The organism is Nocardia transvalensis NBRC 15921, assembly GCF_000308875.1.
Taxonomy (GTDB): domain Bacteria; phylum Actinomycetota; class Actinomycetes; order Mycobacteriales; family Mycobacteriaceae; genus Nocardia; species Nocardia transvalensis.
Genome location: NZ_BAGL01000120.1, coordinates 1 through 55,345 on the forward strand (window position 1 = coordinate 1; position 55,345 = coordinate 55,345).

Genomic DNA, 55,345 nt, shown 5'->3' on the forward strand with positions numbered 1-55,345 from the left:
ACGGCAGCGCCGACCTGGCCCGTCGCCTGGCGGAGGCCGATCTGATCGACCGCTACAACCTGCTCGTGTTCCCGGTGCTGCTCGGTGCGGGTAAGGGCCTGTTCAGCAGGGCGGACCGGGACAAGCAGACGCTGCGCCTGCGCGATTCCGCGACCTACGCCAACGGCGTCGCCAAACTCGTGTACGACGTCGTGCACTGAGCGGGATCCAGCGCGATCGCGCCGCCCGCGCCGGTGCGGAGCTGCCGTGCCGTCCGCCCGACGTATCGGCGCAGCGCCCGCGCGAGATGGGGTTCGTCGTAGTACCCGAGATCGGCGACGACCTCGCACTCGGTGGTCCCGGAGGCCAGCAGTGCCGCCGCGGCGCGGGCGCGTTCGATCTGCCGCACGGCTCCGCGGGTGAGGCCCGTCGCCGCGCGGAAACGGCGTTCGAGCGTGCGATCGGTGACCTCGGGGCGGCCGCCGCGCAGCACCTCCGTCACCAAGGGGTCGCGGACCACGACGCCCGCCCGGACGAGCCGGGCGACGAGGGCCTCGGCGTCGTCCGGATGCGGTGTCTCCCACCGGGTTCCGTCCAGACGGAAACCGCGGCGGGTCGCGTCGGGGAGTTCGATCCCGCCGTCGACCAGGGACGGCGTCGCCACCGCGCGCAGGGAGGCGCCGACGGCGAACTGGATGCCCACGAACGTCGACCCGTCGGGGACGGGGGCTGTGGCCGTTCCGCTCTCGGGACCGGTGACACCCGCGTGCGCCGCGCCCCGCTGCTCCCAGAACACCAGTCCCCACGTCTCGGACGCGACGGATGTCATCTCCGCGACCTGCTCGCTGCGGCACGTCCACACGGAGGCGATCCACGGCGAATCCGACGCACGAGTCTCGAACAGCAGGCCCACCGCCGGAATTCTAATTCGTACTCACAGCCCCGCGGCGGTGACCCGGTAGTCCGCTTCCAGGAGCATCCAGCCGCTCAGCTGGACCGACAGATCCGGGCTCAGGTTGGTCGACGCCGCGGGGGACGCGGGGATGAGCCGCGGGAACATCGCCGGGTTGTGCCGCACCGTGACCGGCCGGGACCAATCCATCCCGAACAGGGGCAGCCCGTCCACCTCGGCGCGATGCTCCCAGGCCGCCCGCGCCGAGGTGTGCACGAGGGTCGCGGCGGCGGTGTCGCCGAGAGTCACTGCGACCTCGGCGAGATAGCGGGCGAGGATGCCCATGAACAGTCCGGAGTCGTCCCCGGCGGCCCCGGCGATCACGCCCGCGTTCGTGAGCCGGGATCCGGTGGCGGCGACGAGTGCCGCCGCGCGGCTGTGGTGGCCGGATTCGCCTGTGCGCACGGCCAATTCGGCTTCCAGCCCGAGGGTGATGCCCTGGCTGTAGGTGGTCAGGCTCCGGTCCACGTCGCCGCCCGGCTCGTGGACACCGTCGAGGATCAGGCCGCTGCCGGTGTCGCGTAGTCGGGTGTGCAGGAAGTCGGCGAGTTGCCGGGCGCGGGTCGGATCGCCGAAACGCGCCAGGGCGAGACCGGTCGGGCCGATCGCGGGAGTGTTGTAGAAATCGTCGCCGGATCGCCAGGGCACCGCGCCGACGGCCGGATTCCAGCCGTCGAGCAGGGCCACCCGCAGATCCGCCACGGCGTCGGGGAATCCGACGCCGAGCAACCGGTCGGCGCGTTCGAGGGCCAGCGCCAGCCACGCCATATCGTCGTAGTACCGGTTGGTCCAGCCGGTGACGTTGCGGGTCCGGATGCCGCGGGCGAGGGCGGCGACCCGTTCGACACGCTCGGGGGTGCGGTCGCGGTACGCGGCGTCGATCGCGCAGTCGAGGAGCTGGGCCTGCCACCAATAGCACCAGCGCACGAGCGACCGGTCGAACAGGGACGCCGGCCAGGCGAGCACGCCCAGCCGCAATCCGGGATGTCCCCACAGCGACCGCACATGTCGCCGCACGATCGCCTGTTCCGCCAGGTCCGCCCGCTGTCCGGGCTCCTCGGGACCCTCGGACGCCCGCCGGCTGATCGTCAGCGCCTGTGTCGGCTGCGCCGTCGCGGCGAGTGCGACGGAGGCCCCGGCCCCCAGCAGCAGACTGCGCCGGCTGATCCCCTTCTTCCGGCGATCCATCCGCTCGGACTCCCTCTACCGAACAACGATCACCGGTGCCGGAAACCGTGCGGCAACATCCTATCCCGCACCGGCCGCCGCCGCCCGGCGTCACCTCGCACAGCGGTTCTACACAGGATCTCCACATTTGACGCAAACCATCTTCACCGCGGGTGCTTAAGGTCACCAGGTATGGAAGCGATCCAGGCCCGGGGCGGGCGTCGAATTCTCGTGGTCGAGGACGAGCCGGCGATCGCGGATTCGATCGCCGCGCGGTTGCGAGCGGAGGGTTTCGGGGTCGCGGTCGCGTACGACGGTCCCGCCGGGGTCGCCGCGGCGGAGGCCGAGCCGCCCGATCTGGTGGTGCTCGACGTCATGCTGCCCGGCTTCGACGGGCTGGAGGTGTGCCGGCGGATTCAGGCGCAGCGCCCGGTTCCGGTGCTGATGCTCACCGCTCGCGCGGACGAGACCGATATGCTGATCGGGCTCGGCGTGGGCGCCGACGACTATCTGACCAAACCGTTCTCGATGCGGGTCCTCACCGCGCGGGTGAACGCGCTGCTGCGCCGGGTCGACCGTGATGCCGGGCCCGGGGCGCCGCTGGCCGTCGGCGATCTGCGTATCGATCTCGAGCAGCGGCGGGTGTGGCGGTCCGGCGACGAGGCGCAGCTGACGCCGCTGGAATTCGAGCTGCTGGCGTATCTGGCCCGACGTCCGCGCGCGGTGTATTCGCGCGACCAGCTGCTCGGCGATGTGTGGGGGTGGGCCGACGCGTCCGGCACGCGGGTCGTCGACAGTCATGTGAAGGCCTTACGGCGCAAGCTCGGTGCGGACCTGATCCGTACCGTGCACGGTGTCGGCTACGCGTTGGAGGTGCGATGACAGCGGTTCTCGCCGAGCGGGTGCGGCCGCGGCTGCCGCGGCCGCTGGACCCGGTGCGCTCGATCAAGCTGAAGCTGGCGATCCTGATGGTGTCCTCGGGTGGGCTCGCCTTCGCCTTCTTCAGCGTGCAGATCGGGTGGATTCCGCCGCGGACGACCGTGGTGGCGTTGCTGATCGCGCTGGTCACCTCGCAGGTGCTGGCGCACGGCATCACCCGGCCGCTGCGCGAGATGACGGTCGCGGCGCAGCGGATGGCCGACGGCGACTACTCGCGCCGGGTCCGCGCGACCTCCCGCGACGAGGTGGGCCGGCTGGCCGACGCGTTCAACACCATGGCCGCCGACCTGGCCGCCGCCGAACAGCAGCGGCGTGACTTCATCGCCAACGTCTCGCACGAATTGCGCACGCCCATCACGGCTTTGACGGCGGTGCTGGAGAATCTCGTGGACGGGGTGGCCGAATCCGATCCGGCGACGCTGCGCACCGCGCTGGCCCAGACCCAGCGACTGGGACGGCTCGTCTCGGAACTGCTGGAATTGTCGAGCGTCGAGGCTGGGGCGGTTGCCCTGGACCGGGAGACGGTCCCGGTGCGGCGGCTGTTCGCCGATGTCGTCGCCGAAACGGAGGTCGCCGCGGATGCCTCGGGGCGCGGGGTGCGGGTGACGACGTCCGCGCCGCCCGACCTCGTCGTGTACGCCGATCGGGCGCGCCTGCACGAGGTCCTGCTGAATCTGCTCGACAACGCGGCACGGCACGGGCCCGCCGGGGGCACGGTATGCCTGGCCGCGGAACCCACCGCCGGCGGCGTCGTGCTGGAGGTGCGTGACGAGGGCCCCGGCATCCCTCCGGGCGAGCGCGCCCGGGTGTTCGAGCGGTTCACGCGCGGCGAGAGTTCCGACGGCGGTACCGGTCTCGGCCTGGCCATCGCCCGGTGGATCGTCGGCCTGCACGGCGGCACCATCGCCGTCGCGGACCCCGGCTCCCGCATCCGAGTAACCCTGCCCTCTCCCTGAATCTTCCTGTCCCACACCCGGACCGCAGCGGCGGTGCCGGGCCGACCCCGCACGTCCATCGGAGGTAGTCGTCATGTCCACCACAACCGTCCCGGGTAGCCCGAAAACCCTCCCGGAACACCCAGTGCCACAGCGAATACCGCTGTATCCGCCGCGCTGGAAACGCGTCGCGGTGCCGCGCGGCGTCCTGCCCGCCACCCTCGCCGCCGGTATCGCCGGGGCGATCGCGCTCCCACTGGGCCAGCCCGGAATCGGCTGGCTGCTGGCCGTACTGGTGAGCGGTGCCGCGATCTACCTCGTCGACCGCGGTGCCCGGCGGACGTCTCCCGCTGCGGAGGGTTCGGGCGGGGATGTGAACGTCGATGAGGGCGGCACGGGATCGTCGGAAAAGCCTTCTCGCGCTGAGGATTCCGAGGAAGGCTCGGAAACGAAGCATCAGGAGGCCAACTTCTCGTCCGAGGTCCGGATATGGCGGGACATCGCGGCCGCCGATCCCGGGACGGGGGCTGGTGCGGCCGATGATGGCGGCGCGGAAGCCGGTGTAGCCGCGGGCGACGGTGGTGGCGTGGGTGCGGATGGGGGAGTCGGGGCAGGTGCGGCTCCGGAAGCGGGTGCAGGTGTGGAAGCGACCGGCGAGGTGGCTGCGCGGGCGTCGGTCGTTGGCGCTCCCGCCTCGACGGTCGATCCGGAAGGTGCCGAAAATGTTGGACGGCAACCATATCGGGGACGGCTGTGGTGGGTGGCGCTGACGGTCGTACTGTTGTCGGTGGGGACCTGGCGGGCGTCGGGCTGGTTGTTCGCCTGGTGTGTGGCCGCGGCGCTGGTGACCGGATCGCTGGCGATGGTGGGCCGGCGGTCGGTGTTCGGCGCCTGGTTCGACGCGATCGCCGTGCCGTGGACGGCGCTGACGGTGCCGCCGTGGTTGCTGCGCGCCGCCTCCAGCCGTGACGCGTCGAGCGGTGCCCGCGTGCGGATCGGCATCTCGCTGGCGGTGACCGCGGGCCTGCTGCTCGTCTTCGTGCCACTGCTCGCGGGGGCGGATGCGATATTCGCGAACCTACTGGATGCGGTGGTGCCGGACCTGGACGCGGAGTCGGTGACGCAGGGCGTGGTCGCCTTCGTCGCCGTCGCGGGCGTCACAGCCGGATCGCTGTACCTGCTGGCCGGGCCGCCGCTACCGGCCCGGGACGAGGAGCCCTCCGCACGCGGAATCCGCTGGCGGCCACTGGAATGGGCCCTGCCGGTCGGCGCGGTGACCGCCGTATTCGCGGTCTTCGTCGCCGTGCAACTGGCCGCGCTGTTCGGCGGCGACGACTACGTGCAGCGCACCGCGGGCCTCACCTACGCCGAGCACGCCCGCCAGGGATTCTGGCAGCTGTCGGCGGTGACGATCCTGACGCTGGCGGTGATCGCCGCCGTATTGCGCTGGGGCGCACAGGAACACGGCACCGACCGGGCCTGGATGCGTGCCCTTCTGGGCGCGGTGACGGTGCTGTCCCTGGTGATCATCGCCTCCGCGCTGTACCGGATGTGGACCTACCAGCAGGCCTACGGCTTCACGGTGCTGCGCCTGCTGGTCGAGGTGGGCGAGGTGTGGATCGGGCTGGTGTACGTCCTGGTGCTCGCCGGGCTGATCCGGCTGCGCAGGCGGTGGCTGCCGCGGGCGGTGATCGGCACGGCGGCCGTCACCCTCCTCGCGCTGGCGGTCGTGAATCCGGAGCGCCTGATCGCCGACCGGAACATCGATCGCTGGGAGTCGGGCAAGAATATCGATACCGCCTATCTGAGCGGTCTGTCCGCCGACGTCGCCCCCGCCGCGGACCGTCTCCCCGAGCCCTGGCGCTCCCGGATCCTCGACCCGGTCCGCAAACATTCGCACGAAAGTGGTTGGCAGACTTGGAACCTGTCACGTCATCGACTGCGCTGACTCACAGGATCAGGTCCCGCCGCCGCATCAGCTGTGCCCGGACGGCTCGACCGCCCGCTCCTGTTCTTCGGAAGTGCGAAGCCACACTTAGCATTCAGGATAAGTATTACTAGATGGAACTTATCGGTGCTCTGCGGAAGAATGACCTCGATGGCAAGCGGAGCACACGATCTCGATCGGACGCCGTCGGCCCTTCCCGCGCTGGTTCTCGGATGCGTGCTGGTCGGGGCGTCCTCGACGTTCATCAAACTGTCCGGGACGACCGCGCACACCGCCGCGTTCTATCGCTGCGCACTGGCGTTGCTCGTCCTGGCGCCGGTCGTGCTGGTGGAGTACCGGCGGTACGGGCGGCCGCCGGCGCCGCTGCCCCGGCTGGCCACGGCCTCGGGGGTGCTGCTCGGCGCGGACTATCTGATGTGGACGCAGAGCATTCTCGACGCGGGCGCCGCCGTGGCCACCGTCCTGATCGGCGTGCAGGTCGTGGTGTTTCCGCTGCTGGCGTGGCTCGTCTCGCGCGAGCAGGTGCACCGGCGGTTCCTCGTCGCGCTGCCGGTGATGCTCGCCGGGCTCGTCCTGACCGGAGGCGTGCTCGACGCGGATCCCCATGCGCCGCACCCGATTCGCGGTGCGATCCTCGGAATCGCGGCGGGCGTCTGCTACGCGGGCTATCTCCTGCTGGTCCGCCGCGCGAGCGGTGCCGAACGGCGGATGGTCGTCACGCCGGTGGCATTCGGCACGGCGTCGGCCGCCGCGGTGATCGGGGTCGTCGGCGTCGCCTCCCGCGATCTCGCGATCGGTCTCGACGCGCCCGCGTGGGCATGGCTGATCGCGGTCGCCGTCTGCGGCCAGGCCCTGTCCTTCGCCCTGATCAACTACGGCTCGGTGCGGCTGTCCGCCGCCCGCGCCGCCGCGATCATGCTGCTCCAGCCGGTAGCCGCGATCGTCCTGGGAGTAGCTGTGCTGCACGAACATCCAACCCTGTCCCAGTACCTCGGCATGGCGATCACCATCACCGCCATCGCCCTCGCCACGGTGGGCACGAAGGCCCGCCCGCGCCCCGGTCGCCCCTCCGCCGGGCCGATCAGCCGCACAGCTCGACCGGCGACGGGGATCCTCGTCCGTCGACCGTGACGCTTCCTACCGCGCATACCGACCCGCGGCTGCCTCGTTCGACCATGCCGGTCTTCACGAAGCCGATGTTCGGCTTGCGTGCGACTCGGGCATCCGGTCCGGTGGGGTCGTGCCCCTTGGGATACACACGGGCTTCGATCGCCTCGGGCAGCCCGGGAACTCCCCGCCACGTGGTCCTGGCCCAGGCCGTGTCGCACTGCGCCGACCAAATGATCTCCAGCAGGAAGTCCGGATTGTCTTCCGTCGCCCGCAGCACCTGCGCGTCGGTGGCGCACCCGCGGTCGTCGGCATCGGCGCCGATCAGGGTGGTATCGAATCCCTCCGTAGCGGGAGACCGGTTGATCACCTGGGGAATTCCGCCCGCGAGCAGGCTGCCCACCACCACGAATGCCGCGAGTACGACGATGACTGGGAACTTCCACCCCCGGCTACGCAAGGTCTCCGGTTTCGTCGGTTCAGGCGATCCCGGCGGCGCCGGCACGTCCGGCGGTGCGTCGGGGCGACTCAGCACGACGGGTTTCGCTTCGCCGAGATACTTCGTGTGCCATTCGAACCGCGGTGACCGACGATTCGGGAAGATGTCGACGTCCGCCGGATCGCAGTCCGACTGCTTGGGGCTGTGCACCTCCGGAGTGGGCAACGCGGCCGACCCGAGGAGATTTCTGGCGTCTCGGCACACCCGCCGCAGGCTCAGTCGCTTCGCGTTCCCCGGAACGCCACGCCAGAGCACCGTCAGTACGGCATTGCCGAACAGGGTGTATCGACCCTGATCGTCGAATTGCGCCGGATCGTCCTTACTCGCCGCGCACAGCACGGAGACGCCGGTGGACATCGGGTCGAGGTCCAGCATCTGCTGCACCTTGATCCCTTCCAGCACGGCGGGATCACTCATGAAGCTCGAGACCGCAGCTCCGGCGAAACAGCTGTCGAGAACGATGATGCGAGAACTGCGGCTGACGGCCTCCTCCATCAACCCCGCGACATCGGCGACCCGAATGAACGACGGCAGGTTCTCCAGATGTCCGCGCGCTCCGAGCAGAACGATGTAATCGCTTTTTGCATCGATGAAGGTTCCGTGACCGATATAGATAAAAAAGACGAGCAGACCCTCGCCTCGGGCGCACCGAAGCGATGTCGAGCGCTCGCGTAGGAATTCTCCGACTCTCGCTAGTTGTTCGTCGCTGGAACTATCCCGATCGAACATCCACAGCAGATTTTCTTCAGGGATTCCAAGTCCGCCTTCGAGGAGGAAGTAGTCACGCCATCCTCGTGCTGTGATCGCGAAGGCGGTCGATGCGGTGAAGGACCCCGAAGGCCACCTGCTGGCACCGCAGACAACGGCAACCATGAAAACTGCCGCGCTGCCTATTTGCCGAATGGAAACGATGTTGGCGGGAGTATGTCGCATCGGGTAGCTTCACAGCTACTTCCCCGTGGGGGCGCGGCGCAAACATTCGCCGGTCGATCAGCCGGCCGTGCATATCGCGGCCCGAAACCGACACCATACGAAGGACGGCAGGTGCGTTCGTGACTCGGCATCGGAAATGGGCTGTGATCACGCTGGTTCTACTCATCGTCACGAATACGCTCACGGCGCTGATTACCGGATGGATCGTCCGCGACGATCCACCGAGCGCGGGACCGTCGATCGTCACCGGCAGCAATCCGCTCGATACCGATTGTCTGAAGGACGTTGTCACGGCGGACAGCGTCCTCGCCGGCGGCGGTGTCTTCGAGCTGAAGATCCTCTACTCGGCAGCGTGCAACGCCGCGTGGGCGAAAGTGACTCGCAAGGATGGCGCCGGATTCGGAAATCGGATCACTGTCACGATCTTCCGGCGCTCGGACCCGCAGGGGCAGACCCGGCAGTTCGCCGACGAGCACGATGTCGATTCGGCTTACACCATGGTCATAGTCCGGCAGGACCCGACGGACCGAGTGTGCGCGACCGGGTCGGTGACGAACGGTCGAGCCGAGACCACGGTCGAACCACCGATCTGCCTGTAACAGCGTGCGGACGGAACGAATCCGACAGATAGGAATACGTACGATGATTCGCAGGACAATCGCCGTCGCGTCGGCGTTGGTGGCCGTGGCGACTTCCACACCGTCGGAACGCATTTCTGTGTATGAGTGAGGCGGGCGATCGTCCGTCGCCAGCGGCTAGAGTCGTGGGTCGGGCGCGTGGAGTGCGGTGACGAGGTCGGTGATATCGGCCCGGCGTACCGGATATCCCGGGAAGTAGCAGCAGACTTCGGAGGAGAGGCCGGCGAAGCGGTCGCGGATCTGGTGCGCGCAGTCCTCGGGGGTGCCGACGACCGCCAGTGTGCTCACCATCTCGTCGGTGATCAGCGCGTGCATCTCGGCGAAACAGCCGGTTTTGGACAGGCGGTTGAGTTCGGGCTGGAGAGAGGACCATTCGTGGACCTCCAGGACCGGCCGATAGGCGGGGGTCGAGGCGTAGAACGCGATGAGCGTGGCGACGCCGTCGATCGCGGCGGCACGGTCGGCCGCGGTTCTGCCCGTCGCGACCATCACCTGGCCGACGATCGGGAAATCGCCGACGTCGCGCCCGGAACTCCGGAGGCCCTCGGCGACGGCGGGCACGGTGCGCTCCGCGAGATGGCGGGCACTGTTGAACGGCATCACCAGAAGTCCGTCGGCGACCTCGGCCGCCGTGCGGGTCATGATCGGCCCGAGCGCGCCCATCAGCACCGGCGGCGGCCCGAACGGATTGGGACCGGGATCGAAATTGGGTGGCATGAGGGTGTGGGTGAAGTACTCGCCGCGAAAATCCAAGCGCCGCTGCCCTTCCCACGCGGCGAAGATGGCCTTGATCGCCGTGACGGTTTCGGCCAGCCGCGCCGCGGGCCTGTCCCACCGGCCGCCGTAGCGCTTCTCGATGTGCACCCGGATCTGCGAACCCAGCCCCAGCCGGAATCGGCCGCCGCTGTAGCTCTGGAGGTCGTAGGCCGCATGGGCGAGATGCAGCGGGCTGCGCGGGCCCGCGATCGCCACGTTCGTCATCAGTTCCCGGTCGCACGATCCGGCCGCGACCACCAGCGGGAAGAACACGTCGTGCGGTCCCTCGAACGTGAACAACCCGTCCGCTCCGGTCGCGACGAGGTCGCGGACGTCGGCCGCCACCTTCTCCGGCGTTCCCGTCACCTGAACGTGGACCTTCATCGAACCTCCGATCACCCGGGCCCGCCTCGCGCCCGTCCACGACGGTAGACACGGTCGGCCCGTCGCGGAACACACTTCGGCGGGTTCGTGATCCGCCGCAGGTGGCTCACGGTTGCAGGACGGTATCGAGTTTCCGGAGGAATCGCGGGAGGTGCGGGTCGGTGGCGGGTAGGCCGTAGGGGTCGAGATCCCACCACCGGCCGTAGGCGAATTCGGCCGGGTCCAGCGGATAGTCGCGGGATCGGTCGCCGCGGACGACGTGCCACAGGCTCACATCGACATGCGGATGCGCTCCGACGGTGGTCGTGACGGTCACCATGAGCGGCCGGTCACCGGCGACCGTGAATTCCGCGTCGAGGCCGAGTTCTTCGAACGCCTCGCGCCGCGCGGCGTCCGAGGGATGCTCGCCCGGTTCCACATGCCCGCCCATCGGCAGGTCGAGGCCGGATTTCAGGTGCCGCCCGAGATACACGCCGCGACCGTCCGGATCGACCAGTACGACATAACTGACCAGGTGCTGCGGGGGAGTATCGGGCGGCACCCGGCGATAGATGTCGTCGGTGCCCGACAGCCATGCCGACACCCGGTCGATATGCCGGCGCTCCAGCTCGTCGACGGGCTCGATCCCGGCCACGATCTCCGCGACGACCGCGGTGGCCTGTTCCATGGCGGGAGGATAGCGAGGGCCACCGACACTGTTCCCCTGTCACGCCATACCGTCGTGCCGACGCCCGTTGGCCACGATCGCATCGTGGATGTAAAGCGACAACCCCGGCGCCATATCGTCGTAATTGCGGCCGAGCCGCCGATTGGCGCGGTACTCCTCGGCGAGCTGCCGGTGGGTGGCGTGATCGCAGTCGTGGAACCAGCGTTCCAGGTGGCGGCGGTGCCGTTCCGCGAGATCCATGACCGCCGGATCGGCCGCGGGGATGCCCGCCCGCATGGCGTCGGCGAGACCCTGGTGAATCTCGCGCTGTTCTGCCCGAATGTCGAGCCACTCCTGCTTGCTGTACTGCGCTGTCCGCTCCCGGCGCTGCGCGAATTCCGGGGTGTGGCCCCACCGCCGTTCGGCCTCGGCGGCGGAATCGACCAGACGGTCACCGCCGAACACCTCGAGCCGTTCGGCGGGAGTGAGGGCGATCCCGCTCTCGCGCGCCGCCAACTCCTTCTCGACCACTGCGACCATGGCCTGGTGCCGCGCGATGCGTTCGCGCAGTAGATCCCGCTGGCGGCGCAGATGGTCCTCATCGGACAGGCCGGCATCGTCGAGCATGGACGCGATGTCGTCGAGACCGAAATCGAGTTCGCGGTAGAACAGGATGCGTTGCAGCCGTTGCAGATCGGCGTCGCTGTAGAGCCGGTAGCCCGTCGCGCTACGCCCGCTGGGTTCCAGCAGACCGATCTCGTCGTAGTGATGCAGAGTCCGCACGGAGACACCGGTCGAGTGCGCGACCACGCCGACGGTGTGTTCCACGGATTCATCGATGGGTTCCATGCCGGCCACTGTGCCGCCTCACGTCACGTGAGGGTCAAGAGCGATCGACGGCTGGGCTCCGCTCGGGTCGTGGAGTGCGGTGTGGCGCCACTGGTTCGGTGTCATGCCGTAGGCGGCGCGGAATCGGCGCGCGAAGTGGGACGGGTCGCGGAAGCCGTATCGATACGCGATGGTGGCGATGGTGCGGTGCGTGTTTTCGGGGCGGGCGAGTTCGGCGTGCACCCGGTGCAGGCGTTGTCCGATGATCCACGGCCCCAGTCTGAGCCCGGCGCGAGCACACAGTTTGTACAGGTAGCGGACGGATATGTGGTGGGCGTCGGCGATGCGGGCCGGGCCGAGGTCCGGATCGGACAGGTGTCTGCGGATGTAGTGGCGGATCTGGGTGAGCAGGATGTCGGCGGGCAGGGCCGAACCGTCCTCGCCGCCCAGGCCGGCCGCCGAGGTGAACAGCGCCCGCACGATCTCCACGCAGGCATCGCCCAGGACGGGTGCGGCGGGGTCGGCTTCCAGGACGTCCGCCGAATCGACAAGGTAGGCAATGTGATTGGCCACCAGCGGGCAGAGCGGGGTGCTCTCGAGCTGGGGCAGGGCGCGGTGGATCGTCTCGGCCGGCAGGGTCAGCCGGTCGAGCGGTACCTCGAGCAGGGTCCACTCGCCGCCGCTCCACTCGGCTTCGTAGGGCTGGTTGAGGTCGACCGGAAACAGGTGGCCCGGGCCGACAATGCGCCGGATCCCGGCTTGGGTGAACGGGAGGGCGGTGGCCTGAACGAGCACGACCAGCAGCGACGGACTGGGAGACAGCCGGGTCTGCGTGGGTGTGCGCTCGACTCCGTAACCGGATCCCCGGAATCGGGTGAGGGTGGCGTCCCCGAATGTCCAGGCGTCGAGCCGGGAACGGACCAGCCTGTCCGGATTGGCGAGTTTCAGGTGGGCAGGGGCCGAGGCCCGCTGCAAGGCGTCCGCCATCATGTCGGCCCGGTCGGTCGCGTCGACCGTATCGGTATCCAGTACCAGTGGCATACCGCCTCCGCCCAAAGCCCTGCCTCTCCACCGCGTGGGCGGGCGGTGCGGGCGAGCCGCCATGTCGAGCCCGCACAGTGGGAGTGCCACTGTGCGGACCCGATGTGCGTGTTCAACACTAGTGCATCACGGTGCTTCCGAGGCAACGCCGACATTCCTGGTCAGGCCCCGCTTATGGTGGCCGACAACGAGTTTCACGACGTCGCGCCCCCTGACGGTTAGGGCCCTTTCCGAATGGCGCAGATGTCCTCGGGCTTCAGGAGGCTGCCGTCCTGGGCGACCCGGGCCTGCTGCTGGGTGAGGCATTCCTGGTACTGCAACCGCTGTTCCAGGTCGTTGTCGTCGTAGGAGTTGACGATGGCGGCGATGACCGACACCGGCACCGCGACCAGGAAGCACACGAGGGCGACGACCCGCCGCACCGGCATGACGGCCACCGGTGTGGGCTCCTTGCCGTCCCGGGCGCCGTCGGACACCCGGCGGTTGGGGATGCCGATCGCCAGCACCAGGTCTTCCAGGAGATTCGGCCCCTGTTCCGTGGCCGGACCGTCCGTCGGGCGGGAATACGTGTATCCGTGGATGTCTCGATCGAGGTGTCCGACTTTCGTCATGACGAACTCTCTTTCGCTGATTCCGCTCTGCCGGTATGAATATCGCGGACGCGGCCTGGAAAACGCTGAACACAACCTTGTGATGCCGCTGAGGTACCTACGTCCTACCGATGTGCCGTGCCGGGCGATCGTCCAGTCTGGCCCGGTGGCGGAGGAGGGGCCCGTGGGCGAGTTGCCGCAAGTCTTCACCGAAGCCAACGCGGCCCGCTCGGAATCGGAGCGGGGGTGCGGGAGGAACAGTCCGACTACGAGCCTAGAAGCCGGCGCTGGTCTGTCTACGAGTGAGCAACTCGGCCGGGGTCGGCATATGGATCGCGGCGATGAATTTTCCCGCGCCGCAACGTCTCAACTCTTCGAGGGGCCGTAACGGTTCCGGCGGAGAGGCAAGGAGCGCTTCGATGGTGATGGATTCAGAACCCACGAGACAGCGGCGGTTGGCCGAGCATCCGACCGTCCGGCGGATGGCCGAGCGGGAGCGAGTGAAGCCCGCCGCCGTGCTGACCGCCGCCCGTCTGCGCGAGATCTGCCTGGCGGCCGGTGCGGACGATGCGGGGTTCGTCGCGGTAGCTGATCCGCGGGTGGCCGCGGAATTGGAGCACGCGCGCGGAATCCTGCCCGCCGCACAGACGTTCGTCTCGTTCTGCGTGCGGATGAACCGCGACAATCTGCGCAGTACGATGCGCAGCCTCGCCAATACCGAGTTCAACCACGCCGACGACGAAACGAACGAGGTCTCGCGACGGATCACCCGGGCATTGCAGGACTCCGGGTACCGCGCGGTGTATCCGGCGCCGGGGTACCCGATGGAAGTCGACCAGTTTCCGGGACGCGTCTGGGTCATCGCGCACAAGGTGGTGGCGGAGGCCGCCGGTCTGGGCGTCATGGGTATACACCGCAACGTGATTCACCCGAAGTTCGGCAACTTCATCCTTCTCGGCACCGTCGTCACCGACGCGGTGGTCGACGAACCGAGCGCGCCCCTGGAATTCACTCCGTGTCTCGAGTGCAAACTGTGCGTGTCCGCGTGCCCGGTCGGCGCGATCGCCGAGGAGGGCGGCTTCGACTTCCAGGCGTGCTATACGCACAACTACCGGGAGTTCATGGGCGGCTTCACCGATTGGGCCGAAACCGTCGCCGACAGCGCGGACCGTGCCGAGTACCGCGAGCGGGTGACCACGGGCGAATCGTTCTCGATGTGGCAGAGCCTGTCGTTCAAGCCCAACTACAAAGCCGGCTACTGCATGGCGGTGTGCCCGGCCGGTGAGGATGTGATCGGCGCTTTCCTCGATTCGCGACGAGAGCATCTCGACGAAGTCGTACGCCCACTGCAGAACAAAACGGAACCGGTCTACGTCCTGCCCGGATCCGCCGCCGAAGAACATGTCACCCGCCGGTTCCCGCACAAGACCGCGAAGCAGGTCACCAACGGTTTCCCCGACGAGGTCAACGATCTGCTCGACCAGATCGGCCCCCGCCCCCGCGACCCATCGGACGGATAGCGGCACACGTTCGGTGCGCGGCGACTACGGTTGCCCGGCCGAGACCCATTCGATCGGGATATCCAACCCCATGGTGGCAAGGTCGTCCAGGGTGTGCAGGAAGTCGCGTACGAGGCCGACGACCTCGGTTTCCTCGAAGAGGACCTGTCGATACTTGCACTCGAGGCGCAGACCGTTCGGGTGTTCGTAGGCGTAGAACATCAGGTGGAAACGAGTGTCCGTGAACAGCATGCGGGCGGTCGGCGTGTGTGCTTCGACGGTGGCCGGTGGCAGAGGATCGTCGATGTCCAATGTGCTGAAAAACGTGTTGGATATCGGGAATTGGTCGGGATCGCGGGGTAGGCCGAGGTCCTGCGCCATGCGGTCGAGCTGCCAACGCTGGTGGATTACCGATTCGACCAGCTGCTGTTGCAGATCGTGTGCGACGGTACGGAAATCGGGTCTGCTGTGGAACCGCATCCGCATCGGCACGTTATTGATGAACATGCCGATAGCGTCACGAATATCGGCCCGGTCGCGCCCGGCCAGCGGGGTGTAGACGATCAGATCGTCACCGCCGGTGTGCCGGTGCAGCACCGTGAAGAATACGGTGTTCAGCAGGACCGCCGTGCTGATCCGGGACGCCTGGGCCAGCCGCGCTACCGCCGCCGCGGCGTCGTCGGGAACCCGGACGGTGACCGACGCGGTGCGGTTGTCCGGGCCGCGAACAGCGGTCTGGTCGACCGGCAACGTATCCGGCAGCGGCTCGGACAGTTTGCGCTGCCAATAGTCGCGGGCGGTGTCGAGCCCACCGCTACGCTCCAGCTCGTACATCCACACCGCGTAATCGCGGTAGCGATCCAGCGGGCGCGGCGGCGGATCTTCGCCCCGGCAGAGGACCCGGTAGGTTTCGGCGAGTTCCCGCCGCAGTATCAGCATCGACCAGCCGTCGACGATCATGTGATGGATCACCCCGAGTGCGATATCGCCGCGTGCGGTGTGGACCAGATGGAATCGGGTCAGCGGGCCGTCGACCACATCGAGTGTGGCGGAACCCAATTCGGTTCGGATCGTGTCGAGACGTCGGCCGAGTTCCTGATCGGTGAGATCGCGCAGATCGGATTCGCCGAGGGGGACGGGCACCTGCGGCTGGATTCGCTGCCGGAACTCGCCGTCTCGGATGTCGAAAACGGTTCGCAGCGCTTCGTGATCGCTCCAGACACGATCGATGGCCCGGGCCAGCCGCTCACGGTCACCGCCGTCGGCGAGCGGCACGTCGAACAACATGTTTCCCCAGGTCTTGGTGAAGTCGCCCAGGTAGTCCGCGGCCCATCGGCGTTGGATGGGGGATACCGGATAGTCGTCGGCGTCGGGCACCCGGGGGATGTGGCCGCGTGCGGCGGAGTACAACCCCTCCGGCTCCAGGGCGGTCCCGCCGCGTTCCAGTTCCGTGGCGAGCAGGGCGGCGCTCGGATGGGTGTAGAGCAGTCGGGCGTCGAATCCGATACCCGCCTCGGCGGCGACAGCGGCGGCTTCCACCGCGAGCAGCGAGTCGCCGCCCCACTCGAAGAAGTCGTCATGGGCTCCGAGGGCGGGCAGGGTCAGCACGGTCCGCAGCGCGCCGAGCAGCCGTTCCCGGACGCCGGACGCCGAGGGGGTGGCTTCGGGTACGGCCGGGGCATCGGGTGCGGCCACCACCGCGCCGGCCAGCGCGCCGTCGAGAAAGGCCTGCCGGGTGGCGCGGCGCCGAATCTTGCCGCTGCTGGTTTTGAGGATGCCGCGCGGCGGGATGAGCACCAGTTCGTCCAGGGGCACCCCGTGCACCATCGCGACCCGTTTACGGGTGGCACGGGTGATCTCGGCCGCCTCCGCGGCGGAAACCGAGCCGGAGATCTCCTGGACCACCACCAGCCGCTCCCGCTCGTCGCCACCGGGAACGAACGGCGCGGTGAACGCGGCGGTACATCCCGCGCGCAGCCGCGGGTCGGTGCACCAGACCGTCTCCTCGAGATCCTGCGGATAGTGATTCTCGCCCCGGATGATGATCACGTCCTTCATCCGGCCGGTCACATACAGCTGACCGTCCCGCAGGAACCCCAGATCGCCGGTGCGCAGAAACCGCACAGCGGGGTCCCCGCCGCGGATACGTACCCGGAATATCTCCGCACTGATCTCCGGCCTTCCCCAATAGCCCAGCGCGACACCGGGATTGCTGGTCCAGATCTCGCCGACAGTGTCGTCCGGCTGCGCCACGGTCGTGTCCGGATCGACGATTCGCACCACGCACTCCCGCACCGGCTCACCGACCGAGACCAGAGCCCCGTTCGTGGTGTAGGCCGAAGGTGTATTGCGTTCCACCGCAGCGACATTCGTAGCAGGGCCCGCACCCGTCCCGCGGGTGCGGAGGGTCACTACCAACCCGGATTCGGCCAGACCGTAGGCGGGCATGAATGCGGTAGGGCGAAAACCGTTGGCCGCGAACCGGTCCGCGAACCGCTCCAGCGTCGCCGGTCGGACCGGTTCCGCACCGCTGTACATCGTCCGTACACGGCTCAGGTCCAGACCTGTCAGCCGACCCGGATTCGCTTGGCGTACACAGAGATCGAGAGCGAAGTTCGGTGCACCGGAATAGGTGCCACCGAAACGGTCGATGGCCTCGAGCCAGCAGATCGGATCGCGGAGAAAGGTCGCTGGGGCCATCAACACGGTCTCGATCCCCGAGTAGATCGGTTGCAGGATACCGGCGATCAGGCCCATGTCGTGATAGGGCGGTAGCCACGACACCTGCCTGTCACCGTCGTCGATCGCGAGACCCGCATTGATCGCCACCGCGTTCGCGAGCAAGTTCGCGTGAGTGAGCATGACCCCCTTGGGATCCCCGGTGGAACCCGACGTGTACTGCAAGAATGCCAGCCGGTCACCCTCGGCGCCCGGAAGGTCCGTGGCCGGTGCATTCGGCAGGATATCGGTCACGATCGGCGGCAGGTGGGGGCGGCCACCGGCTCCGGCCAGCCACGTCCGGCACAGGTCCGCCGAATCGGAGGAGGTCAAATACGCCGCGGCGCCGGCGTCGTCGATGACAGCCAGCAGCCGGTCCGCTCTGCTGTCGGCGGTGGGCGGATATGCCGGAACCGCCACCATGCCCGCGTACAGGCAGCCGAAGAACGCCGCCACGTACTCCGGTCCCGGGGCGTACAGCAGCACCATGCGCGCGCCGGGTTCGGCTGCCTCGGTCAGCGCGGCCGCGATGACCCGTGCCCGGCGGTCGAGTGCGGAATAGGTGATCGCCTCCGCGCTGTCCGGCCACGCATGTGCCGCGTCGCGAATAAAGCTCAGCGCCAAGCGATCCGGGTGCGCCTCGGCTCTCCGACGAAGTACGGTCGTCAGGTTCGGAGGATTCGGATTCTCGGTGGCCATGTGCCGCCCCTTCGAATATCACAAGTGTCCACCCACGCGGAGCTACGCTGTCGCGGGCGCAGTGCTTCTGACTTGTGGACCATAGTCGCGCGAAAAGGCATGTCGCCGTGCGCTATTCCCAATGCTGGCATCACATGTTCCCAGGGTTGGCGCTATTCGTGTGGGGGAGATCGAAATACTATGACGCCACAACGTTCTCCCCTCCAGGCGGTGATATCGAGATGCCCAACCCAGGCGTATTGCGAAGACTGCACCGGCTGTCCAGACAAGGCGATAGGCGCCATATCTTTGTGGCACTGGACCATTCGTTCAGCACCGGTCCCATCACGTCGGCGACCGAATTCGATCGTTTGCTGCGCGCTGTGGACGCGGCCAATGCCGATGCGGTAATTCTGCATCGTGGCCGCGCCAAGACGACCGTGCCGGCGGCCAGCGGGCTCGGCTTGATTCTGCACGTTAGCGGTAGCACCAGTCTGGGTCTCAGCGCGGACGAGAAGGTGGCCGTCGGATGTGTGGAGGACGCGCTACGGCTCGGCGCGGACGCGCTGAGCGTCCATCTGAATGTCGGCTCGGCCACCGAATCCGAGCAATTGCGTCAGATCGGTGCGCTGGCCGGCGCCTGTGACCGGTGGCAGGTTCCGCTGCTGATCATGAGCTATCCGCGTGGCCCGGGCATCGTCGACGAATACGATCCCGACATCGTGGCCCATGCGGTGAGCGTGGCGGTCGACCTGGGCGCCGACCTGGTGAAAACCTATTTCACGGGTTCGGTGGAGACGATGCGGGAAGTGGTCGCGACATCACCGGTTCCGGTATTGGCTGCCGGTGGGCGAGGGGAGGTCGGCCTGACAGCCGATCAGTTCGCACAGGACGTCAGTGATTCCGGTTGCGCGGGAATCGCTATGGGACGGCAGATCTTTCAGAACCCGGCTCCTGGAGAGGTGGTGCGGACGCTGGTTCAGCGGATACACGGCGGCGTCGCGGTCCCCATCTGACCGTCGGATCCGACCTCCCACTTGTCATTTGCCGGGCGATCGGAAAGCGACGTACGTCACTCTCGATTAGCGCGGCGGATCAGCCCTGTCGGTGTGCGTCCGGGCCGTGCGAGCCCGGTAGCTCGCCGTTTGTCGGCGCCGCCCTAATGCGAACTTGACCGGGGGATGAACAGACGTTTCATTCTGTTTAAATGTTTTGTGTAGCGCCACTTCTGGGAAGTTGTGGTTTCCCGCCGCGTGGGAAGCTCGGAAAAGCGACTCGGTCGCGATGGGCGAATGTGAAAGCGGCGTAACTATCGTGCTCAATCAGGGCGAGAAAATCATCGGAACGGCGACGGCCGGTGCACCTCAACGGGTTTGCCGGCCGCATGCGAGGGCGTTCACGGATCCGACGGCCAGAATGCTGCTGGCCAACGACGGTCTGACGACACCACTGCTGGAAGCATCGCTGGGAACAGCGCTCCATATTCGAGTGGTGCACCAGGACGTGGTACCGGCCGATCGTGTTTCGGAGACGGTAGCGCGGTCGCTGCGCGTCGACGAGGACTGCGAGGTCGTCGTGCGCCACTCCGGTCTGGTCGATCCGGACCTGGTCTTGGTGTCGATGAATCATGTGGTGGCTGAAAAGAATGCGGCCACAAGGTTCGGCATAGACGGTCCCGGCCCGATCGGTTATCAGTTGGCGTCTCGGGGCGTGGCCCAATCCCGCCGAGTGTTGTGGGCGGGACTGGCTCGCTGGATCGATGGCCGGCCGTGTGTCGCCAAGGCGTATGTGATCGACGTCAGCGGCGCGCCGGTGTGCTACATCAAGGAATGCTTCAACCCGGACCTGATCTCACCGCAATCGTGCCCGGACGCGTCCGGCGGCGGAACGGGCGAGCCGGAACCCGTGCTGGTCGACGAGGTGCGCGCTAGTCGGCCGAATGATCCCGGAGTTCCGCCGACGGACAGTGGTAACCGGCCCGCGCTGCACCAGCCGTCCTGGCCGGACGCCGCGGCGGCAGCGCGCAACACGGACCGGCTGCGGTCACTGCCACCGCTCGTCGGTTCTGCCGAATGCGAAGCGCTGCGGACCGAACTGGCCGCCGCGACGGAGGGGCGAGCGTTCGTCCTCCAGCTCGGAGACTGCGCCGAAACCTTCGAGATGTCCGACGTACGGGCGTTGGCCGACAGACAGGCGCTCGCGGCCGCGGCCGCCGCGGTGCTGAGCTACGGACGTGGCATCACACCGGTCGTGATCGGCCGTGTCGCAGGCGAATACGCGAAACCGCGATCGCAACCGCTCGAGAAGAGCACCGGGCTGCACTCCTACCTCGGTGACATGATCAACGGGTACGAGCCCGACGCGGCGAGCCGGACACCCGACCCGGGCCGGATGGTCGAGGCCTATTTCCACGCGGCGGCAACGCTGAATCACCTTCGTACCCATCCGATGCCGCCGGCCGGGGCGGCGGCGCGGTTGATCCGGGAGGCCGCCGATCTCTGTGATCACCGCGGTCCGGTGCGGCTGCTGCGCGATGTCGCCGACCTCCTGGATCTGGTCATGACCGCATCGGACGGTGGCCGGAACCAGCACGGCCCGCTCATGCGGGTGTCGCACGAGGCGCTGCTGCTCGACTACGAGCAGGCCCTGACCCGTCGCGGGCACGACGGCCGGTGGTGGGACTGCTCGGCCCATCTGCTGTGGATCGGCGAGCGGACCCGTGATCCGGCGCACGCGCATATCCGCTTCGCCGAACTGATCAACAACCCGATCGGGGTCAAACTCGGCCCCGCGACCCGCCCGGCAGACGTCGCGGCACTGTGCCGCCGCCTCAATCCCGGCAAGGTTCCGGGCCGGCTGACCCTCATTCCACGCTTGGGCGCCGATCGGGCCGCCACGGTGCTTCCCGCACTGCTGGAGGCCGCGGCGGAAACCGGGACGCCGGTGTGCTGGGTCTGTGATCCCATGCACGGCAACACATTCGTGACCGATCAAGGAATCAAGACTCGCCGCGTCGACGAGGTGACGGCCGAGATCCGGGCCTTCTTCGGCGCCTGCCGAGCCACCGGTGTCATGCCCGGCGGCCTGCATCTGGAGACGGCTCCGGAACCGGTGACCGAGTGCGTCGGCGGCTGGCAGCGGCTGCGCGAAGACGAGCTCGCCACGAAGTACGACACGCGGTGCGATCCGCGGCTCAATGCCGCTCAGACACTGCAATGCGTCACCGTCGCTGTCGACGAGCTCGGGTCGTGGCCGGAATAAGCGGTCACGGAAGGGAATTCCGGAATGTCTATCGAACATCACTACTCGTCCAGACTTGGTGCGCGGCACACGAATTCGTCCCGCATGGGGGTGTGCGCTCGCATCGCCGGCCTGATCGCCGGACTCACACTCGCCTTCGGGCCGACCCCGGTCGCGCAGGCCGACGACGCGGTCACCCTCTGCCGGGTGGATGCGCTGGAACCCGCTCGGGAACAGACGGTCCGGGTATCCGAGGTCGAGGCCGCGGCCCTGCTGGCCGTGACGCCGGCCTATTCCGGTCCGTGCGCGGACTATGGGCAGAGCGCGAATCTGGGCAACGGCCGGATCACCGCGTACTCCCAGACCGACAGCGCCGGAACACCATTGGTGATCGGTCTGGCCGCCACCGACAGCGTGTACGACGCGCTGCCCTACGACCCGCCGTCGAGCGGACTGTACTGCTACGACAAGAATGCCGACGGCACTGTCGACCCCCACCACGAGTGCGCCGGCGGCCACGAGCACGCGCTGCCGTTGCCCGAAAACCTCGCCCGTCGAGACGACATGCCGTTCACCTATGTGCTGGCGAACTGGAACCCGCACGGCCACGTCCCGGCGGGTGTGTGGGACACAGCCCATTTCGACGTGCACTTCTATCTGAACGACAACGCCGAACGGCTGGCGATCCGCCCCGGCCCCTGCCTGCAGATGACGGCCTGTGCCGACTACGCACTCGGCAAGAACCTTCCGGCGGCGAAATACCGGCCGCCGAGCTACGCCGACCTCGACGCGATCGAACCGGCCATGGGCCAGCACCTGATCAACACGACCACCCCGGAATTGAACGGCGGCCCGTTCACCCACACCTTCATCTACGGCAGCTGGAACGGCGAGATCACCTTCTACGAGCCCATGGTGAATCTCGATCAGTACAACGGCCTGCGCTCAGGAGCGATCGGGGACGCCTGCACACCGATCGAACAGCCGCGGGCGTGGCAGCAAGCCGGCTGGTACCCGACCCGGTACTGCCTGCGCCACCGCGCCAACCGGTCCGAAACCCTCACGACCCTGGAGGAGTTCGTCTACCGCGAGGCAAGCTGAGTCACGTCTCGCTGCTGGATGGCGTGCCGGACGAGGGTTTCTTCTTGAACAGAAGAATGCCGAAGCCCAGCACCGTGACCCCGAAAAAACACAGCAGCAGGCCGCTGAACTGTGCCTCGGCCTCGGTGTCCGGGCTGCGCGCGGTGCTGGAGGAATTGGCGACGACCTCGGCCGGATCGACAATCGCCTGGATCCCGCCGATCAGCAAGACCAGCGCAACAACGATCAAGGCGATACTGCCGGCGATGCGCCCGGCAGTACGGCGGGGCGGGGTGGGGCCCTGGACATGCTCCGGGGCATTGGATTCAGACATGACTCGCCAAAGTATCAGTAATGCCCAGCCACCCTCGAGTTTCGTGAGACCGCCGGGTGGCGGTGGGGTGCAGAGCCGCATCCATCCCGATGCACGATCCTCGGCAGAAAGTCACTGCGGCAGGGTATTTCTCGGATGAAGGCGACCATTCCTCAGCCGCGGGACGTGACGGTCCTGACCCCGGCTGGAGCGTACCGGCTCCGGCTCGGCCGCCGCACTCGATCCTTGAATCCGTGGCTACATGGCGATGTGGCCGGGGGGAGTCGCGTCCTGCCCGAGTTCCACTCGACGTGTCTCGAGGTCGGGATGGCGAAGAAGCGTGTGTACCAGTCCGGTAGACCCGCCGACACAGATCCAGTCGTCGTCTAACAGCCGCGACACCAGCCAGCAGCGGTCGGACGGAAATATTAGGTCGGGCAGGCTACGACGTTGACGCCAGGTAAGCCTGCGCCAGGTGAGCGCCTGCTCCGGCCCCGCCTCGACCAACACGTAGGGCCAGCCGGCGTACAAGGCCACCCGTGGAGCTTCGGGGAAGACGATGTCGTCGGCGCCATTATCCAGGTATCCCAACCACCACGGCTGGTTCGCCGACTCGGCGCGTAGGATCGACACCAGCGCTCGGTCCAGCGCTTCCCAGGCCGCGTCGTCATCTTCCGGCACGACGATCGTGGCGTACCTGTCGAAGACCGGCGGGATCGCGGAAGTGATGGTCAGGCCGACCGACGTATCGTCGGCGATCCATGCTGTCTCCGCGTCGGTTCCGATTCGCCAGGAACCGCTGTCCGAGGTGGTGAGTTCCACCCACCGATCATCGCTGGCTCCACACAGAAGCACCAACGAATTCGAGTGGATCGGTAGGCGGGCGGAGCCTCGATGAAGCGGCTTGGCTGGAAGGGCTTGCACCACATCGCGATTCGACACGATCACGCTGCACCAGGCGCTCGACGATCGAACACCTGAGGCGGCCTACACCGGCTCATGGTATGGCGAGGGTTCGACGTTCTCATTTCCCTAGCTTTACAACCGGAGGGCGCCGAGGTCGTGCGGGCCGGGCGATCGGCGGCAAGAGTGGACGGCCGATCTCCTGACACTGGCGTCGGTGGCTCACTGATCGGTAAGGGATGTCATTGTGCGGTGATGGTCAGCGGCGCTACTGAGGCGATATCGCAGGTGGGTGACGGTCGGGAGGCGATGACCTCCACCGGGGTGAGGGTGAGGCCGTCGAGGAGCCGTTCCCCGGCACCGAGCACAACGGGCACCAGGTGCAGTACCAGTTCGTCGAGCAGCCCGGCTGCCAGGTATTGCCGGACCGTGGCGGCCCAGCCTGCGATCTCGACGTCCTTGCCGCCCGGGTCAACCGCCGCGCCGCCTCCGGCGCAATCCGCACGTTGCCGACCGGCCAGCCGCTTCGGTGAACTCGATCGATTCGTGTGCCGGGGCCGCGGTGTAGCCTGCCTCGTCTTCGAAGCCTCCGGCGGCAAACTCACCGGCAGCGGTGCGCGCAGAACGGCTGTCGACTGCTGCGAACCCGCGGATTCAGCACTGCTCGCGTGGCGGCAGGTCGTGACCGTCGCACGGGCGGTTGCGATAGGTGCCGACGAAGTCGATGAATCGCTGGACATCGGGGAAGTTCGAGGCTATTCCGAGCGAGACACGGATCGCGCCACCCGTGGGCAAGCCGACCTCCGCGACATACTCGTCGATGGTGCGGATCTGCTGTCCGGCCATGCGGCGCAGGGCCGTCCGGCTGAGACCGAAGGCGGCCTCACCCGAGCCGGGGTTGCAGAAACAGCCTGTCCGCAGTGACAGGCCCGCCGCCGACGATTCCCGTGCAACCAGACGTTCGTCCACGACCTCCCCGGAGGGGGCGAGAATGTTCAAAGCCACTGTCGCACCGCGGCCGTCCATCGTGCGCGGGCCATAGATCCGAACCAGTGGCATGCCGTTGTCGTGTTCCAGCGCCGTCAGTCGATCCAACAGCCATCCGGTCAGGCAGCGCGTGCGCCGACTGATGACATTCATGCCGATACCGCGCACCCAATCGAGCCCGTGCTCTATATCCGGCACAGCCAGGAAGTTCACGGTGCCGTCTTCGTAGGCCGTACCGCCCGGCGCCATGGTGTGCCAGCCGCCCCGCACGCTGACCGCGCGAATACTGCCACCGGCGAACCAGGGTCGGCGTAGCCGGGCCAAGGCGCCGTGCCGGGCGATCAGGCAGCCGACGCCCGTGGGATACCCGAACAACTTGTACCAACTCACCGGGACGAAATCGGCGGGCACCGCAGTGAGATCGAGAGTATTGGAGGGAACATAAGCAGCCGCGTCCAGCAGTACATCGAATCCGTACTCGTGTGCCAGGCCGACCCATTCCAAGGGGTGCTGCACTCCGCTGAAGTTGCTCTGCGCCGGATAAGCGAACAATCCGCGCCGCCGCCTCAGCGTTCGGCGACTCAGTGCCGCGCGGACCGACTGCTCGCTCACTCGAAGTTCGGTCCCGGTGATGTGAGCGTATTCGGTGCGGGCATGCTTGGCACGCGCGAATTCTCTTATGCCGTTGACCGAATTGTGGTTGTCGGCCGTGAGAACGAGCGTGGTCGACCGATCGAACGGATATGCCTCACCGACCAGTCGGCAGGCGGCCGTGGCATTCGCGGTGAATATCACCGCGTACTCCTCCGGTGCGGCATTGAAGTAGGTGTGCACGGCAGCCCGCGCTGCCTCGACGCGGGCCGTCGCGGCCAGTGACGTGGGATTGTCCGAATGTGGATTGCCGTAGCAGCCGGAGGTGACCCATTCGTCGTGCGCGCGATGCTGCGCCATGGCCGCGAGTCCGGCGCCGGTGTAGTCGAGATAGACGTGCTGCTGCTGATCCAGGTATGCGTACTCGGTGTCACGAAGTTCATCGAGTACGGCCGTTTCGCCGTATTCCGGATATTCGGCCAGAAATGCCGTCGCATCGATCGTGCGCGCTCCGCTGCTGTTCACGGGCCAATCCTTCTCTGCGAGAGACGAGTTCAGCTCGCTGCCGACCGGTCCCCGACCGAGCGGGCACCTACGTGTCGGACCCGACCTTCGGCTGCACGATCGAACTGCCCGTATGTTAAGTCGCGCCACCAGCATAGTCGCATCGCCGAGCTTCCCTGCTCGGGGAACCGGCGCGCTGTAGGCGTCGTCTCGATCGGTTGACAGGGCACCACGGTGCACACCGCCGATCTCGTCCACCTCTGTCCGTACCGCCCGTCCCGGCGGTCGGCGCGGCAGCGGCGAGCGTGGTCATCGGATGGCGGATCGGTTCCGGCGGCTGGATTTCCCCGGTCGAGTGGCTGGGAACTCACTGCAGGCGTGGGTATGCGGGCGCCGGGAATTTACGGTCGAGGATATGAACAATTCGCCGCCGCGTTTCGGCCGGCTTCGTGTGCTGTGGTCGTTCGTCGCGCCGCATCGTGGCGTCCTCGCCGTCTGGTGTGTGCTCGCGGTGCTGAGCGCTGCCGCGGGCCCGGCGACGCCCATGATCACGAAGTGGGTGCTCGACGCGGTCGGGTCGCGTGCTTCGCTGGTGACTCCCGTGGCGACGCTGCTGGCGCTGTCGGTGTTCGCCGCACTGGTGCGGTGCCTGGAATGGATTCTGGTGGGCACGGTCGGGGAACGAGTCGTGCTCGACGCCCGAAAGACTTTGGTGCGCCGATATTTCCGTGCCACAGTGCCGTCGTCGCAGCGTCGGCCGGTGGGCGAGCTGGTCACCCGGGTCACCTCCGATACGGTGCTGTTGCACGAGGCGACGTCGTCGAGTCTGATCGGTGTGGTCAACGGCACCGTGATGCTGGTCGGCACGCTGGTGATGATGGCGGTGCTGGACCTGGCGCTGTTCGCCGCCACGATCGCGGCCATCGCGGTCGTGGGCGCGCTGTTTCTGGCGTTGATGCCGGGTGTGGCCGCCGAGCGCCAGCGGGCGCAGCAGCGCCTGGGTCTGGTCGGCGGGGCCTTGGCACTGGCCGACGACACCATGCCGCAAGCGAAGATCAAGACGAAGCTTCAGGACATCCGGGTGCAACGACTGCGGATTGAGACGGGACTGACTGACACAGCCGCTGAACTCAGCCTCGGCGTGAACCTGCTGCGGGATGCTTTGCGGTTGGTGTCCAACCCTCGTCAGCTGTACCGCGACGGCACCGATCCCATCCGGCGACTGCTCAACGAGACCTTCTTCGAGCGGTTCTATCTGGACGATCCAGAGGTTGCCGACGACCAGAAGACCCCGCTGTTCACCGAACTGCACGATGCACACCTGGCCTACCGGCAGCGAAGCACCGATGCTGCCGAAGGTGTCCAGCTTGCCTCGAAGCGGGCTGAGCATGGTGCTGGCGGATCAAAGGGATCGCGGCGCCGGAAGCGTCCGCCCAGCTCAGACGATGGAAACCCCGAAAACGAAAACCGCCTTACCCTCGCCAGTGTCTTTTCAGTCACTGGTTCAGATAAGGCGGTTCTGGTCGGGCTGACAGGATTTGAACCTGCGACCACCTGACCCCCAGTCAGGTGCGCTACCAAGCTGCGCCACAGCCCGTTGCTCTCGCTTGCGTGAGTGCTCGATGAGATTACCCCAGGACCCCCTGGTGTCACCAAATCGGCATGGTGGAGGGGGTTGGGGGTGGAGTTGGGCGTTCGGGGGGCGTGGGGGCGGGGGATGTGCAATCTTGTTAGCGCTCAACGATATTGCCGCCGGGTCGGGGTCCCTGGGCGGTGCGCATCGGAAAGGGGGTGCGGTGGGGCCATGGCGGTGCAGCGGAGGTTGCGGCGCGGGAGGTCGGTGCGCGGGGCGCCGAGAGGGGATCGGGGGCCGGTGCCGGTCTGGCCGGGGATGCTGGCGCCGGCGCGGCCCCGGCGGCGGGGGCGGGGCGGCTGGTGGGGGATCGTCGCGGGGGCGGTGGCCGTGGTCGGCGGGGTGGCGGCGATGAGTGGCGTGGTGCTGGGACGGGGCGAGGCGCGGGTGCCGACGACGGCGGAGGCCCTGGTGGGAGTGGTCGACGTGGGTCTGGGCGGCGGGCCGGGGTGTGAGGCCGTGCGGTCCGCGACGCTGGTGCGGGGGAACGGTCCGGGGTCGACGGGGTCGGGGCCGGACGTGATCCTGGCCTTTCAATACGCGTACTACGTGGCCCGTTCGGGCGCGGCGGCGCGGGCGGTGACCGCGCCCGACGCGTGGGTGTCGCCGGTAGAAGTGATCGACGGCGGGATCGCGAGCGTGCCGGTGGGGACGCGGCACTGTGTGGAGATCGGGCCGCGACCGGAGGGTGTGTTCGCGGTGACGATCATCGAGACGCGGCCGGACCGGTCGGTTCGGGTCTATCGGCAGATGGTGACCGTGGGCGCGCGGGACGGCGCGACCGTGATCACGCGCATCGACCCGGTGCGGCCGCGGTAGGGGGTCCCGGGTGTGGAAACCGGCCGGATCGGTGGGCGTGTCACGGTGGCGCGAAGCGGGGGTCGCGGGATGACATGGAGGGCGTACGCGGTCCGGGTCAGACGGCCGGACCGAGTGGTCGGTCGGGGTAATCTCGGGACCATCGCAGTCGACACGAACGGGGCAGCGCATGGATGAGCGGATCGAGCAGTGGCTGGCGAAACTGGACCTGCCCGCGAAGCTACGGCTGATCTCCGGCGCCGGCATGTTCCGGATGGCGGGGGAGCCGGCGGTCGGGCTGGCGGAGATGCCGGTGTCCGACGGTCCGTCCGGGGTGCGCGGGGAAAACTGGGACGAGCGCGATCCGTCGGTGAGCCTGCCCTCCGGCACCGCCCTGGCCGCCACCTGGGACCGTGACCTGCTCGACGAGATCGGCGCCCTGATCGCCGCGGAGGCCCGGCGCAAGGACGTGTACGCGGTCCTGGGCCCGACGGTCAACCTGCACCGATCCCCGCTCGGCGGAAGGCATTTCGAATGCTTCTCCGAGGATCCGATGCTGACCGCCGAGATGGCCGAGGCCTACGTGCGGGCCGTGCAGCGCCACGGGGTGAGCGCGTGTCCGAAACACTACGTGGCCAACGATTCCGAGACCGACCGCTTCACCGTCGACGTGCGCGCCACCGACCGCACACTGCGGGAGCTGTACCTGTACCCGTTCGAGCGCAGTGTGCGGGCGGGCGCGTGGATGGTCATGGCGGCCTACAACTCCGTCGACGGCGTCACCATGACGGAGAACCCGCTGCTGGACGAACCGCTCAAGGGCAGTTGGGGTTTCGACGGCGTGGTGGTGTCGGACTGGACCGCCGTGCGCAATACCGACGGCGCCGCCCGCGGGACGGATCTGTGCATGCCCGGGCCGCCGACGCTGTGGGGCGAGCCGCTGGAGCAGGCGGTGCGCGCCGGGACGGTGCCGGAATCGGCGATCGACGAGAAGGTCCGGCGGATCCTGCGTTTCGCGATGCGGGTGGGCGCCCTGGACGAAACTCCGCAGCCCGCACCGTCTTTCACCGATGACCAGGCGCGGCAGCTGGTGCGCCGCGCCGCCGCCGACGCCATGGTGCTGGTTCGCAACGACGGGGTACTGCCGCTCCGCCCGGACGCCACCGTCGCGTTGCTCGGCCCGTCGGCGGCCGAACCGCGGCTGATGGGCGGCGGCAGCGCCACCGTGATCCCGGCGCACACCACCACGCCGCTGGCGGGACTGCGCGCGGCCCTGCCCGTGACCTACACGCCCGGGGTGTGGCTGTCGGACGCGCTGTCGCCGGCGCCGCTGGAACTGCTCACCGACCCCGAAACCGGCACGCCCGGACTGTGTCTGCGCTATCTCGACGGCGAGACGGCCTTCGAGACCCAGCACCGTGCCGCCGCGAATCTGGTGCTGTTCGGCGACCCGGCCGCGGAGCGCGCGTCGTCGGTCGAACTGCGCGCGCGGCTGCGCGCCGACGTGGCCGGCGAGTGGCGGATCGGCGCGGGTGCGCTCGGCCACGTGCGCCTCGAGCTGGACGGTGAGACCGTGGCCGACGGCCGGGCCGCGTTCGAGGGCGCGGATCCTGTTGCGGCCCTGCTGGATCCGCCGCAGCACGCCGTGACCCGGACGCTGGCCGAGGGGCAGGAGGTCGACATTCGCGTCACCGTCGCCGACCTGGCGGCGATACCGGGGCTGGGCGTATTCCTCGGCGTCACGGTCGGCGCGACGAGCCCGCGGCGGTCGCCGGACGAGGAGTTCGCGGCCGCGGTCGACGCGGCCCGGGAGGCGGAGGTGGCGGTCCTGGTCGTCGGCACCACCGAGCGCATCGAGAGCGAGGGCGTCGACCGCACCACGCTGCGCCTGCCGGGCCGCCAGGACGAACTGGTCGCCGCGGTGGCGGCGGCGAATCCGCGGACCGTCGTCGTGGTGAATTCCGGTGCGCCCGTGGAGATGCCGTGGCGCGACGACGTGGCCGCGGTCCTGCTGTCGTGGTTCCCCGGGCAGGAGTTCGGCGCGGCGCTGGCCGATGTGCTCACCGGGGCCGCCGAACCGGGCGGCCGCCTGCCCACGACCTGGCCCAAGACCATGTCCGACGTCCCCGTCCTGAACACCACGCCCGAGGACGGCGTGCTGGAGTACGAGGAGGGCGTGCACATCGGATACCGCGCCTGGCTGCGGGCCGGGGTGGAACCGGCCTACCCCTTCGGGCACGGACTCGGGTACACCACCTGGGAATTGCGCAATCTGGACGTCTCGGGGCGCACGGTGACCGTCACCGTCACCAATATCGGCGAGCGGACGGGGAAGCAGGTCGTGCAGGCGTACCTCTCGCGCGAGCAGTCCGCGATCGACCGTCCCCTGCGCTGGCTGGCCGCCTTCGCGGCCGTCACCCTCGAGGCGGGGGAGTCGAGCCGGGTCGAGATCACCCTGCCCCAGCGGGCATTCGAGCACTGGACGCAGGACGGCTGGGCCGTCGAGCCTGGGGCGTTCACGCTACAGGTCGGGACGTCGGTGATCGCCTTGCCGCTGGAGACGGAGGTTGTCGTCTCCTGACCGGCGCGTCATAGGCGTTTCCCGGCACGCTTTTGGCCGGGATCCCCCTTCGGTGGCGGTGGATTCCGGCCAAAAGCGTGCCGGAAAATGGGTGGCGGGCTGTGTGCCGGTAGTTGTCAGCCCTGGTCTGGCCGATATTCTTGGCGCGAGTCTGGCGAGCTGGACAAACGTCCAGTACGCTTCGCCGAACAAAGGGTAACGATGCGGTGGCCGGTCGGGTGGATACGATCAGGATGGCCGCGTCACGGAACCGAAGGAGTCACCGTGGCGGTGTCCCGGCGCTCGATGCTGGCAGGTACGACGGCCGCGGCGTTCGCGACCGGGGTGGCGGGCGCGAATCCTGTTGCCGCGCAGCCTGCCGGGCGTACCGACGGCCAGGACTATCTGATCGGCTGCGGGATGGCCGACGTCACCGGCGCGGTCGCCGGTCAGGGCATGATGGGCTACTCGGAACTGGACCAGGTGGCGACGGGGCTGCTCATGCGGTGCTGGGCGCGCGCGTACGTCGTCGTGGACCGGACCACCGGCGACCGGGTGGTGTTCGTGAACGCCGATATCGCGTGCCTGTTCCAGTCCGTGCACCTCGCGGTGCTGCAACGGCTCGCCCGGCGGTTCGGTGACCTCTACACCGAACGCAATGTCAACATCAACGCCACGCACAACCACAACTCGTGCGGCGGCACCGCGCGCGAGTACGCGTACTCCTTGGCCGCCTACGGTTTCCAGCGGAATTCGCACGAGGCCGAGGTGGACGGCATCGTCGCGGCGATCGCGGCCGCCCACGACCGACTGGCGCCCGGCGCGATCCTGCTCGGCCACGGTGAACTGCACGACGCCAGCGCCAACCGGTCGCGCGAGGCGTTCGAACTCAACCCGCCCGAGGACAAGGCCGAACTCCCCGGCGCCATCGATCCGATGGTCACCGTGCTGCGATTTCGCCAGGGCGGCAAGGACATCGGCGCGATCACCTGGTTCGCCACCCACGGCACCTCGCTCACCGACAAGAACACGCTGATCTCCGCCGACAACAAGGGCTACGCCAGCTACCGCTGGGAGCACGACGAGATGGGCGTGCGCCACCTGGACGGCGCACCCGGTTTCGTGGCGGCGTTCGCGCAGACCAACGCGGGCGATATGACCCCGAACCTGAACCTCACCCCGTGGCACCCGTCCGGACCCACCGAGGACAACCGCGCCAACTGCGCGCTGATCGGCGAACGCCAATACCAGGCGGGCCGTGCGGCTTTCGCGTCCGCGCGCCCGATGTCCGGCGGCGTCGACGCGGTGCTGCGGTACGTGGACATGGCCGACACCGCCGTGGCGGGCGACTACACGCCCGACGGCAGACCGGCCCGCACGGCCCCGGCGATGATGGGCGCCGCCGCCGCGGCGACCAGTTCCGAGGACAATTGGAAGACGCAGCTGGCCTTCCTCCAGGAGGGCGATACGAATCCGGTGGTGACCGCGCTGGGCGGTGTCGACGCGCCGGTGGAGCAGTGGATGCGGGACGTCCAGGCGCCCAAGCTCATCGTGGCGCCGCTGGGCGTGCTGCCGCCGCGGCCGTGGGTGCCGCTGGTGGTCCCGATCCAGATCATGCGCATCGGCGACCTGGTCCTCGCCTCGGGCCCGGCCGAGTACACCGTCGTCTCCGGGCTGCGGATCCGGCGGCTGGTCGCCCGCGCGCTCGCCGTGCCCGTGGAGAACGTGCTGCTCCAGGGCTATGCCAACGGTTACAGCGGGTACGTGACGACGCCCGAGGAGTACGCGTCGCAGCAGTACGAGGGCGGCGAGACGCTGTACGGCCGCTGGACGCTGCCGGCGTACATGCAGGAATTCGACCGGCTGGCCCGGGCACTGGCCGCCCGCGTCGATCTCGGCCGCGGCCCGGCGCCGCTGGACTGGATCTCGGGATTCCAGCCGGATCTGCTGCCCGCGGTACCGCCGGACGTGCCCGCGGCAGGGCACGCGTTCGGCGACGTACTCACGCAGCCGCAGCCCGGGTACCAGCGCGGGGACACGGTCGCGGTCGAGTTCGCCGGCGCTCATCCGAACAACGACTTCCATTCCGGTGGAACGTATTTCGAGGTCCAACGCGCCGACGGCGACGGCTGGCGCCGGGCGTTCGACGACAACGACTGGTGCACCGAGATGGAGTGGTCGCGCCCCGATGGGCAGCCCGCGGCCTCGGTGGTGGCGATCCGGTGGACGATCCCGCAGTCCGCCGAATCCGGCCGCTACCGCATCGAGTACACCGGCGACAGCCGCGACGGCGGCGGAGCGATCGCGCGATTCACCGGAGCCTCGGCCGCTTTCATTGTCGGTTGAGCGGTCGCGCGGTTCACCGGAACGTCGGTCGCCTTCACTGTCGATTGAGCGGTCGCGGGGTCCGCCGGAGCCTCGGCCGCTTTCACCCTCGGCTGAGGGCTCCCGTCGTATCGAGGATCGCGCGCGCCACGCGCCGGGGGTTGTCGATCATCGGCTGATGCCCTGTCCCCGTGAGGATTTCGAACCTGGCGCCCGGCACCCGCTCGCGCGCGATGGCGGCGTTGACGGCGACGGGCAGCAGGCGATCGCGCTCCGCCCACGCCAGGGTGATCGGGCACGGCGGCGGGTCCAGCGGCGCGATCTCGTCGGTGGTGGCGAGCATTTCGGGCAGGATCCGGCAGGCCCGCACGTCGTCGGCGATGGTGCGGCCCTGGGCGGGCGTCAGACGCTCCCCATGGCAGGCGATATCGCGAAAGGCTATGCGGCGCACCAGGGCCGAGCGCAGGCCGAGGGGTGCGAGCGGACGGGTGAGCCGGGTGAAGGCGGCGGCCCGGGCGATGATCGAGGTGCCGGTGGTCTGGCTGTGGCCGCGCGCGGACCAGAATCCGGCGGGGGACAGCGCGCAGACGCTGCGGGCCCGGCCGCGCCGCGCGAGTTCGACCCCGATCCAGCCACCGAGCGAGTTCCCGGCGACGTGCGCGGTATCCCAGCCGCGCTCGTCGAGGCGGCGTTCGATGTCGTCGACCAAGTCCGCGAAACGCACCGGGCGATGCGCGGCCGGCGGCCCGCCGCGATGCCCGAGCAGCGTGGGCGCCCAGACGTGGTGATGACGCCGCAGCGCGGGAACGACGTCGTCCCACGCGTGTCCGGACATGGTGAGGCCGTGCAGGAGGAGAAGCGGTGAAACGGTCACCGAACGATTCTCACCCGGACGCGCTCGCCGCCGACACGCGGTCGAGGTGCGCGGCCATGGCGTGCCCGGCGGCGCGCAGCGGATCGGGGGACCGCAGGGTGCGGGCCAGGATAAAGGCGCCCTCCAGCGCGCTCAGCAGTGCCAGGGTGAATTCCCGGGCCGGGCCGGGAGCCAGCCCGCGGCTCACGAAGTAGGCGGCGCCCTGGTCGGTCCAGGAGGACACGACCTCCGCGGCGACCGCGCGCAGCTCCGGCTCGCTGTCGGCCACCTCCCCAGCGACCGTCCCGACCGGGCACATATTCATCCAGCCCGATCGCTCCATGTCGTCGGCCGCGGCGTCGAAGGCGGCGGGCACGGCGGTGCGCAGGTCCGGATAGGGATCCATCAGCAGGGGCAGGAGCTGGATGTAGGCGGCGCCGCTGGTGCGCAGCGCCTCGGCGGCGATCTGCTGCTTGCCCTCCGGGAAATGGTGGTACAGCGACCCGATCGGGGCCCGCGCGGCCGCGGTGAGCTGCTTGACGCTGGTCGCGCCGTACCCCTGGCGGCGCATCAGTTCGGCCGCCGCGGTGAGGATGCGCTCGCGGGTGCTGGTTGACATCTGCTCCGCCATACCACCACACTAGAGCACACGCTCTAGAGCGACTGTTCTAGTGAGAGGAGCGCACGGATATGCCTGTCGTCGAGGTCCCCGCGGGACCGGTGCACTACTCCGAACACGGCGACGGCCCGCCCGTGGTGCTGCTGCACGGCCTGCTGATGAATCAGACGGTCTGGGACGCCGTGGTCGAACTGCTGCCCGGCGGATTCCGCTATATCCGCCCCGAACTGCCGCTGGGCTCGCACCCGGAACCGATGCGGGCCGACGCCGATCTCACCCTGCGCGGACTCAACGCGCTGATCGCGGATTTCCTCGCGGCACTGGATCTTCGGGATGTCACCCTGGTGCACACCGATTGGGGCGGCGGGCTGTTTCTCACCGCCTACGGGCTGGACGAGCGGGTCTCGCGGCTGGTGATCCTGCCCTGCGAGGCGTTCGGCAACTTCCCGCCGGGGCTGCCGGGGAAGACGGTCACCGTGGCCTTCGGCGTGCCGGGCATGCTGCGAATCGGGTTGCGGCAGTTACGTATCGGCTGGCTGCGCCGCACGCCGCTGCTGTTCGGCTGGATGGCGCGGTACCCGATCGCGGACGAGCTGGTCCGGGGCTGGACCGAGCCCGCGCTGCGCGACGCGCGGATCGGGCGCGATGTGCGCAAGTACGGGCATTCGCTGCCGGACCGATCGGAGCTGATCGCGAATACCGAAGCGCTGCGCGGCTTCCCGGGCGAGGCGCTGGTGCTGTGGTCGTCGGCGGGCAAGGTGATGCCGCGCGACCACGGCGCCCGGCTCGCGGACCTGCTGCCCCGGGGGCGGCTGGTCGAGATCGACGACGCGTACGTGTTGTCGATGCTCGACCAGCCGCAGGCGGTGGCCAAGGCGATGACGGAATTCCTCACCGCCCCGGCGCGATAGCGGTTCGTCAGGACGTGCCCGTCTCCGGGCGGCGACGCAGGAAGCGATTGCGCGACCACATCGGCTGCTGCGCCGGTTCGCCGGCGGGCGGTGTCGCGGCCGCGGGCGCGGGCTTGGCGGATTCTTTTTTCGCGGTGACCATTTCGCGGCGTGAGCGGCGAAGCTCCCTGCGCACGGCCGCATTCCGGCGCGCGGAGTTGAACGCGCCGGTCAACAGTAGTGCGAGCCCGAGCATTCCGGCCGCGCCGACGACGGCGCCCGCTGCGAACAGCTCGCCCAGCGAGCCGGTGAAATCGTGTCCGAAGACGGTGAATCCGGTCGACATCAGGTGTGCGTCGCCGAGATTGGCCGACACCGCGGCGGCGCCGACGACGATGGCGGCGATCAACACGATCAATCCGAGGAGAACAATCATGGCAAGTCCCAAGGTTGTCGGGAAGCGATGTCCTCGCAATGCCCGCTTCGGAACGCCTCAAACGGCCCGGAATCGCCGCGCGGTAGCGGACGCGGATCGTCGTGTCACCCCGGGCGGTTACGGTGAAACGGTGCCGAGAAATCCACTGACCGCGCTGGGCCGCGCCCTCGCGCGGCGCCCGGCGGTCATGCGCACCGCGCCGGTCGTCGTGCGCCTGGAGCGGCTCGTCCGGCGTCTCAGCGGAGGCCGCCACGGCGTCCTGGATCTGGCCGGCCTGCCGTCGATGGAACTGACCGTGGCGGGCCGCAAAACCGGTCGGCCGCGCACGGTTTCGCTGCTCTACGTTCCGGACGGTCCCGGCTCATACCTCCTGGTCGGTTCGAATTGGGGCCGCACGGAACATCCCGCGTGGTCTGCCAACCTCGATGCCGCCGAGTACGCCGAAATCCACAGCGAGGGAGACCGTTTCAAGGTCCGGGTGCACCGGCTGTCGGGTGCCGACCGCGAGCGCGCGTGGCGGCGCGCGGTCGCTTACTGGCCGGGCTATCGCATGGAGCAGCGCCTGGCCGGATCTCGTAAATTTCGCCTCTACCAGCTGCGACGTATCTGAACAGCGGGGTTTTCGCCACGCGCGGGAGGTTTGCCGAATGGACTCGAGCGCCGATCGGGGTATGATTACCGCCTAGTGCGGCGTGATGGGGGATCGCTTCCGGTCCCCGCCGCCGCCCCTGACCGCCGAGTATCGGAGTCGATCTCATGATTGCGGACCCCGCGCGCCCCGAGCCGTCGGATTCGGAGGCCGATTCGGCGTCCGTCGAGCGGCCCACCGTCGATCCCGGCGTCATCGAGCGCGGTCCCACCGCCCTGCGGATCGCCGTCGGCGGTCAGTTGCGCAAACTTCGCGAGAAGTGCGGTATCTCCCGCGAGGCGGCCGGTGAGCACATCCGCGGTTCGCACGCCAAGATCAGCCGGCTCGAACTCGGGCGCACCGGGTTCAAGGAGCGCGACATCCGCGACCTGCTGGCGCTGTACGGCGTCGACGACCCCACGGAGTGCGCCGCGTTCCTGGAACTGGTCAGGCAGGCGAACCAGCCGGGGTGGTGGCACCGCTTCGGCGATCTGCTGCCGTCCTGGTTCGAGATGTACCTCGGGCTCGAGCATGCCGCGCAGTCGATCCGGACGTTCGAGGCGCAGCTGGTTCCCGGCCTGTTGCAGACCGAGGACTACGCGCGCGCCGTGGTCCAGCTCGGCGACGGCACCGAGGCGAACCGCCGCGTGGAGCTACGCCGCCGCCGGCAGGAACTGCTGACCCGGCCCGACGGACCCACACTGTGGGCGATCGTCGACGAGGCCGTGTTGCGGCGGCCGATCGGCGGGCCCGGCGTGATGCGGGCGCAGCTCGAATACCTGGCCGACATGGCGAATTCGGCGAATGTGACCATCCAGGTCCTGCCCTACGCGGTCGGCGGGCACGCGGCCGCCGGCAGCTCGTTCACGATGCTCCGGTTCGAGGAGCAGGAACTGCCCGACATCGTCTATCTCGAACAGCTGACCAGCGCGCTGTATCTGGACCGCGCGCGGGACCTGGAGCTGTACCGGCAGGTGATGGACACGCTCAGCGTGCAGTCCGAGACGCCGAGCCGGTCGCGAAAGATGTTGCTGGACATCGCCGCTCAGATGTAACCCACCCGATGTGACACTGCGCCCGCCCGGAATACACCGGGCGGGCGCAGTGCCGTCCGGGGCCTATCGCCGGCCGCGCTCCCGGGCCTGATCCGCGAGTTCGGAGGCCTCGGCGGCCAGGGCGGCCGCCTGCTTGCGGGCCGACCGGGCCAGCTTCCGGCTCTTCCGGCGTCCGCGCGCGGTGTATTCGTCGCGGTAGTCCTGCGCCGTCTGCGCGAGTTCGGTGCCGCGGTCCTGGGCGGCCGCGATCAGCTCGGCGCCGCGCCCCTTGGCCTTGCGGCCCTTGCCGCGGCGCTCCGCGGTATCGGCCAGCTCCGCGCCCCGCTGCCGCGCCCGCCGGGCCAACTCGCCCCCGCGGTCCTGTGCGGCACCGGCGAGTTCCTCGCCTTGGCGACGTGCGCGGCGGGCCCATTCGCCGCCCCGGTCCTGTGCGGTCCCGGCCAGGTCTTCGCCCTGTCGCCGTGCTCGGCGGGCCCATTCGCCGCCCCGGTCCTGTGCGGTGCCGGCCAGGTCTTCGCCTTGCCGCCGTGCTCGGCGGGCCCACTTGCCGCCGCGGTCCTGTGCGGTATCGGCCAGTTCCGTGCCCTGCTCCGCCCACTCCGATCCGCGCTGCCGGGCGATCTCGGCCAGTTCCGCGCCGCGGTGCCGGGCGCGTTCGGCCCACTCCGCGCCGCGATGCTCCGCGGTGTCGGCGAGGGCGGCACCACGGTGTTTGGCTGTTTCGGCTAGCTCCGCGCCGCGCTGCTTGGCGATCTCCGCCCAGTCGGAGCCCCGGTGTTCGGCGGTGTCGGCCAGGGCCGCGCCCCGGTGTTTGGCGGTGTCCGCCCAGTCGGCGCCGCGGTGTTTGGCGGTCTCGGCCAGTTCGGCGCCGCGCTGTTTGGCGATCTCGGCCCAGTCGGCGCCGCGGTGCTTCGCGGTGTCGGCCAGTTCGGCGCCGCGATGCTGGGCCACCTCGGCCAGTTCCGAACCGCGGTCGGCGGCGGTATGCGCGAGTTCGCGGCCGTGAATAGCCTGCTGCTGCAGGCGATCTCGCAGCGTCTCGCTGGTGGTCGCGCCGAACGGCAGGGCGGCGGCGGCCCGGCGGGCGGCGCGCCGGCCGCGCCAGCCGAGCGACGGCCTGCCCTCGGTATCGGCGGAGGCGATCATCAGGCCGCCGAGCAGACCCAGATCCTTCAGGAAGGCGACCCGCTTGGCGTCGCGGCGCTCGGGATCGGACTCGTTCCAGAAATCCTGTTCGGTGACCGTGGCGGGGACCACCGTCGCCGCCAGCACCAGCGCCGACAGCCGCGGCAGCCGGCCCATGGCCAGCAGGACGCCGGCCCCCACCTGGGCCGCGGCGTTGATGCGCACCACCTGCCCCGGGTTGTCCGGCAGCTTCCCCGCGAGCTGCGGCGACAGTTTCTCCTCACTGCGCGCGACCAGCGTGGCCGCTGCCTTCTCCCGCTGCTCCGGATGCCGCAGCGTGTCGATCCCGTCGACGACGAATGTGGCGGCCAGCAGCGGTCGGGCAAGTCGGCGGACGATCATGGCGTAAACCCTTTCCCTCGACGGCTGTTCCGGCGGATTCCCGGAGTTACGCGGGTCAAACAAGGACAGGCCCGAGGAGTGCCACGATCTGGGCCTTCCCGGCCTGACCTTCCGCAGCGATCGTAACCACCGGAGCGGTCGAGGGTCCCGCGCCACGCGGGTCCGCGATCGCGCTAGGGCACGACCGTCACGGGCCAGCGCCCGGCCTTGACCAGGCGCACCGCGACCGATCCGACGAGCCGATGCCCGGTCTTCTCCGACGCCCCGACGACCACCGCGTCGGCCTTCAGTTCGTCGGCGGCGCCCGCGAGCCCGGCGTACGGGTCGCCGCGGCGGGTGAGGAATTTCCAGCGGACGGCGTAGACGTCCTTGACGCGCTCGGCGTGCTCCTGGATCTGCCGCGCCAGATCGTCGGCCATCTCCGCGGTCACGGCCTGCACATCCGCGCCGTAGGCGCCGGCCATGGCCATCCACGGCTGCACGTAAACCATTGCCAGCAGGGCATTCTGGCGGCGGGCGAGACCGGCCGCGTAGGCCGCGGCACGCCACGACGCGTCCGAGCCGTCGATGCCGACCAGGATCACCTTCGGCCCGTCGGTGCCCAGCTCGAATCCGGACGAGGCGCTGGGCGCCCACTCCGGTGTCTTCTCCTCCGCCACCCTTCCGAGCGTAGTCGGGAAGCCGCGGCGGCCGTGCGGGCGGAGCACACCCGAAGCCGCGGGCCCCGGCGGCGGCGGGCGCGCGCTCCGATAGGGTCCCGGCATGCCCGAATCCTTGCGCCCCCTGGCCGTCATGGGCGTGTCCGGTGCGGGCAAGTCGACGATCGGGGAACTGCTCGCCACGGCGCTCGGCGCCGAGTACGCCGACGGCGACGACTTCCACCCGGCCGCGAACGTGGCCAAGATGTCGGCCGGAACACCCCTCGACGACGCCGACCGGTGGCCGTGGCTCGACGCGGTCGGCGCCTGGCTCGCCGCGCATCCCGGCGGCGTCGTCAGCTGCTCGGCGCTGAAGCGCGTCTACCGGGACCGGTTGCGGGCGGCCGCGCCCGCGGTGCTGTTCGTCGAGCTGGACGTGCCCCGCGCCGAACTCGTGCGCCGAATGACCACGCGCACCGGGCATTTCATGCGCGTCCGGATGCTGGACTCCCAGCTGGCGACGCTGCAACCGCTGGCCGCCGACGAGCCGGGCACGACCGTCGACGCGACCGGTAGCCCGCGGTCCGTGGTCGAGAGAGTGCTCTCGGATCTACGCGGACGCCTCGCCGACCCGGGTTAGCAGACCGTGGCGCGGCCGCTCAGTGCTCCAGCTTGCGGAGAATGTCGCGCAGCGTGCGGAGTTCGGCGGGGGAGAGCGCCGACAGCGAGTCCGGGGCCGGATCGGGCGTCGCCAGGGCGTCGGCCAGCACCTCCAGTCCGGATGCGGTGGCGGACACCCGCTTCGAGCGCCGGTCGGCCGGATCGGTCTCGCGCACCACCAGCCCGCGCTCCTCGAGATCGTTGACCGTGACGGTGGTGGCCGGCGCGTCCATGGTGACCGCGCGGGCCAGGTCCTTCACCGTCATCGGACCCGGGCGCAGCCGCCGCAGCACGCGAATCCTGCTGAACGGCATACCCGTTCGCTCGACGACCGCCCGCTTCCACTGATCGCGGGTGTCCATCACGACGTGCGTGAGCAGCCGCCACACCTCGTCGGGCGTGGGCTGGTGCGACGAGGCGTCATCCGGCATCGGCGAGAACCTTCTGTTCGAGCAGGGGAGCGACCCGGTCGCGCGACCGTTCCGCCCACCGGGTGCTGGCGGCGGCGCCGAGGGCGATGATGCTCGCGGCGAGCGCGGCCACCACCCACCACAGGCTCGCACCGGTCAGCAGGCCACACAATGCCACACCCACGCTGACGCCGACCTGTCGGCTGGTCGATGCCACCGCCGCCGCGGCGCCCGCCCGGTCGGTCGGCATACCGCTGACCGCCGCGGTGGTGATGGGCGCGTTCACCGTGCCGAATCCGATGCCGAAGATCGCGAACATGACGACTAGCTGCCACACCGGGGTGTCCGCGCTCAGCGTGGTCAGCAGCGCCGCGGCCACCGCCATGCACGCGCCCGCCGCGAGCAGCGACGGCCGGGTGCCGTACCGCCCGACCAGCCGCCCCGACAGCGGCGAGAAGATCAGCACGCCGAGTGCCATCGGCAGGTACAGCAGACCGGTGTGCACGGCCGAATAGTGCCGCGTCCCTTGCAGATACAGCGAGGCGCTGAACAGGAACGCGCCCAGTCCCGCGAACGCGCAGACCGCGATCACGGTCGCCGAGCTGAAGGGAACGCTGCGGAAGAACCGCAGATCGATGAACGGCGACGGATGCCGCGACTCGTGGAACAGGAATCCGGCCAGCGCCACCGCGGTGACCACGAAGATCAGCGGCTCCCGTTCGATCAGCCCGAACACCAGCGTGAACATCACCGCGATGGCCAGCACCTGGCCGATCCCATCGATTCCGCGGACGGTCTTCGACTTCGACTCCGGCACGAACAGTGTGGTGAGCACCAGTGCGACCGCGACGATGGGCAGGTTGATCCAGAACACCGACTGCCAGCCCAGCGCATCGATCAGCGCGCCGCCGACCATCGGGCCGAGCGCGGTCGAGATCCCGACCACCGCGCCCCAGACGCCGACCGCCCGGGCGCGCTCGACCCGCCCGGTGAAGACCGTGGTGATGATCGACATCGCGACCGGATTGAGCATCGATCCGCCGACCGCCTGCACCAGCCGCGCCCCGATCAGCACCTCGATACTGGGCGCGAGGCTGCACAGCAGCGAGCCGAGCGCGAAGGTGGTCAGGCCGATACGGAACATCCGCCGGCGGCCGAATCGGTCGGCGGTCGCGCCCGACAGCATCAGCAGGCTGGCCAGGGTGAGGGTGTAGACGTCGACGATCCACTGCAGCGCCGACATCGACGCGTCCATCTCCGTGCGGATGGTCGGGATGGCGACGTTGACGATCGTCGCGTCCATGGACGAGATCAGGAGGCTCAGGCAGCACGTCACCAGAACGATCTGTTTCCGGCGCGCGCTCAACCCCTCGATGGTTGTAAGCACACAACGATTGTGATTACACAACTATCTTGAGGCAACCCACCGGGCTGTGCGATGGGTCACTCGTCCCGGTCCGGCTACGACGGTTTATCTCCGCTCGCCCGGGTATGGCCGGGAGAAGCGACGAGGAAGGGAGTTACACCGTGGCACAACCGATCACCACCACCCTGGATCCCGAACAGCAGCGCATCGCCGGCGAGGCGTTGAACGGCACCGTGGTCGACCTGATCGATCTGACTCTGATCGCGAAGCAGGCGCACTGGAACGTCATCGGCCCGCGCTTCCGGTCGCTGCACCTGGCGCTGGACGAGCTGGTCACGGACGCGCGCGAGTTCACCGACGACGCCGCCGAGCGCGCCACCGCCATCGGCGTCAGCCCGGACGGGCGCGCCCGCACTGTGGCCGACGGGTCGGGTGCGCAGGGGCTGCCCGCGGGATGGCAGCAGGATGTCGACGTCGTCGACGCGATCACCGGGAATATCGCCGCCATCGTGCGCCGGATGCGTCAGCGCGTCGACGTCACCGACAAGGCCGATCCGGTGACCCAGGACCTGCTGATCGGCATCACCGCGCGGCTGGAACAGCTGCACTGGATGTGGGAGGCCCAGCAGGGCTGAACCGGCGTGCCGGTGGAACCGCCCTGCGCACGCTAACATCGCGCGGTAGCGTGTGGGCCCATGACTGACCGCAATACGGTGGCGCCCGGTGCGCCGCCGCTCGCGACCGCGGGCGAGGAAGAGGGCTACAAACGCGGGCTCAACCCGCGGACCATCCAGATGATCGCCATCGGCGGCGCGATCGGCACCGGCCTGTTCTACGGGGCCGGCGGCGCCATCGAGCAGGCGGGCCCGGCACTGATCCTGTGCTATCTCGCCGCGGGCCTCGCGATCTTCGTCATCATGCGAGCGCTCGGCGAACTGCTGACCTACCGTCCGGTGTCGGGCAGTTTCGCCGAGTACGCGCACGAATTCCTCGGGCGCTTCGCCAGTTTCGTGACCGGCTGGACATACTGGGCCGTGTGGGTGGCCACCTGTATGGCCGAGATCACGGTTGCCGGCAAGTACGTGAAGTACTGGTTCGCGGTCCCGGAATGGGCGACCGCGCTGGTGGTCCTGGGCGTGCTGTTCGCGGCGAACCTGATCTCGGTGAAGCTTTTCGGTGAGGGCGAGTTCTGGTTCTCCGCGATCAAGGTGACCGCCATCGTGGCGATGATCCTGATCGGGCTCGGCGTGCTGATCTTCGGATTCGGGCACACCGACCATTCGACCGTGGCCAATCTGTGGAATACCGGGGGTGTGTTCCCGACCGGCTTCGACCAGGCGTTGCTGGCATTGCAGATCGTGGTGTTCGCCTACGTCGGTGTGGAACTGGTCGGCGTGACCGCGGGCGAGGCCGCCGATCCGCGCAAGACGCTGCGCAAGGCGATCAACTCGCTGCCGCTGCGCATCGGGCTGTTCTACGTGGGCGCGCTGATCATCATCATGTCGGTGGTGAAGTGGACCGAGTTCCACAGCGGCAACAGCCCGTTCGTCGAGGTGTTCGCGCAGATCGGGATTCCGGGCGCGGCGGGCCTGATCAACTTCGTGCTGCTGACCGCCGCGCTGTCGTCGTGCAACTCCGGCATCTACTCCACCGGGCGCATGCTGCGCAGCCTGGCCCAGCGCGAGGAGGCTCCGGCCGCGCTGTCCGGGTTGAGCCGGCGGCAGGTGCCGTACGTGGGCATCGTGGTGTCGGCGGCGGCGATGGTGATCGGCGTGATCGTCAACGTGATCTCGCCGGACAAGGCGTTCAGCTACATCACCTCGGTGAGCACCATGGGCATCATCTTCGTGTGGGGGATGATCCTCGTCTGTCACATCATCTATCGGGCCAGGGTCGCCCGCGGCGAACTCCCGGCCAGCGACTACCGGCTGCCCGGCGCGCCGGTGACCAGCGTGCTGGCGCTGGCGTTCCTGGGCCTGGTGGTCGTGCTGCTGTTCTTCACCGACAGCGGTCGCACGGCGCTGATCGTCGGTGCGGTGTGGGCCGTCCTGGTCTGTGCCGGATATCCGCTGGTGAACCGGCTGATGCGGCGTCCCGCGCCGGTAGCCTGATCGTCCCGGTGGCCGCCCGCGCGCCCGCGCCCGGGCGGCCACCCCGTCAGGCGCCGACGGTGCCCGCGCCGACGGCCAGGAATGCCAGCGTGACCGTCATGAGGAACCAGCCCGCGCCCTGCCAGATCGGCCAGGCGCGATGCCGCTTCCACACCCGGTAGGTCGCGACGAACGCGCCCACCGTCCCGGCCGCCAATACCACGCCCGGCCCCGCGAGAATCGTTGCGCGCGACGCGGTATCGCAGAAGACCGAACCGGCGTCCGCACACGGTTCGCGCCGCTCGGCCCAGGTCGTGACGGCTACGCCCACCAGTGCGGCCGCCACGAGCACCGCCGCCACGTAGCCCGCGGCGCGACGGTACATCCCGGGGTCGTGCCACCGTTTTTCGACGTCGTCGGTCATCCCGGCCACCTCCTCGTTCGGCGACTACCCGCAATCCTCTCCATACCTCGCGGTCTGCTACCTCCCACCGTACGAGCGCGGATCGCGTGCGGAATCGCTATGCGTATACGTATACTGCAACCATGTTCGATCCACTGAGCCTTGTCGTCGGCGCCGGTCTGGTCGGTGTGGGGTGGGCGTGCGGCCGGGCGGGACGCAGGCGGGCGCGGGCGGCGGAGGTGTCGCCGTCGCTCTGCGGCTGCGGTCACGAGCTGGCGCTGCACGACCGCGAGCAGGGCTCCTGCCACGCCGAGACCTTCCGCAAGACCGGATACGGCATGAAGGCCTGGTCCGGCTGCCAGTGCCGGCGCTACACCGGGCCCGCCCCGCTGGAGGATCTGCTCCCGCCGACGGTGCTGCCGCCCACGTCCTGACCGGGCCGGTCACGAGTTGTCGCGGCGGCGGCCGAGTGCCGCGGCGATGCCGTCCAGGACCACCTCCAGCCCGAACCGGAAGTCCTCGTCCGCGATATCCCGGCCGGGATCGACGGATTCCGGAAAAGGGTTGGCCGCGAACACCTGTGCCGCGTCCGGATAGCGTTCGGGGTCGACCAGGCGGGCCAGTGTCGCGCCGTATTCGAATTCGACGTCGGCCTGGTCGCGCTCGCCCCGGGCGGCTCGCATCTGCTGTTCCTGCAGGCACGCCTGGCGGATGTACCCGTCGAGCGGCATCAGCAGGCTCAGTTTGGTACCCCAGTCCAGATCGGCGCCGCGCAGCGCGCGCAGCTGCACATCGAGCCAGTCGATCACGTGCGGTCCGCGCGGCGGCCCCGAGATCGGTATCTGCAGCAGCCAGCCACGGCCGGAATACCGCTCGCGCAGGGCCAGCGCGCATGCGGTGAGCGCCTCGCGCCACCGTGGCGGCGGGTAGCGGATATCCGGCGCCGGGCCGAGCGCCGCGTCGCTCATGAGTTCCAGCAGCAGTTCCTTCGAACCGACGTGGCGGTAGAGCGCCATCTTGGTGAAACCCAGTGTCTGCGCGACCTTGTCGAGGGTGACCGCGGCCAGGCCCCGCGCGTCCGCCAGTGCCACCGCCGCCGCCACGACCGTCTCCGCGTCGAGGGCCGGGGGACGGCCCTGCCGCTGCGGGGCCGGGAGCCGCCACAGCCGCGCCAGCTCCGCCGGGACCGCCGCCGCGTCCGGTTCGCGCATCCGCCACCTCCTCCGCTCGGAATCCATCCTGGCATCCGCGGTGTCCTCGAGATAGTATCCCACGGAAAGTATCCATTGGATATTAGATAGCCGGCGTGCTGAGTGCCGGGGAGGAACAGATGGCCGAGCAGAGAATTCGGGATGTCGACGCACTGCGCGGGTTCGCGCTGCTGGGCATCTTCATCGTCAACATCACGTTCATGGCCTCGGCCTATCCGGGGAATCTCGTCACCGACCCGGCCCACTCCGGCGCGCTGGACGAGGCGGTGCGCGCCGCGGTCGAACTGCTCGTGGGCATGAAGTTCTACCTGCTGTTCTCGTTCCTGTTCGGCTACAGCTTCACCTTGCAGATGTCGGCCGCGACCCGGGCGGGCGCGGAGTTCGTGCCGCGCATGCTGCGCCGGATCGCGGGCCTGTTCGCGATCGGGGTGCTGCACACGGTGCTGCTCTACGGCGGCGACGTGCTCACCACCTACGCCGTGGCCTGCCTGATCCTGTTGTGGCTGCGGAATGTGCGGGACCGCACCGCGATCCGGGTGGCGGGCTGGATCTACGCCGTCGTCCTGGCGTCGATCGTCGCGACCGGACTGCTGGTGGACACCTCGTCGTTCCTGCCGGACGCCGATCAGGCGCGGACGACGGCGGCCGAGCAGACGCAGGCGATGCTGGGCGGCTGGGGCGATGTCATCGGCGAGCACCTGTCGGGACTGTCGCTGCTGGTGTTGCAGGCGCTCACGACACAGGGCCCGACCGCCCTCGCGATGTTCCTGCTCGGCATGGTCGCCGGTCGGCGCGGGCTGCTGGCGCGGGTGCGCGGCGACGAACCGGTGCTGCGCCGCATGCAGTGGATCGGATTTCCCCTCGGCCTGGCCGGTGGCCTGGTCTACGCACTGGGCGGGGGACCGTCGACGCCGCTCGTGTCGGCGGCCGGAATCGCGAGCGCGCCGCTGCTGTCGGCCGCCTACGTGGCGACCCTGCTGCGGCTCATGCACCGTCCTCGCACCGCGTGGCTGCGCGGCGCGCTCGCACCGGCCGGGCGGATCGCGCTCACGAACTACCTGGCGCAGTCGCTGATCGGGCTGCTCGTCTTCACCGGAATCGGCTTGGGCGCCGCGGGTTCGGTGGGCCCGGCGGGGCTGCTCGCGCTCGCGGTCGCGATCTTCTGCGCCCAGCTCGCGCTCAGCGCGCTGTGGCTGCGCCGGTATCGCTACGGACCCGCCGAATGGGCGCTGCGCTGGATCACCCTCGCCCGGCGGCCCGCCCTGCGCCATCCGGCGACGGCGCGGGTGTGAGATCGGGGCCCGGCCGGCGGGCCTTGAAACAGGCTGTGCGGTATCGGCATTCGGGCCCCCGATTCAGCGGTGGGGAGTGACGCCCGGATGCTGGCCGGGCACCGGGCGGGTAGGTTGTCGATCATGCGTACCGAGGGAGATACGTGGGATATCAAATCGAGTGTCGGGTCGACGGCGTTGTTCGTCGCCGCCGCGCGCGCCCTGGCCGGTGACGAGCCGGGCGCCTTGGCGGAGGATCCGTTCGCCGAGGACTTCCTACGTGCCGCGGGTGCGGAATGGGCGGCGCTGCTCGACGGCGAAGTGCCCGGACACCCGCTCACCGACACCGAATTCGGCAAGGACTTCCAGGAGTTCCAGGCCGCCCGCACGAGATACTTCGACGACTACTTCCGCGAGGCGGGGGCGGCCGATATCCGGCAGGTGGTGATCCTGGCCGCCGGTCTGGACGCGCGCGCCTACCGGCTACCCTGGGCCGACGGCACCGTCGTCTACGAACTGGACCGGCCGCAGGTGCTGGATTTCAAGCGCGAGGTGCTCTCCGGCAACGGCGACGAGCCCCGTGCCGACCGCCGGGAGATCCCGGCGGACCTGCGCGACGACTGGCCCCGGGCCCTGCGCGACAGCGGTTTCGACCCGTCGGCGCCGACCGCGTGGCTCGTCGAGGGGCTGCTCATCTACCTGCCCGCCGACGCGGTGGAGCAGCTGTTCGAGACGATCGACGCGCTGAGCGCCCCCGGCAGCCGCGTGGCGATCGAGCAGATGGACCAGATGCCCGAATCCGCGGCGGCCGCATTCGCCGAGCAGGGCGAGGAGACCGAGAACGCCCGCAACGAATGGGTCGGTCTGATCTACAACGAGCCGCGCAGCGAGGCAGCCGAATGGTTCACCGCGCGCGGCTGGTCCGCCGAGCGCGTCGATGTGCCGGACTACCTGCGCGAGCACGGCCGCCCGGCGCCCGCCGGGGAACCCGGCGCCGGCCTGGTCTCGGCGCTCGTCAGTCTCGTCACCGCCGTGCGGTCCTGACACCCCTACGTTCGACCGGCGACGGCCGGGGCATCGCCCGGCCGTCGCCACCGTGCGGCGAGATCTACGTTCCCACAATGGAATTCATGATGGTTCCCGCGCTGGTCGCGAGGATGCCGCCGATCAGCGCGCCCGCCACCATCTTCGGTGACTGCAACGGCCCGCCACTCCACTTCTCCCACGCGAACCGGCCGCCGGCGTAGATGATCGCCAGGGTGCCGGACAGGAGAACGAACCAGGTGAAATAGCGGACGAGCTTCAGAAACTTGTCCGCCGCCGGGGGAGCCTCCGGCGTCGGGTTCTGGATCTGGGCCAGTGTGAACTCGTGTGCGGCTTGGAGGAGCATGGTGAACTCGTTCCGCGCGACGGCAGTCGTTTACCCCATGGTAGAACTCCGCCGCAAGCCCTGGGCCGCACGAAGTTGTTGCCCGCAGGCAGTTTTCGTGTTCAGTGGGCTTGACGCTACTCGTCGTCGAGTCCGGCCGAGAGGTATGCCGCCGCCGCGACCCACTGCCGGCACCCCACGTGCCGATCGTGTGCGCGCAGAATCGTGCGGGCGCGCCGGTAGGTGAGATTGTGCGGTTCGTCGGCACAGTCGTCGGAGGTGTCCGCACCGACGGAACTTCGGGTACCGGAATGCTGCAGCATGTGTGTCATGGGAAGCCTTCGGCCGTTCGCGGAGAGTGCAATTGGCAACGCTGGCGATGCTGGCGCGGGGCTCCCTCGAATCCGGTGCACTCCGGCCACTCTCGTCGAGATCGAGTTTAAGGCGCTGCGCCGTGCAGATGCAAGTACATCTGCACAGTCGCGGCGGTGTGTCGAGAGACTTGTGGCCCTGGTCGGAGCGTCGCCCGTCGAAACCGCCCATTTCGGCGGAAATCGGGCCTTGTAATTCCGTCTACCACAGCATAACCGACTGGTCGGCTGGAATTCTTCTAGCCGACCGGTTTGTACCCGTGCTGGCCAGTCGATTTCAAAGGTCTTGCCGCTCTTACGGTTCCGATATCTCGCAGGGGTCGATTGCCGGCAACTGGCGTGCTATCGTCTGGGTGTCGGTTTCAACTGTAAGAACATTTGCGCGAACATATGCAAGCACCGGGCCCGCCGTAGCTGGCGGCGGGAGTCGGCACCATCGAGCAGGGAGACAGCAATGACCGATACGATGTCGATGGGTGTTGGTCGCCCGTCCGATCTGAGCTGGCGGAAGAGTTCGTTCAGCAACCCGAGCGGAAACTGCGTCGAGGTGGCCGATCTGGCCAATGGTCTGGTCGCCGTGCGCAACTCGAGAGATCCCGAGGGTGCGGTGCTGGTCTACACCCGCCCCGAGATCGACGCGTTCCTGCGCGGCGCGAAGAGTGGGGAGTTCGACGATCTGGCCCGCTGAAAGGTAGGATTGCCCTTCGGCGCGGTGTGGTCTGCGACGAGGCGGTTATGACCTCACTGCCGATGACCGTTCGAGCATCGGAGTAGGACTCATGATCGGTGAACCCGTCCGGATCCGCCATGCGGAATCGCTTGCCGCCGATCGTGGTCCGACAGCGCTCCGGATCGCGGTCGGTGGGCAGCTCCGCAAACTTCGAGAAGACGCGAATATCACGCGCGAGGCGGCAGGTGACCACATTCGCGGGTCACATGCCAAGATCAGCCGGTTGGAACTGGGGCGCACGGGATTCAAGGAACGCGATATCCGCGATCTGCTGTCGCTGTACGGCGTGAGCGACGCCGATCAGCGGGAAATGTTCCTGGATCTCGTGCGCAAGGCCAATCAGCCGGGCTGGTGGCACCGCTACAGTGATCTGCTCCCGCCCTGGTTCGAGACCTATCTCGGCCTGGAGCACGCCGCGAAATCGATCAGAACCTTTGAGGGGCAGCTGGTCCCGGGCCTGCTGCAGACCGAGGAGTACATGCGCGCGGTCGTCGCGCTCGGCCACGAGAACTCCGAGACGGCGCGTCGCGTGGAACTGCGTAAGAGGCGCCAGGAGATCCTCGAGCGGCGCGGCGGGCCGACGCTGTGGGCGGTGCTGGACGAGGCCGTACTGCACCGGCCGATCGGCGGAAACGAGGTGCTGCGGGCGCAGATCGAGCATCTGATCGAGCTGTCGAGCCGGCCCAATGTGACGATCCAGATCCTGCCGTACGCCGCGGGCGGCCATGCGGCGGCGGGAAGTTCGTTCACGATGCTGCGCTTCGCGGAGACGGAGCTCCCCGACATCGTCTACATGGAGCAGCTGACCAGCGCGCTCTACCTCGACCGCGCGCAGGATCTGGAGCTGTACCGGCAGGTCATGGACCGGCTCAGCGTGCAGGCCGAGGCGCCGGCGCGGTCGCGTCAGGTGCTGGAGGAGGCGGCGAAAACATTGTGACGACAACGACCGTCAGCGCGTGGCCGACGGTCGCTGTACCCGCGTCACTGCCGGATGCAACTGGACGCGATGCGCCAGAACGCCTCCGGTGGCATCGCGTCGAAATCCCAGTCGTTCACCTGGGAGTGCGCGGTGGTGACGATGCGGTCGATATCGAAATCGTCTCGGGTGGCCGCGCCGGTGGACTCGACCGCGTTGATGACGAATCGTGTTGCGGTTTCCCGCGAGTAATGATGTTGCTCGGTCCGGCCTCTATCCATAAGTCCGAGTCGGCCGAGACCCATTGGCTGGTTCATTCGAGCCCCTGACGCCAGGCCGTAGGAAACCGATGGTGAGATTTGGTCTCCGGTTCACCTAACGGCTCACTGGTAGTCCCCTGTACTGCCTTACGGCTCGAGTCTAAGGCGGCGTAGCGAGCATATGCAAGTACATCTGCAACATCGAATACGCACTCGCAGAGCGTATTTCGAGTGCTGGTTAGTTGCTATTCGTTGCCGCCACGCCGGTCGGATTGGTTTTTTCGCCGGTGTGTCGATGTTGATCACCGTTCCGCACCTGATCTGGATAGCGACAACGGCGCCGCCGAGCGTTCGGCGCCCGGTCGGCGGTCTGATCTTGATGTCCGGTTCCGAAGGTTTGCGGGCGTACCAGACGGTGCTTCGCACGATCCTCGCACGGTGCGAAGGTAGCGGATTCCGGGTGCGGGGAGAAAGGCGTATCGGCGGCGATCGAGGGCATTCGCGGGCCAGAGGGGCTCCATTCGACCAGGAGGTAGCATGCCCACGCTGCAAAGAACCGTGATCGCGGGTCTCTCGGCCCTGATGCTGGGCGGCGGCGCGGCCGCGGCGAACGCCGAACCCCCGCTCGCGCAATCGGACCGAGACTTCCTGATCGCCGCGCATCAGAGCAATATGACCGAGATCGCGGCGGGCGGGCGCGCCAATGCCATGTCCTCGTGCCCGGCGGTCCGGGAGCTGGCGCCGGCGCTGGTCGCCGACCACCTCCGGCTGGACGGCATGGTGACGGCGGTGGCCGACCGCTACGGGCTGATGCTGCCGGCGCTACCTGACGCCGAACAGGTGCAGACCCTCGCGGCGATCGCGCCGAAGACCGGCCGCGATTTCGACGTGTCGTATCTGCGGGCGCAGGAGGAGGGTCATCTGGCGGCGGCGCGGAACGGCCACCGGGAACTCGACTCCGGCGTGGCGCCGGAGGCGCGGGGTGTGGCGGAACAGAGCACCCCGATCGTCGAGGAGCATCTGGCGGAGGTGCGCACGGCGCTCGACCGCTGCTGAGCGGTGACCTGGATCATGTTGGTACACAACGTGTTTTGCCCCCGCGAGCCCGGGTAGGCCGAAGCTGTCAGTGATGTCGACATGCAGGAAAGGTGTGTGTCATGTCAGAACAGCAGAAGCGCGGAATCCGCGAGGGCGTCGAAGGCGCCGTCGAGGGAACGAAGGGTAAGGCCAAGGAGGCCGCCGGCGCCGTTCTCGGCAACGACCAGCTCCGCGAGGAGGGCCGGATCCAGCAGGAACGGGCCGAATCCGAGCGGGAGGCCGCCAAGCATCAGGCGCAGGCCGAGAAGGAGCGCGCCAAGGCCGATGTCCAGGAGGGGCGCCAGCGCTCCATCCAGGACGACGATTCCTGACCGGATCCTGGAGAGAACAGTGCCCGGCAACGGTGCCGGGCCACTGGTCGTGTATATCTGCCTGGAGGGCAAGATCAGTCGCCGCGGCGACCGGACCGGGCAGGACAGCACGCAGTGAGCGAGTCATTCGGATACTTCGATCCCGAGGGCGCGGGATATACGCCGCGGCCCGTCGCGGCGAGCCAATGGTCGTCGGACCAGATCGTCGGCCCTGCCCTCTGCGGCCTGCTGGCGCGGGCGCTCGAACGCGACCAGGGCGAAGACGGATTCGTGCCCGCGCGCCTGACCGTGGATCTGTTCAAACCCGCGCGGATGCGCCCGCTGACGGTGACGACGACCCTGGTGCGCGGCGGTAAGCGCATCCGCCTCGCCGATGCCGTGGTACTCGAAGACGGTGTCCCGGCGGCGCGGGCCTCGGTGGTGTTCCTGCGGCCGTCGCAGGAGCCGCCGGGCGCGATCTGGAAGCGGGACCGGCAGCCGGTGCCGCCGCCCGCCGGACTGTCCCCGCGCCCGGACGGCCCGGATGCGCCGCTGTGGCACAGCGATGGCTCGGAGACCTGGTCGCGGCGGCCGTCGGACCACGAGAACGCCACCCGCAAGCGCAGCTGGCTCCGCCCGGTGCCGGTGATCCCGGGAGAGGAGCTGTCGCCGTTCGTGCTGGCGGCGATGGCGGGCGAGCAGACCAGTATGGTCACCAACTGGTCGGATGCCGGGGTCGGATTCATCAATACCGATCTCACCCTGGCCCTCTCGCGCATGCCGATCGGTCCGGACGTCGGTCTCGAGGCCGACAATCACCTCAGCGAGGACGGGATCGCGGTCGGCGCGGCGACGCTGTTCGACCGGCACGGCGCCTTCGGCAGCGCCCTGATCACGGCCGTGGCCAACGCCGCGCGCCAGATCACCGCGAGCCACCTCGACGGTGTGATCGCGGCAGCCGGCGAGCGGGCGCTGTGAGCGTGCCTCACCGCCGCGCGCGGTAGGCGGCCCACCGCCGGGCCGCGTCGCGCAGGCCGATGGTCCAGACATTGGGATTGCGCCCTGCCGTGGCGGTCCATTCGGCGGCCAGCGCGGTGGCGAAGACCCGCAGGTCCTGGTCGTCCGCGCGGTGCCAGGCCGGGACTCGGGCGGCCCAGCGCTCGGCCGCCGCCGGTTCGTGACCGGCGAAGACGAGCCAGACGATCCAGCAGCCGGGATCGATCCAGGAGGCGCCGCGGGTGGCCCACGGCCAGTCCACCAGTCGTGCGCCGGTGTCGGTCATGATCACGTTGCTGTAGTTCCAGTCGGTGTGCAGCAGGGTTTCGCCGGCGAATCGGGCGCCCTCGGCGTGATCGCGGAGGTAGGCGCCCCAGCGCACCTCGGCGTCCTTGAGTTCGAGGTCCGGGGGACAGGCCAGGCGGCCGAGGGCGGCCATCGCGGCGGCGGCCGCGGCGAGGTCGCCGGCGATCCGGTAATCGGCGAAACGCCCTGGGACATACTCGAATCCGAGTAGATCCCACCCCGCGGCGGCGATCTGCCAGCGCAGCCGCGGCCCGATCGGGACGACGTGCGGGCCGAGGACGGCCTCGCGGTGCTGGGTCCAGACCTCGGGGTCGTCGATGCGCATCCCTTTGACGAAGATCCGCCCCTCGGCGGTCTCGATCACCGTCGCGAGATGGCTGCTGAACCCGGCGATGACCGACTCCGCGCGCAGGACGGGGCCGGTGAGATTCTCGACCGCGGCACGCGTGGCGGCGGGCAGCTCCTCCCAGCTGCGCCGCTGTGCGGACGTCTGCGCCCGATCGACTGTCACCCCGAACATCTACCGCGAAACGACCACGCTAGCAAGCGAACTCGGGCGCCGATGGCGATTGTCTCCGGTGTTCGTGCAGGTGTGTGTGCAGGCCGGTGCGCCGGCGTGGGTCGAAGAGTGCGAAAAGGCAAGTGCACCAAGGGATTTCGGCGAGTCCCGAGGCTCCGGTGGCGCCCGGCGGCCGGGCGGTCCCCATCCGGGCCCTTGATGACAACGGCTCGCCGGCGTGGCAGACTGTATCCAGGTTGAGACTACAGCCGACCCCGGCTCGAACACGGAGTTTCTCGCGAGCCGGTCGACGGTTCGTAGAGAGTACCGTTCGTCGTCCGGCCTCCTTCGGTAGGAGCTTCGCGCTCAGAGCTGGTAATTGCCTAGTGCACGGGAGGCTCTGATATGTCCGCGATTGCCGTTATGCAGCGTCCGATCGATGCGGTTCCTGCGGCCGAGTGGCCGCCGCCCGCACCGGTCCGCGACTGGCGCCGGCGCTGCACGATCGTCCGCGTCGAGGGCGAATTGGATGCCGCCATGGCGGGAGTGTTCCGCCAGGCGCTCGGCCGGGCCGTCGCCGCGAGTTCTCGCGCCGTGGTTCTCGACCTGCGCCACACCCGCTTTCTGGGCATCGGATCGAGCCGCCTGCTCGCCGAGGCCAAGTGCCTGGCCGGTGAGACCGGTGTCGACCTGCGCGTCGTGGCCGGCGGTCCCGAGGTCGAGCGCGTGCTGACGATCACGGGCGTGCGGCCGCTGTTCCGCTGGTACGACACCGTTCAGGACGCGCTGGACGCCTGATTCCGCTCCGAATTCCCGCCGCGGCGAACCCGGTTCGCCGCGGCGTTCCTGCTCGCCATCGGCACGGATACCAGCTGGGAACGCCGAACCCTGCTGCAGCGGCACCGCATCGTCGACACCGCGGGGGCATGTGCGGGGAGATGACCGCGCTGGGTGGCTGGAGTGCGGACCCGCGGCGCGGGTTTCACGCCTCCGACATCGGGTATGTGCGCATTAACGCGGACGACCGGCACAATTGCGGGTCGGCTCCCTCCGAGGGGCCAGGCCGATGGGTCGAACGTGGTCCCGACGTCGACCGCCGGCGCGACGGCCCGCGAGACCCGGCCGACCTGACTTTGTGGGAGGAGAGGAAAAGGTTGTCGTCGATGAACGAATGGGCTGCGGGGTCCCCGGTGCGAACATCCTCGGTGGGTGTTCGGGTGCCGGCGGACCTGAGCCAGCTCACCATGTTGCGCGCGCTGGCCGAGACGGTCGCGCTGATCGC

At 68.9% G+C, this 55,345-nt stretch carries 56 protein-coding genes and 1 tRNA gene (1 of these 57 cut by a window edge); 30 read left to right on the forward strand and 27 right to left on the reverse strand.

Annotated features, from left to right (window positions below; all coding sequences use genetic code 11):
* The coding region (locus ON41_RS31650) for a dihydrofolate reductase family protein (RefSeq protein ID WP_040751823.1) at positions 1-200 on the forward strand (200 nt) is incomplete at its 5' end.
* Here ON41_RS31650 and ON41_RS31655 read toward each other — a convergent pair.
* Positions 155-892: a helix-turn-helix domain-containing protein gene (locus ON41_RS31655; RefSeq protein ID WP_040751824.1), complete on the reverse strand. Its 738-nt coding sequence runs from the start codon at positions 890-892 to the stop codon at positions 155-157. The two genes, ON41_RS31650 and ON41_RS31655, sit on opposite strands and share 46 nt — an antisense overlap.
* A gap of 21 nt (positions 893-913) precedes the next feature.
* On the reverse strand, positions 914-2,119 hold the full coding sequence (locus ON41_RS31660) for a glycoside hydrolase family 76 protein (protein ID WP_083905774.1): 1,206 nt from the start codon (positions 2,117-2,119) through the stop codon (positions 914-916).
* Positions 2,120-2,290: 171 nt separating this feature from the next.
* On the opposite strand from ON41_RS31660, the gene ON41_RS31665 reads away from it, so the two are divergent.
* The 4 genes from ON41_RS31665 (at position 2,291) to ON41_RS31680 (ending at position 7,051) form a co-directional block, all read left to right on the forward strand.
* Positions 2,291-2,980, forward strand: a complete 690-nt coding sequence (locus tag ON41_RS31665) for a response regulator transcription factor (protein WP_083905775.1) — start codon at positions 2,291-2,293, stop codon at positions 2,978-2,980.
* Complete coding sequence (locus tag ON41_RS31670) at positions 2,977-3,993, forward strand: sensor histidine kinase (RefSeq protein WP_040751825.1); 1,017 nt, start codon at positions 2,977-2,979, stop codon at positions 3,991-3,993. Before ON41_RS31665 ends, ON41_RS31670 begins: the two co-directional genes overlap by 4 nt.
* A gap of 73 nt (positions 3,994-4,066) precedes the next feature.
* Positions 4,067-5,920, forward strand: a complete 1,854-nt coding sequence (locus tag ON41_RS43235; protein ID WP_083905776.1) for a DUF4153 domain-containing protein — start codon at positions 4,067-4,069, stop codon at positions 5,918-5,920.
* A 150-nt stretch (positions 5,921-6,070) separates the two neighbouring features.
* Entirely contained in the window at positions 6,071-7,051 is a 981-nt protein-coding gene (locus tag ON41_RS31680; protein WP_169336528.1) for a DMT family transporter, read from the forward strand.
* Here the strand turns inward: ON41_RS31680 and ON41_RS31685 are convergent.
* Complete coding sequence (locus ON41_RS31685) at positions 7,002-8,399, reverse strand: hypothetical protein (RefSeq protein WP_184782306.1); 1,398 nt, start codon at positions 8,397-8,399, stop codon at positions 7,002-7,004. The genes ON41_RS31680 and ON41_RS31685 overlap by 50 nt on opposite strands.
* 203 nt (positions 8,400-8,602) lie before the next feature.
* On the opposite strand from ON41_RS31685, the gene ON41_RS31690 reads away from it, so the two are divergent.
* Complete coding sequence (locus ON41_RS31690) at positions 8,603-9,058, forward strand: DUF2690 domain-containing protein (RefSeq protein ID WP_040751827.1); 456 nt, start codon at positions 8,603-8,605, stop codon at positions 9,056-9,058.
* A gap of 156 nt (positions 9,059-9,214) precedes the next feature.
* Here ON41_RS31690 and ON41_RS31695 read toward each other — a convergent pair whose 3' ends face one another.
* From ON41_RS31695 to ON41_RS31715, 5 genes are all read right to left on the reverse strand, one after another.
* On the reverse strand, positions 9,215-10,237 hold the full coding sequence (locus ON41_RS31695; protein ID WP_040751829.1) for a TIGR03617 family F420-dependent LLM class oxidoreductase: 1,023 nt from the start codon (positions 10,235-10,237) through the stop codon (positions 9,215-9,217).
* A 106-nt stretch (positions 10,238-10,343) separates the two neighbouring features.
* Complete coding sequence (locus tag ON41_RS31700; protein WP_040751831.1) at positions 10,344-10,904, reverse strand: NUDIX domain-containing protein; 561 nt, start codon at positions 10,902-10,904, stop codon at positions 10,344-10,346.
* Between the two features lie 39 nt (positions 10,905-10,943).
* Entirely contained in the window at positions 10,944-11,732 is a 789-nt protein-coding gene (locus ON41_RS31705) for a MerR family transcriptional regulator (protein ID WP_040751873.1), read from the reverse strand.
* Positions 11,733-11,750: 18 nt separating this feature from the next.
* Positions 11,751-12,752: an AraC family transcriptional regulator gene (locus ON41_RS31710; RefSeq protein ID WP_051162909.1), complete on the reverse strand. Its 1,002-nt coding sequence runs from the start codon at positions 12,750-12,752 to the stop codon at positions 11,751-11,753.
* Between the two features lie 218 nt (positions 12,753-12,970).
* A complete protein-coding gene (locus ON41_RS31715) occupies positions 12,971-13,363 on the reverse strand; it encodes a tunnelling fold family protein (RefSeq protein ID WP_040751832.1) in 393 nt (130 codons plus the stop codon).
* 398 nt (positions 13,364-13,761) lie between these two features.
* On the opposite strand from ON41_RS31715, the gene ON41_RS31720 reads away from it, so the two are divergent.
* Positions 13,762-14,862: a (4Fe-4S)-binding protein gene (locus ON41_RS31720; protein WP_246461671.1), complete on the forward strand. Its 1,101-nt coding sequence runs from the start codon at positions 13,762-13,764 to the stop codon at positions 14,860-14,862.
* Between the two features lie 24 nt (positions 14,863-14,886).
* Here ON41_RS31720 and ON41_RS31725 read toward each other — a convergent pair whose 3' ends face one another.
* Positions 14,887-18,258 (reverse strand): condensation domain-containing protein, encoded by a 3,372-nt coding sequence (locus tag ON41_RS31725; protein ID WP_040751834.1) that lies wholly within the window; start codon positions 18,256-18,258, stop codon positions 14,887-14,889.
* Positions 18,259-18,479: 221 nt separating this feature from the next.
* Here ON41_RS31725 and ON41_RS31730 point away from each other — a divergent pair, with 221 nt between their 5' ends.
* The 3 genes from ON41_RS31730 (at position 18,480) to ON41_RS39435 (ending at position 22,578) form a co-directional block, all read left to right on the forward strand.
* Positions 18,480-19,253: a 2-amino-3,7-dideoxy-D-threo-hept-6-ulosonate synthase gene (locus tag ON41_RS31730; RefSeq protein WP_051162912.1), complete on the forward strand. Its 774-nt coding sequence runs from the start codon at positions 18,480-18,482 to the stop codon at positions 19,251-19,253.
* A 400-nt stretch (positions 19,254-19,653) separates the two neighbouring features.
* On the forward strand, positions 19,654-21,498 hold the full coding sequence (locus tag ON41_RS31735; protein ID WP_157185691.1) for a 3-deoxy-7-phosphoheptulonate synthase: 1,845 nt from the start codon (positions 19,654-19,656) through the stop codon (positions 21,496-21,498).
* A gap of 24 nt (positions 21,499-21,522) precedes the next feature.
* Positions 21,523-22,578, forward strand: coding sequence for a hypothetical protein (locus tag ON41_RS39435; RefSeq protein ID WP_157185692.1), 1,056 nt, complete (start codon positions 21,523-21,525; stop codon positions 22,576-22,578).
* A 1-nt stretch (position 22,579) separates the two neighbouring features.
* Here the strand turns inward: ON41_RS39435 and ON41_RS31745 are convergent, their stop codons facing one another.
* From ON41_RS31745 to ON41_RS31760, 4 genes are all read right to left on the reverse strand, one after another.
* Positions 22,580-22,891 (reverse strand): hypothetical protein, encoded by a 312-nt coding sequence (locus ON41_RS31745; RefSeq protein ID WP_157185693.1) that lies wholly within the window; start codon positions 22,889-22,891, stop codon positions 22,580-22,582.
* A 237-nt stretch (positions 22,892-23,128) separates the two neighbouring features.
* Positions 23,129-23,692 (reverse strand): hypothetical protein, encoded by a 564-nt coding sequence (locus ON41_RS42805; protein ID WP_218003586.1) that lies wholly within the window; start codon positions 23,690-23,692, stop codon positions 23,129-23,131.
* Positions 23,693-24,015: 323 nt separating this feature from the next.
* Positions 24,016-24,378, reverse strand: a complete 363-nt coding sequence (locus tag ON41_RS31755; protein ID WP_040751838.1) for a dihydrofolate reductase family protein — start codon at positions 24,376-24,378, stop codon at positions 24,016-24,018.
* A gap of 49 nt (positions 24,379-24,427) precedes the next feature.
* Positions 24,428-26,113, reverse strand: a complete 1,686-nt coding sequence (locus ON41_RS31760) for an aminotransferase class V-fold PLP-dependent enzyme (protein WP_218003587.1) — start codon at positions 26,111-26,113, stop codon at positions 24,428-24,430.
* Between the two features lie 157 nt (positions 26,114-26,270).
* Here ON41_RS31760 and ON41_RS40760 point away from each other — a divergent pair, with 157 nt between their 5' ends.
* On the forward strand, positions 26,271-27,413 hold the full coding sequence (locus ON41_RS40760) for an ABC transporter transmembrane domain-containing protein (RefSeq protein WP_083905781.1): 1,143 nt from the start codon (positions 26,271-26,273) through the stop codon (positions 27,411-27,413).
* Here the strand turns inward: ON41_RS40760 and ON41_RS31770 are convergent.
* Positions 27,376-27,452: transfer RNA gene (locus tag ON41_RS31770), tRNA-Pro, on the reverse strand. The two genes, ON41_RS40760 and ON41_RS31770, sit on opposite strands and share 38 nt — an antisense overlap.
* A 276-nt stretch (positions 27,453-27,728) precedes the next feature.
* Here ON41_RS31770 and ON41_RS41225 point away from each other — a divergent pair.
* The 3 genes from ON41_RS41225 (at position 27,729) to ON41_RS31785 (ending at position 33,192) form a co-directional block, all read left to right on the forward strand.
* On the forward strand, positions 27,729-28,307 hold the full coding sequence (locus tag ON41_RS41225; protein ID WP_040751840.1) for a DUF8176 domain-containing protein: 579 nt from the start codon (positions 27,729-27,731) through the stop codon (positions 28,305-28,307).
* A 169-nt stretch (positions 28,308-28,476) separates the two neighbouring features.
* Positions 28,477-30,867 carry a beta-glucosidase family protein gene (locus ON41_RS31780; RefSeq protein WP_040751842.1) on the forward strand — a complete coding sequence of 797 codons (2,391 nt, stop codon included), beginning with the start codon at positions 28,477-28,479 and terminating at the stop codon, positions 30,865-30,867.
* Positions 30,868-31,131: 264 nt separating this feature from the next.
* Positions 31,132-33,192, forward strand: coding sequence for a neutral/alkaline ceramidase (locus ON41_RS31785; protein WP_040751844.1), 2,061 nt, complete (start codon positions 31,132-31,134; stop codon positions 33,190-33,192).
* Between the two features lie 82 nt (positions 33,193-33,274).
* Here ON41_RS31785 and ON41_RS31790 read toward each other — a convergent pair whose 3' ends face one another.
* Entirely contained in the window at positions 33,275-34,045 is a 771-nt protein-coding gene (locus ON41_RS31790) for an alpha/beta fold hydrolase (protein WP_040751845.1), read from the reverse strand.
* 10 nt (positions 34,046-34,055) lie between these two features.
* On the reverse strand, positions 34,056-34,643 hold the full coding sequence (locus ON41_RS31795; RefSeq protein ID WP_246461669.1) for a TetR/AcrR family transcriptional regulator: 588 nt from the start codon (positions 34,641-34,643) through the stop codon (positions 34,056-34,058).
* Positions 34,644-34,714: 71 nt separating this feature from the next.
* Between ON41_RS31795 and ON41_RS31800 the strand changes: the two genes are divergently transcribed.
* Positions 34,715-35,554: an alpha/beta fold hydrolase gene (locus ON41_RS31800; RefSeq protein WP_040751846.1), complete on the forward strand. Its 840-nt coding sequence runs from the start codon at positions 34,715-34,717 to the stop codon at positions 35,552-35,554.
* 7 nt (positions 35,555-35,561) lie between these two features.
* On the opposite strand, the gene ON41_RS31805 is transcribed toward ON41_RS31800, so the two are convergent.
* Positions 35,562-35,969: a hypothetical protein gene (locus ON41_RS31805; RefSeq protein WP_051162916.1), complete on the reverse strand. Its 408-nt coding sequence runs from the start codon at positions 35,967-35,969 to the stop codon at positions 35,562-35,564.
* A 130-nt stretch (positions 35,970-36,099) separates the two neighbouring features.
* On the opposite strand from ON41_RS31805, the gene ON41_RS31810 reads away from it, so the two are divergent.
* On the forward strand, positions 36,100-36,579 hold the full coding sequence (locus tag ON41_RS31810; RefSeq protein ID WP_040751848.1) for a nitroreductase family deazaflavin-dependent oxidoreductase: 480 nt from the start codon (positions 36,100-36,102) through the stop codon (positions 36,577-36,579).
* Positions 36,580-36,725: 146 nt separating this feature from the next.
* Positions 36,726-37,652 carry a Sco1979 family transcriptional regulator gene (locus ON41_RS31815; RefSeq protein WP_040751849.1) on the forward strand — a complete coding sequence of 309 codons (927 nt, stop codon included), beginning with the start codon at positions 36,726-36,728 and terminating at the stop codon, positions 37,650-37,652.
* A 63-nt stretch (positions 37,653-37,715) separates the two neighbouring features.
* Here the strand turns inward: ON41_RS31815 and ON41_RS39820 are convergent, their stop codons facing one another.
* Together ON41_RS39820 and ON41_RS31825 are read right to left on the reverse strand one after the other, a co-directional pair.
* Entirely contained in the window at positions 37,716-39,179 is a 1,464-nt protein-coding gene (locus ON41_RS39820) for a DoxX family membrane protein (RefSeq protein ID WP_063709987.1), read from the reverse strand.
* A 173-nt stretch (positions 39,180-39,352) separates the two neighbouring features.
* Complete coding sequence (locus ON41_RS31825) at positions 39,353-39,838, reverse strand: universal stress protein (protein ID WP_051162918.1); 486 nt, start codon at positions 39,836-39,838, stop codon at positions 39,353-39,355.
* Positions 39,839-39,941: 103 nt separating this feature from the next.
* Between ON41_RS31825 and ON41_RS31830 the strand changes: the two genes are divergently transcribed.
* Positions 39,942-40,457 carry a gluconokinase gene (locus ON41_RS31830; protein ID WP_040751850.1) on the forward strand — a complete coding sequence of 172 codons (516 nt, stop codon included), beginning with the start codon at positions 39,942-39,944 and terminating at the stop codon, positions 40,455-40,457.
* 19 nt (positions 40,458-40,476) lie between these two features.
* Here ON41_RS31830 and ON41_RS31835 read toward each other — a convergent pair whose 3' ends face one another.
* The gene (locus ON41_RS31835; RefSeq protein WP_051162920.1) at positions 40,477-40,908 is read right to left on the reverse strand and encodes a MarR family winged helix-turn-helix transcriptional regulator; all 432 of its coding nucleotides are present in this window, start codon (positions 40,906-40,908) and stop codon (positions 40,477-40,479) included.
* Complete coding sequence (locus ON41_RS31840) at positions 40,898-42,274, reverse strand: MFS transporter (protein WP_040751851.1); 1,377 nt, start codon at positions 42,272-42,274, stop codon at positions 40,898-40,900. Before ON41_RS31840 ends, ON41_RS31835 begins: the two co-directional genes overlap by 11 nt.
* Before the next feature lie 140 nt (positions 42,275-42,414).
* On the opposite strand from ON41_RS31840, the gene ON41_RS31845 reads away from it, so the two are divergent.
* Together ON41_RS31845 and ON41_RS31850 are read left to right on the forward strand one after the other, a co-directional pair.
* Complete coding sequence (locus ON41_RS31845; protein ID WP_040751888.1) at positions 42,415-42,888, forward strand: Dps family protein; 474 nt, start codon at positions 42,415-42,417, stop codon at positions 42,886-42,888.
* Positions 42,889-42,948: 60 nt separating this feature from the next.
* Entirely contained in the window at positions 42,949-44,364 is a 1,416-nt protein-coding gene (locus ON41_RS31850; RefSeq protein ID WP_040751852.1) for an amino acid permease, read from the forward strand.
* A 46-nt stretch (positions 44,365-44,410) separates the two neighbouring features.
* Here ON41_RS31850 and ON41_RS31855 read toward each other — a convergent pair whose 3' ends face one another.
* On the reverse strand, positions 44,411-44,767 hold the full coding sequence (locus ON41_RS31855; RefSeq protein WP_040751853.1) for a hypothetical protein: 357 nt from the start codon (positions 44,765-44,767) through the stop codon (positions 44,411-44,413).
* A 122-nt stretch (positions 44,768-44,889) separates the two neighbouring features.
* Here ON41_RS31855 and ON41_RS31860 point away from each other — a divergent pair, with 122 nt between their 5' ends.
* Positions 44,890-45,180, forward strand: a complete 291-nt coding sequence (locus ON41_RS31860) for a hypothetical protein (protein WP_040751854.1) — start codon at positions 44,890-44,892, stop codon at positions 45,178-45,180.
* Positions 45,181-45,189: 9 nt separating this feature from the next.
* Here ON41_RS31860 and ON41_RS31865 read toward each other — a convergent pair whose 3' ends face one another.
* Positions 45,190-45,957, reverse strand: coding sequence for a TetR/AcrR family transcriptional regulator (locus ON41_RS31865; RefSeq protein ID WP_040751856.1), 768 nt, complete (start codon positions 45,955-45,957; stop codon positions 45,190-45,192).
* Between the two features lie 119 nt (positions 45,958-46,076).
* Between ON41_RS31865 and ON41_RS31870 the strand changes: the two genes are divergently transcribed.
* Together ON41_RS31870 and ON41_RS31875 are read left to right on the forward strand one after the other, a co-directional pair.
* Positions 46,077-47,249, forward strand: a complete 1,173-nt coding sequence (locus ON41_RS31870) for a DUF418 domain-containing protein (RefSeq protein WP_040751889.1) — start codon at positions 46,077-46,079, stop codon at positions 47,247-47,249.
* 123 nt (positions 47,250-47,372) lie between these two features.
* Positions 47,373-48,272 carry a class I SAM-dependent methyltransferase gene (locus tag ON41_RS31875; RefSeq protein WP_040751857.1) on the forward strand — a complete coding sequence of 300 codons (900 nt, stop codon included), beginning with the start codon at positions 47,373-47,375 and terminating at the stop codon, positions 48,270-48,272.
* Between the two features lie 64 nt (positions 48,273-48,336).
* Here ON41_RS31875 and ON41_RS31880 read toward each other — a convergent pair whose 3' ends face one another.
* Together ON41_RS31880 and ON41_RS31885 are read right to left on the reverse strand one after the other, a co-directional pair.
* A complete protein-coding gene (locus ON41_RS31880) occupies positions 48,337-48,618 on the reverse strand; it encodes a hypothetical protein (protein ID WP_040751858.1) in 282 nt (93 codons plus the stop codon).
* 116 nt (positions 48,619-48,734) lie between these two features.
* Positions 48,735-48,929 carry a hypothetical protein gene (locus ON41_RS31885; protein WP_051162923.1) on the reverse strand — a complete coding sequence of 65 codons (195 nt, stop codon included), beginning with the start codon at positions 48,927-48,929 and terminating at the stop codon, positions 48,735-48,737.
* 493 nt (positions 48,930-49,422) lie between these two features.
* Between ON41_RS31885 and ON41_RS31890 the strand changes: the two genes are divergently transcribed.
* On the forward strand, positions 49,423-49,656 hold the full coding sequence (locus ON41_RS31890; protein ID WP_040751860.1) for a DUF397 domain-containing protein: 234 nt from the start codon (positions 49,423-49,425) through the stop codon (positions 49,654-49,656).
* A 91-nt stretch (positions 49,657-49,747) separates the two neighbouring features.
* Positions 49,748-50,635 carry a Sco1979 family transcriptional regulator gene (locus ON41_RS31895; RefSeq protein WP_040751861.1) on the forward strand — a complete coding sequence of 296 codons (888 nt, stop codon included), beginning with the start codon at positions 49,748-49,750 and terminating at the stop codon, positions 50,633-50,635.
* A 44-nt stretch (positions 50,636-50,679) separates the two neighbouring features.
* Here ON41_RS31895 and ON41_RS31900 read toward each other — a convergent pair whose 3' ends face one another.
* Entirely contained in the window at positions 50,680-50,895 is a 216-nt protein-coding gene (locus ON41_RS31900; protein ID WP_063709988.1) for a hypothetical protein, read from the reverse strand.
* A 516-nt stretch (positions 50,896-51,411) separates the two neighbouring features.
* On the opposite strand from ON41_RS31900, the gene ON41_RS39440 reads away from it, so the two are divergent.
* The 3 genes from ON41_RS39440 to ON41_RS31915 all read left to right on the forward strand — a co-directional run bounded on the left by ON41_RS39440 (position 51,412) and on the right by ON41_RS31915 (position 53,240).
* A complete protein-coding gene (locus ON41_RS39440) occupies positions 51,412-51,930 on the forward strand; it encodes a DUF4142 domain-containing protein (protein ID WP_083905785.1) in 519 nt (172 codons plus the stop codon).
* Between the two features lie 101 nt (positions 51,931-52,031).
* Positions 52,032-52,283, forward strand: coding sequence for a microaggregate-binding protein 1 (gene mbp1 / locus ON41_RS31910; RefSeq protein WP_040751864.1), 252 nt, complete (start codon positions 52,032-52,034; stop codon positions 52,281-52,283).
* Positions 52,284-52,397: 114 nt separating this feature from the next.
* A complete protein-coding gene (locus tag ON41_RS31915) occupies positions 52,398-53,240 on the forward strand; it encodes a PaaI family thioesterase (protein WP_051162928.1) in 843 nt (280 codons plus the stop codon).
* Positions 53,241-53,247: 7 nt separating this feature from the next.
* Here the strand turns inward: ON41_RS31915 and ON41_RS31920 are convergent, their stop codons facing one another.
* The gene (locus ON41_RS31920) at positions 53,248-54,075 is read right to left on the reverse strand and encodes an aminoglycoside phosphotransferase (RefSeq protein ID WP_157185694.1); all 828 of its coding nucleotides are present in this window, start codon (positions 54,073-54,075) and stop codon (positions 53,248-53,250) included.
* Between the two features lie 393 nt (positions 54,076-54,468).
* On the opposite strand from ON41_RS31920, the gene ON41_RS31925 reads away from it, so the two are divergent.
* Positions 54,469-54,861 carry an STAS domain-containing protein gene (locus tag ON41_RS31925; protein WP_083905786.1) on the forward strand — a complete coding sequence of 131 codons (393 nt, stop codon included), beginning with the start codon at positions 54,469-54,471 and terminating at the stop codon, positions 54,859-54,861.
* Between the two features lie 365 nt (positions 54,862-55,226).
* A protein-coding gene (locus tag ON41_RS31930; protein WP_040751865.1) for an ATP-binding protein crosses the window boundary here: on the forward strand, positions 55,227-55,345 show its 5' end (the start). The gene runs 313 nt beyond the window's last position; 119 of the gene's 432 nt are visible here — the first part of the coding sequence; it begins with the start codon at positions 55,227-55,229; the stop codon falls past the right edge of the window.

What these genes read in the sequence shown, in the direction of transcription:
- ON41_RS31660 (WP_083905774.1), bottom strand. Translation starts at nt 2,119, where the DNA reads ATGGATCGCCGGAAGAAGGGGATCAGCCGGCGCAGTCTGCTGCTGGGG.
- ON41_RS31665 (WP_083905775.1), top strand. Translation starts at nt 2,291, where the DNA reads ATGGAAGCGATCCAGGCCCGGGGCGGGCGTCGAATTCTCGTGGTCGAG.
- ON41_RS31670 (WP_040751825.1), top strand. Translation starts at nt 2,977, where the DNA reads ATGACAGCGGTTCTCGCCGAGCGGGTGCGGCCGCGGCTGCCGCGGCCG.
- ON41_RS43235 (WP_083905776.1), top strand. Translation starts at nt 4,067, where the DNA reads ATGTCCACCACAACCGTCCCGGGTAGCCCGAAAACCCTCCCGGAACAC.
- ON41_RS31680 (WP_169336528.1), top strand. Translation starts at nt 6,071, where the DNA reads ATGGCAAGCGGAGCACACGATCTCGATCGGACGCCGTCGGCCCTTCCC.
- ON41_RS31685 (WP_184782306.1), bottom strand. Translation starts at nt 8,399, where the DNA reads ATGGTTGCCGTTGTCTGCGGTGCCAGCAGGTGGCCTTCGGGGTCCTTC.
- ON41_RS31695 (WP_040751829.1), bottom strand. Translation starts at nt 10,237, where the DNA reads ATGAAGGTCCACGTTCAGGTGACGGGAACGCCGGAGAAGGTGGCGGCC.
- ON41_RS31700 (WP_040751831.1), bottom strand. Translation starts at nt 10,904, where the DNA reads ATGGAACAGGCCACCGCGGTCGTCGCGGAGATCGTGGCCGGGATCGAG.
- ON41_RS31705 (WP_040751873.1), bottom strand. Translation starts at nt 11,732, where the DNA reads ATGGAACCCATCGATGAATCCGTGGAACACACCGTCGGCGTGGTCGCG.
- ON41_RS31710 (WP_051162909.1), bottom strand. Translation starts at nt 12,752, where the DNA reads ATGCCACTGGTACTGGATACCGATACGGTCGACGCGACCGACCGGGCC.
- ON41_RS31715 (WP_040751832.1), bottom strand. Translation starts at nt 13,363, where the DNA reads ATGACGAAAGTCGGACACCTCGATCGAGACATCCACGGATACACGTAT.
- ON41_RS31720 (WP_246461671.1), top strand. Translation starts at nt 13,762, where the DNA reads ATGGTGATGGATTCAGAACCCACGAGACAGCGGCGGTTGGCCGAGCAT.
- ON41_RS31725 (WP_040751834.1), bottom strand. Translation starts at nt 18,258, where the DNA reads ATGGCCACCGAGAATCCGAATCCTCCGAACCTGACGACCGTACTTCGT.
- ON41_RS31730 (WP_051162912.1), top strand. Translation starts at nt 18,480, where the DNA reads ATGCCCAACCCAGGCGTATTGCGAAGACTGCACCGGCTGTCCAGACAA.
- ON41_RS31735 (WP_157185691.1), top strand. Translation starts at nt 19,654, where the DNA reads ATGCTGCTGGCCAACGACGGTCTGACGACACCACTGCTGGAAGCATCG.
- ON41_RS39435 (WP_157185692.1), top strand. Translation starts at nt 21,523, where the DNA reads ATGTCTATCGAACATCACTACTCGTCCAGACTTGGTGCGCGGCACACG.
- ON41_RS31745 (WP_157185693.1), bottom strand. Translation starts at nt 22,891, where the DNA reads ATGTCTGAATCCAATGCCCCGGAGCATGTCCAGGGCCCCACCCCGCCC.
- ON41_RS40760 (WP_083905781.1), top strand. Translation starts at nt 26,271, where the DNA reads ATGAACAATTCGCCGCCGCGTTTCGGCCGGCTTCGTGTGCTGTGGTCG.
- ON41_RS31780 (WP_040751842.1), top strand. Translation starts at nt 28,477, where the DNA reads ATGGATGAGCGGATCGAGCAGTGGCTGGCGAAACTGGACCTGCCCGCG.
- ON41_RS31795 (WP_246461669.1), bottom strand. Translation starts at nt 34,643, where the DNA reads ATGTCAACCAGCACCCGCGAGCGCATCCTCACCGCGGCGGCCGAACTG.
- ON41_RS31800 (WP_040751846.1), top strand. Translation starts at nt 34,715, where the DNA reads ATGCCTGTCGTCGAGGTCCCCGCGGGACCGGTGCACTACTCCGAACAC.
- ON41_RS31805 (WP_051162916.1), bottom strand. Translation starts at nt 35,969, where the DNA reads ATGATTGTTCTCCTCGGATTGATCGTGTTGATCGCCGCCATCGTCGTC.
- ON41_RS31815 (WP_040751849.1), top strand. Translation starts at nt 36,726, where the DNA reads ATGATTGCGGACCCCGCGCGCCCCGAGCCGTCGGATTCGGAGGCCGAT.
- ON41_RS39820 (WP_063709987.1), bottom strand. Translation starts at nt 39,179, where the DNA reads ATGATCGTCCGCCGACTTGCCCGACCGCTGCTGGCCGCCACATTCGTC.
- ON41_RS31830 (WP_040751850.1), top strand. Translation starts at nt 39,942, where the DNA reads ATGCCCGAATCCTTGCGCCCCCTGGCCGTCATGGGCGTGTCCGGTGCG.
- ON41_RS31835 (WP_051162920.1), bottom strand. Translation starts at nt 40,908, where the DNA reads ATGCCGGATGACGCCTCGTCGCACCAGCCCACGCCCGACGAGGTGTGG.
- ON41_RS31850 (WP_040751852.1), top strand. Translation starts at nt 42,949, where the DNA reads ATGACTGACCGCAATACGGTGGCGCCCGGTGCGCCGCCGCTCGCGACC.
- ON41_RS31855 (WP_040751853.1), bottom strand. Translation starts at nt 44,767, where the DNA reads ATGACCGACGACGTCGAAAAACGGTGGCACGACCCCGGGATGTACCGT.
- ON41_RS31860 (WP_040751854.1), top strand. Translation starts at nt 44,890, where the DNA reads ATGTTCGATCCACTGAGCCTTGTCGTCGGCGCCGGTCTGGTCGGTGTG.
- ON41_RS31865 (WP_040751856.1), bottom strand. Translation starts at nt 45,957, where the DNA reads ATGCGCGAACCGGACGCGGCGGCGGTCCCGGCGGAGCTGGCGCGGCTG.
- ON41_RS31870 (WP_040751889.1), top strand. Translation starts at nt 46,077, where the DNA reads ATGGCCGAGCAGAGAATTCGGGATGTCGACGCACTGCGCGGGTTCGCG.
- ON41_RS31875 (WP_040751857.1), top strand. Translation starts at nt 47,373, where the DNA reads ATGCGTACCGAGGGAGATACGTGGGATATCAAATCGAGTGTCGGGTCG.
- ON41_RS31880 (WP_040751858.1), bottom strand. Translation starts at nt 48,618, where the DNA reads ATGCTCCTCCAAGCCGCACACGAGTTCACACTGGCCCAGATCCAGAAC.
- ON41_RS31885 (WP_051162923.1), bottom strand. Translation starts at nt 48,929, where the DNA reads ATGACACACATGCTGCAGCATTCCGGTACCCGAAGTTCCGTCGGTGCG.
- ON41_RS31890 (WP_040751860.1), top strand. Translation starts at nt 49,423, where the DNA reads ATGACCGATACGATGTCGATGGGTGTTGGTCGCCCGTCCGATCTGAGC.
- ON41_RS31895 (WP_040751861.1), top strand. Translation starts at nt 49,748, where the DNA reads ATGATCGGTGAACCCGTCCGGATCCGCCATGCGGAATCGCTTGCCGCC.
- ON41_RS31900 (WP_063709988.1), bottom strand. Translation starts at nt 50,895, where the DNA reads ATGGATAGAGGCCGGACCGAGCAACATCATTACTCGCGGGAAACCGCA.
- ON41_RS39440 (WP_083905785.1), top strand. Translation starts at nt 51,412, where the DNA reads ATGCCCACGCTGCAAAGAACCGTGATCGCGGGTCTCTCGGCCCTGATG.
- mbp1 (WP_040751864.1), top strand. Translation starts at nt 52,032, where the DNA reads ATGTCAGAACAGCAGAAGCGCGGAATCCGCGAGGGCGTCGAAGGCGCC.
- ON41_RS31925 (WP_083905786.1), top strand. Translation starts at nt 54,469, where the DNA reads ATGTCCGCGATTGCCGTTATGCAGCGTCCGATCGATGCGGTTCCTGCG.